Consider the following 55,731-nt stretch of genomic DNA (forward strand, 5'->3'; position numbering starts at 1 on the left):
CATCCTCGCCATCCAGCTCTTCGTCACGCTCATCGAGTTCAAGCTGACGACGCTCGCCGGCTTCGTGCTGATCCCGTTCGGCCTGTTCGGCAAGTCGGCCTTCATGGCCGAACGCGTGCTCGGCAACGTCATCTCCTCCGGCATCAAGGTGCTGGTGCTGGCCGTCATCATCGGCATCGGCTCGACGCTCTTCTCAGAATTCACATCCGGTTTCGGCGGCCAGAACCCGACAATCGACGAAGCGATGGCGATCGTGCTCGCCGCGCTGTCGCTGCTCGGCCTCGGTATCTTCGGTCCCGGTATTGCAAGCGGCATCGTCTCCGGTGGTCCCCAGCTCAGCGCCGGAGCAGCAGTCGGCACTGGCCTGGCCGCAGGCGGCATGGTCGCGCTCGGCGCTGGCGCCGTCGGCGCCGCTGCGTCGGGTGGTGCTGCGCTGGCCGGTGGTGCCGCCGCCGCCGCTCGTGGCGGTGCTGCGATCGCCGGCGGCGCGTCCACCGCTTACAGCCTTGGCTCAGCCGGGCAGGCCGGCGCGGTCGGTGTCGCTTCCGGTCTCGGCGGGGTCGTGCGTGCCGGCGGCAGCGCCGCCGTCTCACCTCTGCGTCGCGCCGCATCGCGTGCCGCCGAAAGCATGCGCTCAAGCTTCAACGCTGGCGGCAAGGCCGCCTTTGAGGCGACAGGCGGCACTTCCACCATGGGCTCGATCGGCGGTGACGCGGCCGGTGATGGCGCCGCTGCCGCCGGTTCCGCGAACGCCGGCGGTCCGCCGGCCTGGGCGCAGCGGATGCGCCGATCCCAGCACGTGACCCATGCCGTCCAGGCCACGGCCCATGCCGTCCGCTCCGGCGACGCCCACGGCGGCGGCTCTTCCATCAATCTTTCCGAAGGCGATCGCTGATGTTCAAACGACCCTCTACCCATTATGGCAAGGCCCCCGAGCCGGCGACGCCCTATCAACGCGCCACCCAGGTCTGGGATGAGCGCATCGGCGCCTCGCGCGTGCAGGCCAAGAACTGGCGGCTCATGGCGTTCGGCTCGCTGATCCTATCGGCCGGGTTCGCCATCGCGCTCGTCGTGCAGTCAGCACGCGGGACGATCGTACCCTGGGTGGTCCAAGTCGATCGCATCGGTCAGGCGCAGGCCGTCGCGCCCGCCGAGGCCGACTATCGTCCGACCGATCCGCAGATTGCCTTCCACCTAGCGCGCTTCATCGAGCAGGTCCGGAGCATTCCGGCCGATGCGATCATCGTCCGGCAGAACTGGCTGCGCGCCTACGACTTCACGACTGACCGCGGCGCCATGGCGCTCAATGACTACGCCCGCTCCAACGACCCCTTTACACGGGTCGGCCGGCAGCAGGTCGCTGTCGACGTCTCCAGCGTCATCCGCGCGTCCCCGGACAGCTTCCGCGTCGCCTGGGTCGAGCGCCGATACGAAAATGGCCAGCTCGCCGAGACCACGCGCTGGACCGCGATCCTGACGATCGTCGTGCAGATCCCCCGAAACGCCGACCGGCTCAGGGCGAACCCGCTCGGCATCTACGTCAACGCCATCAACTGGTCACGGGAGCTTGGGCAATGAAGCCGTATTTCCGTAAAGCCGGAAACCCGGCTTCACACACACACGTACTCCCGGCTCTCCGTAGAGCCGCATTCCCGGTCGTTCTGCTAGCGGCGACCGCGCTCGCGGGCTGCGCGACCACCAATCCGCCGCCGGAGATTTCCTACGACAATGCGGCTCCGGCGGTGCAGACCGTCGATCCACCCGCGCCGGTCACCGTGGTCGAGCTGCCCCGGCCGCTGCCGCTGCCTGGCCAATTGCAGCGTGTGGAGGAGACGCGGCGTGCCCCGGAGCCTTCTAATCCGACCGCTCGCGTCAACCAGGCAAACGAGGCGGCACGAGTCCAGCCGGTGCGCGACGGCTTCATTAACTCGATGGTCTACCCGTGGACTCAAGGGGCACTTTATCCTATACCGCCGTCGGGCAGATCACCGACATCGCGCTCCAACCCGGGGAGCAGCTGCTGGCGCAGGCCCCGGTGGCCGCCGGCGACACAGTGCGCTGGATCATCGGCGACACCGAGAGCGGATCGGGGGCAACGCGCCAGATCCACATCCTACGTAAAGCCCACCCGCGCCGACCTGATGACAAACCTCGTCATCAACACCAACATGCGCACCTATCACATGGAGCTGCGCTCGACAGAGCGCACCTATATGGCGTCGGTCTCATGGCAGTATCCGCAAGACCAGCTCATTGCGCTGCGCCGTCAGAACGCCGAGGCGCAGGCGGCCCAGCCGGTGGCGAGCGGCGTCGATCTCGCGAACGTCAACTTCCGCTATGCGATCGAGGGCGACCGTGCGCCGTGGCGGCCGCTGCGCGCCTTCGACGACGGACGCCAGGTCTTTATCGAGTTTCCGCGCGGCATCGGTCAGGGCGAGATGCCGCCACTCTTCGTCGTCGGCCCCGAGGGCAACACCTCTGAGCTCGTGAACTATCGCGTTCGCGGCCACCACATGATCGTTGATCGTCTGTTCGCGGCTGCCGAACTTCGCTTCGGCTCCGGCCGCGAGCAGAAGCGCGTCAGGATCGTCCGCACAGACGGGAGGCCGACCTCGTGAGCGAGAACCCGCCCCGGATTGAGGAAGTGCCGGACGACGATGCGCAGCCCCTGACCGGCGAGCCGGTCGGGCCTGCGCCGATGCGGCTGCGGGCCGAACCGCCCCGCGTCACCCGGTTGTCGCGGAAGGTTCTCGCCGGCCTCGGTCTTGTCGCCAGCGTCGGGCTCGGAGGTGCGCTGATCTACGCGCTTCAGACCCGCGACGCCGGTCGGCCGAACGACGAACTCTATTCGACCGAGAACCGCTCGACCGCTGACGGACTGGCCGGCCTGCCGCGAGATTACAGTGGCGTGCCACAGCTCGGTCCCCCTCTTCCCGGTGACCTCGGCCGGCCGATCCTTAGTACCCAGGATCGCGGACAGCCGGTGCCCACACCCGGGACGGCCACGCCCAATCCCGGCATCAGCCCGGAAGAGCAGCGCCGCCTTCAGGAAATCGAGACCGCGCGCACCAGCCGTCTCTTCTCCGGATCGGAAAGCCGGGGCACACCCGCTGCTGCGGGAGCTGCCCCAGCGCTCGCGCCGGTGCCGGATTTGGCGAGCATTGGCCTCGCTCCGCCGCCCGCCACGCCCTCGGCGCAGGACCGGCAGAACGCGTTTCTGAACGCCGCGGCCGATCGCAGGACGGTTGCGCCCGATCGCGTCGCTGCGCCAGTATCGCCGAACGTCCTTCAGGCGGGAGCAGTGATATCCGCGGCGCTGATCACCGGCATCCGATCCGATCTACCCGGCCAGATCACCGCGCAGGTCACCGAAAACATCTACGACAGCCCAACCGGCCGTATCTTGCTTGTGCCGCAAGGCACTCGTGTGGTCGGGCAGTACGACAACAACGTGCAGTTCGGCCAGAGCCGAGTCCTGCTCGTCTGGACTCGGCTCGTCTTCCCGAACGGGCGCTCGATCGTTCTCGAGCGCCAGCCTGGTGCTGACGCTGAAGGGTTCGCCGGGCTGCAGGATGGCGTCGATTACCATTGGTGGGATCTGGCCAAGGCTGCGGGATTGTCGACACTGCTGAGCGTCGGCGCCGAACTCGCGGTCGACAACGACGATCAGCTCGTTCAGGCGATCCGGAACGGTGGGCAGGACACCATCAACGACGCAGGGCAGCAGATTGTGAGGCGTCAGCTCAACGTCGCGCCCACGATCACTATTCGGCCCGGATTTCCCGTGCGCGTTATCGTGACGCGAGACTTGGTACTGGAGCCATATGGAGGTTGATGATGTCGAAGCTTAAGCTAGGCCCCATCGCGGACGACAAGCCGCTTAAGGTACAGGTCGAGCTACCTGCAGCTCTCCACCAGGACCTTGTTGACTACGCCCACCTATTGGGCCGAGAGCAAGGTCAGTCCGCTGTTGACCCAGCTCGGTTAATCGTCCCGATGTTACAACGGTTCATCGCGACAGACCGTGGCTTCGCCAAAGCCAGGCGAACGTTGACGCCGGGGAGCGCCGATTAATCCGTGGTCCCCGCTCTAGAGGGGGTGTCGAAACACTTCAGCAGCAGCGGCAGAGTCGGGTTGTCGTTGTCACTGGAAGAAATTATAGCGGCCGTCGGCGCCCGCGCCGATGGGAGCGGGATCAACGCGATATCCGGCCGGTAGATCACGCTGGTGATGGTCAAGCCGAAGCCCTGTTCGACCATCGTCAGCAGGGTTTCTCGGCTGACTTGTTGGATCGAGAGTTGAACCGCTCCGTCTCCGGCGCCCACCATGCGCCGGAGTATGCCAGCGAGCTCACGCCCAGCGCCATCCGAGCGAACGAGGAAGACTTCGTCACAAATGTCCTCCCACGACAGCTGTGGCCGTGCTGCCAACTCGTGAAGCGGGGACAATGCCACGAACAGATCTGGTTCGCAGAGACGTCGAACTTGGAACTGAGGGCTCTTGCTCGCACTCAGGCTGATTGCTGCGTCCAGTAATCCGCGCTTCACCCCCAAAGTGTTTTCTTCTGAAGTGCCTTCCTCAAGCTTTACCTCGATCGTCGGATGTCTATTTCTGAATGCCGAGAGAATGTTGATGATCGGGCACGCCGGGAACGCTTCAAGCATTCCAAACCTCACGAGCCCGGTCTTGAGTTTCCGCGCGGAGCGGATCTCCGTTGCGGCGTTACGAAGGTAGCGCGCTCCCACCACCGCTTGTTGAAGGAAGCGCTCACCTTCTGGAGTCAGCCCTGCCCCCGCTCGCGTACGCTTGAAGAGAGAAAAGCCAAGTTGGCGCTCAAACAGCTGCAAACGTCGGCTGACGGTGGATTGCGATATCGATAGGCGCTCCGCCGCTCGGCGGAAGCTGCCGGCCTCGGCGACCTGAACGGCGTACTTCAGGTATCGGAGATCAAGAGTCAGGTCGGGCATGAGACCCGTCCGATCATACCGGCGGTCTCATCGGCGAACCGCCTGCGCCCGGTGAGCGGCACCCATGCACGTCCACTTTCATCGAGCCCACCCCCGCTAGCGCCTGGGGAACGAGCACGTCCGTTGATCTCAGATGTGGAATCCGAGCTGAGCCCCTCAATGAGCATGACCATGTCCGAATCTGTCATAGATGCATGCGGCGGTCATACATTTTCACACGCTTGAAGTCTATGCGCGAAGCATATATTCTTGCGGTATGGAGCCTGAGGTCGCCAAGTACCATTTAGGTGCACTCGCGTTGGCGGTTGCAGACAGCATCGCCAGTGTCTCGGCCTCGTTTTCACCAAGCGGCCCGGGGACCGCCGTGATGGTGTTACTCAGCATGGAGCCCGGACTGCCGATCAGCGTTTTGGCTACCTCGATCGGGCTTTCTCATGCCGGGACGGTGCGATTGATCGATAGGCTCGAGCGCGAACAGTTGGTGGAACGACGAAGACAAATCACCGACAGGCGGGCGCGCTTCATTCACCTCACCAATTCGGGGAAGAAGATAACGGACGCCTTGCTCAAGGCACGGGAGCAGGTGATCTCCGAATGTATTTCGCCCCTGTCGCCCAATGACCTCGACATTCTAGGCATGCTGTCGGAGCGGCTCCTTGTGGCAAACGGCTTCGACAAAGATGGCTCGGTCAGCCTTTGCCATCTGTGCGGCTACAGCAGGATCGCGCCTTCCCGTGGTAAAGCTAAGCCGGGGCGCTCGCCACGCTGGAACGTCGCATCAGAAGGCTGACGATATGATCAGGCAGGCTTGAAATAATGGGATCGTTTGCGCTCGAACTTCTTCTATGCGTACTTGCCTTCGGGTTCGGATATGCGGCGAACCAAGGCGGAACCTGTTTAGTGGTGGCCGCTCATGAGTTACACAGAAGACAGCCGCCGAAAATGTTCGTCGGATTTCTCGCAGCGTCGGCAGCGGCAGGCCTGGTTGCGGTCCCGATAGTCTGGACGGGAACACTGGGCGCAACACTCGCACCCTCGACCAGCATCAATTTCCTCCTGCTCATCGGCGCCATCGCCTTCGGCCTCGGCGCACTCATTAATGACACATGCCTGCTCGGATCGCTGGCGCGGCTTGGGGATGGGGAGATGCGACTTCTAGCTCTACCCTTGGGATTAACGATTGGTATCTTGGTTGCCGACCATGGCAGGTTCGGCTACGATTCAACATGGCCAAGCTTAATCTCCAAACCGAGCGCAACAGGCCTCGTTACTCTCCTAGCCTTCCTAGTTGTGCTCGTGCTGGCACTCGTTTTCGTTTCCACGAAGAGCGTTCTGCGAACAAAGCCGGGTTGGTCGTTCGGCGCTTCGATGATTGGACTCGGTATCACTGGCGGACTTCTATATGCACTCTCGCCGGCCTGGACCTTCGGCAGACGTGATTCGACGCGCCCTTCCTCTCAGACATGTCGCCGGCCGGCGAGGTCGCGCTCACTGCGGTGATCTCTTCGATCGCAGGCGCCCTAACCGCCTCCTTTCGCCAAGGCAATCTGCGTCTCCAACTGCCGACAGCCAATGGCATTCTGCGATCTATCGTCGGCGGCACATTGATGGGTATCGGCATCGCGCTCATACCCGGCGGGAATGATGGGTTGATCCTCGCAGCGGTTCCGACTCTTTCACCTGGTGGGATAGTCGCCTACCTTCTGATGACGACGACAATCGTCTTCGGATTTGCAGCGCGTGGTAAGTTATTCCGGCGCTGCCTTTCACGGCCATGATAAGGGCAACAGAGGACTTGCCCTCCTGACATGAGCATTTATCCCGACCGGGAATATCGGCTGACTAGCTCGTATGCCTTTGCAGGCCCTTGGACCATGATGACCACTTCAAAGGCCGCCGGCCCCAGAATCCTGTAGGTTGCATGGTAGGTGTCGTCTCCGCAGGCATAGACGCCACTCGCTTCCAACCCGGTATCCGTCCGCGAGAAACTCAAGCTGAGGAACTGCGTCCCGATATGAGGTCCGTCTGCGAACTCGACGACAACACTGTCCTCGCTCAAGCGATAGCGATACTGCCGGCACGCGGAGAATACTCTGCCATCTGCCAGTGTGAGAATGCCGCTCTCTCGATAAGCGAGCGCGCCTTCGCCGAAACGGGCGAAGACCGCGTCGCCATGCAGCTGAGCGCCTCCGGGCTCGATATCGCGACGGAGCATCCATGCCCCGCGGAGGTTCTGCAGGATTTGCACGCCGCCGTCACGAGAGGACCACAGTCACGAGGGCACAAGCGCCCCTCTGTGGCGGACCGAAGCACGCAGCAGCACGAGGGACGCCGCTAGCAGAACTGCGTCCTTCAGTAGAAACTGCCCTGGTGCAGCCGAAATCGCAGGAAAGCCGCCGGCAGTCTGCTCCGCGACACCTGGAGTGGTGATGAAAAAGGTCAGCGTGATCAGATAGGTCGCTGCTGACATTAGTGCGCCTAGCGCAGAGAAGAGTGGACGAAATGCACCAAGGATCAGAACGAGACCGGTCGATAACTCGATAACGCCGATGAAATAGCTTTGCCCCTGCGTCCCGAACATGCCGAGCCAATTCATGATCGGGCTGTGTTCGATAAACGGGGCGATACCATAGGCCTCGTACGCTGTGAACTTCATCGCGCCGAACCACAGAAATACGATCACGAGAGCCCATCTAAGCAGGCCAAGATCCCTCCGACCGTGCTCGGGGACAAGAAATTCATAACGGTCGAAAATGCTCATCTAAAATTCCTCAACAGTGGTCCCGTGGGAACGTCACGAACGTCGTCTACGTGCTTCGGGCAGGCGTTGCAGTATATGCGCGACGCATATACTAATAAGCGAGATATGTCGAGCGGCTGGTTCGCGCTTCGCTGCCTCACGAAGCCATCCTCATCGGCGATGCCTTTACCCAGCAAACGCGCGACCTTTGCGGGATTTTGACTTGATGGGGCTGGCGCTCCGGGTGGGCCTATAGCCCGTTGGCAAACGTCCAGCCTGTACGGATGGACGCGGCCCTGGACGAGATAACCATGCCCACCGAAATCGTAGCAGCGATCGCCGCAATCCCCGACGTCGTGGAGCACGGACTGTTCCTCAATGGGATTGATACAATCGTGATCGCGCGCGGTGACACGATGGAAGTGCGACGCCGGGGGCAAGCTAGGTCTCGCTGATCTGCACCTGCGCGGCCTGGATGACAGCGCTGACGCGGAGTGATTCTCGGGCGCGACCTACGGCGATTCCGAGCGAAAAGGCTTGCCCTATAGCCGCCAGGTATCAACGGTTCCGCTGCCTTAACGAGCCGGACCCGTTTTTTTCGGCGCGCTCGATCAGTCGAAATCCTCCGAAACCCTTTTAAAACAGGACATTTTCCACAAGCCGCGCGGAGGAAGAGGACCACGGTATGGCTTGCTGTCTATGCTCCGCGCACATATAGATGTGGCAATGGATGGACCTCGAGATCGAAACATTTTCGGGGCGTTCGCACTCATGATCAGCGACGACATCGTTCGCGCTAGTTCATCGCGGGCGCCGGAAGCTGGACCCGCCGCCTCAGCGCTGGCGTTGCTCGCGCACAAGCCCGGGCTCTCGATCCGTATGCTTGCGATCGGGGTGGGCCTTTCACATGCTGGAACTGTTCGCCTGGTGGATAGATTGGTAAGCGAGGGATTGATCGAGCGTAGGGAGCATTCGACAGACGGGCGCGCGCGATCCCTCTATCTTACTCCAACTGGCAAGGTCGCGAGCGACGAGGTCCTGGCCTCGCGCGATCAAGTGATTGCCGAAGGGCTATCGATCCTTAATCCAGACGAACTGAAAACCTTATCGGACATCGCTGAACGCGTTCTCCGAAATCGCTTGGAAAACCTCGAGCAGTCATACCGCATCTGCCGCTTGTGCTGCTACGAGGGCTGCACGAACTGCCCCGTCGATGCCGAATTGCATGAGCGAGGTGTGGACCGCGAGAAGAACGACGACGCGTCAGGAAACTCGCAATTGCGGCGAGCTGGACGACGCTGCTGCAGACTGGCGGGGCTTCGTCAATGTCCGAGCGAGCCTGCCGTCAGCCGCATTCTTTTGGCTACGCGTCAAGCCGGCCGATCGGGCATGGCGGTCTCATTCTAATATGTCGGTGATCGCCCCACTTTTAGCCGCTCAATTGATCGGAACGCGGTTTCGGAAGCGGCCGTTCAAACCACTCGCTGCATTCCCATTTCTCTATGTCCGATAGGTAGTTTCGGGGAAAAGCAGTCGGGAACAGGTTTCGGGAACGCATGCTCCGGCAGGAGCGCAGCGCGCGTCCCACACGCGTTTTCCCGGTAGAGCTTCCCAATCGGCAAAGTGCGGGCCACCTCAGACTGCGAACGCGAAAAACCGCCTGGCTGGTCACTCAAGGCAGGGTAACGACGATTTTCGCTGCGGATACACCCGCCTTCAGGGCTTCCAAGGCAGCCTGGAGCATTTCAAGGCCCTGGCCCACGATCTTCGCCGGAGGGGCGGGGACGAACGTGCGCGCCGCGAGAGCCTGCGGCAGGAATTCGCGGTAGATCATTGGACCAACCTCGTCATCCTTGAGGCTCGTCCCGGAGATGTGCGTCGCCTCGACTCCAAATGAACGCTCGTCGGGCGGGGCCAGCGTCGCTGCCACCCGGCGCGAGCCCTCGCATCTCGCAACTACGGCAAAACAGTCTTTCATGTGACCGGTCGCGTGAAGCGTTCCAGCGAGACTGCGCCCGCGCATTGCCTCAATCACGTCTTCCACGATGGCTGGACTCGAGTGGTCAAGAACCTCGCTTGCACCCAGCTCCTTCAACAGGCCGACGTTGCGCGCCGAAGCGGTGGCGACGCACCTGTAGCCCGACGCCACCGCGAGCTGGATGGCGTTGCAGCCAACGCTCGACGATCCACCCCAGACCAGAACGACCTCTGGACGCGCGGTCGGCGAGTGTAACGGTGGCGCGAGAGCCAACTGTGTCCGTCCGTAGAGCCCGCTTGCGGCGGTGCCAAGGCCAAGCGGGAGGACTGCCGCATCAGCGAAGGCAATGTTGTTGGGGATCGGCGCCGCCATGTGGTCCAGCACGATCGTGTGGTGCTGGAACGCACCCTGCGCAGGTTGATTTACGGTTGTCCCGACCGCCTGTCCGATGACTCGATCGCCGACCTTGAACCGCTCGACCGCGCCACCGACCGCCGCGACCTCACCGGAGACGTCGCTGCCGAGAATCGCGGGATAGTCGAGCCATGGCAAAAGCGCGACGTCCTGCAGAATCCAGTCGAGTGGGTTGATCGCGATGGCCGCGTTGCGGATCAATATCTCGTTCGCCGCCAGATGCGGCAGAGCGGTGACACCGATCCTCAGTGGCTGCCCCGGCGCTTTCTGCCAGGCGGCCTGATTAGTCACGGTTTCGGTCATCATCAACTCTTTCTGTCAAGTATTACAGCTGGGCGTTCGTCTGAGCGGTCCAACCGCCAGGTCGGGCGCACGAAGTGGCAGCTATAGCCCCCAGGATAGCGCACCAGGTATTCTTGGTGCTCTGGCTCCGCCTCCCAAAAGGGTTCTTCTGGGTTGATCTCCGACACGACCGGGCCAGGCCAGCTTCCTGATGCCTCGATTTCCGCGATGGTTGTGAGGGCGACTTCCTTCTGCACTTCGGTGGTGTAGAAAATCGCCGATCGATAGCTCGGACCGACATCGCTGCCTTGTTGCTCGTAGGTCGTGGGGTCATGTATCTGGAAGAAGAGTTCCAAGAGCGAGCGATAGGCGAGAACGGAAGGGTCGAAGGTCACTTCCACTGCTTCCGCATGGCCGTAATGTCTCGCGTAGGTCGGATCAGGCATTTCTCCGCCTGTGTAACCGACACGCGTCGAAATGACTCCCCTGGCTCGGCGCAGCAAATCCTCCATGCCCCAGAAGCAGCCGCCTGCGAGAATTGCTCGCTCTGTCGCGGCCGCCCTATTGCCGGTAGGCGATTGGCTCACAGTCCGTTCGCCCTCCTCCGTGTGCGCCACGGTCAAGCCAGCCTCGCGGGATCCGCAGCCTGACTGGCGCTCAAGAGCTCGGTCTGCACGTCCGAACCCCGGATGAGACTCAGATCGACGGGACACCGATCAGCGATCGCGAGGATCCGAGCGCGCTGATCATCACTCAGCGGCCCATCGAGGACAATGGTGCGGGTGAACCGGTCGGGTGGCATCATGTCCGGCACCTTCTCGTGCTGCACGGTCGTGCTCGCCCGTTCGAGCGGAAAGCCCTTGCGGTTCGCATAGAGACGCATCGTCATCACCGTGCAGGCTGCGAGGCCGGCAGATACGAGTTCGTAGGGAGATAGTCCGGTCCCGAGGCCACCGACCGATGCTGGCTCGTCGGCGAACAGAGTGTGCTCGCCGCTGCGGACCTTGAGCTGGAACGTCCCTGCAAGAGTTTCGGTGGCGACGACGCCCTCCGCAACCTCGATCTGCGGAAGATCCGCGCTGAGTGGTGGGAGAAAGCGGCTCGCCCAAACCGCCACCATGGCCGCGGCGTAGTTCGCGTCCGCGACGTCGGTGAGAAGGTGATCCGCGTTGTCGAGCGAGATGAAGCTTTTAGGGTGCCTGGACGCGACGAAGATGCGCGACGCGTGGTCGATGCCGACCACCTGATCCAGCGGAGAGTGCATGACCAGCACCGGCCGTCGCAGGGAGGCAATGGCCTTCTCGACGTCGATCCCCTCAACCGCCTCAAGGAACCCTCGGCGAATGAGGAAGGGCCTACCGGCAATCTCCACCGAGGCCTCGCCCTCGCTCGCGATGGTGTCCAGATCATTCGGTCCGAAGAGGCGCAAGATATGCTGAAGGTCGGCCGGCGCACCAATCGTCGCTACCGCCGCAATATCAGGCATGTCGGCGGCGGCTACGATCGCAGCGGTGCCACCCAGGCTGTGCCCGACGAGGAGGGACGGTGACATGCCCGCCGCCGCCATCGCATTTGCGGCGGCCCGAAGGTCCTCGACGTCCGACGCGAAGTTCACAGGTTCTCCCGTCCCACCGCCGATCCCGGTCCCGGCGAAATCGAACCTCAAGACCCCGATGCCCGCACGCGACAGCGCGCGCGAGATGTGAACAGCGGCGCGACTGTCTTTCCCGCACGTGAAGCAGTGGGCGAAGATCGCCCAGCCCCGCGGCGTCCCTTCCGGCGGTTCGAGGTGCCCGGACAGCGGAGAGCCAGCCCCACTGACAAACGTAAATGATCTTCCTGCCATGTCCATCAAACCTCCAGCACGCGGCTTGGCGGTTGCGCTCTCAGAACCTTCGACGGAGCTGAGCGGAGCGCACCGCCAACCGGTAATCGTCATCTCAGGCTATCATTTATATGTCTGGCGCATATAGACAAGCCCCTATATCATGATTATATGCGCCAAGCATACTTCTGCGACCTGCGTTCCAAAGGCGGTCTCACGGAAGAGGTATCAGTCAGGCGCGTGGGCCAAAGGACTATGGAACTCAATCAAGTCAGCTATTTCATCAACTTGGCCGAGACGCTGAATTTCACAGCGGCCGCTCGCTTGAGCGGTGTGTCACAGCCAAGTCTGACCCGCGCGATCCGCCGCTTGGAAGATGAGCTTGGCGGGCCGCTGATCTATCGCGACGGGAAGAACAGCCGCCTGACTGGCCTTGGCCATGACGTCGAGGCAGAATTCCGGCGCATGGTGGTCGCGATGAAGAGCGTTCGCAATCACTCGGAGCACTGGGCGATGGGGGGGCACCGCGTGCTGGATGTCGCCGTCGCGCCCACCGTCGGACCAAAGGAATTTACGGCATTCTTCGAGAGCGCATTGGCGGAGATGCCATCCATCGAAATCAAGCTGCACTCGCTCCAGTCGAACGAGGACACATCGGAGGTGCTTTCAGGAAAATACCACGCGTGCATCATGCCGCGTGAAACAAGACCGGAACGCAAGCTGGATGTGCATCCTCTATTTCGGGAGCGCTTCGTGCTCGGCTGTTCTGCAAACCATCCCTTGGCTGCCAACGAGATCGTGCGCGGCGAAGACCTGCTCGAGTTTCCTTTCGTCGATCGCCTGAAATGCGAGTTTCGCGATCGGATCCTCGATCACTTCGCGCGACGGGACTTGCTCATGCGACCTCGCTTTCGATCAGATCGCGAGGACTGGGTGCAACGGGTCGTCGCTGACGGCCACGCCATATGCATTCTTCCGGAACGATCGCCGACCGTGCAAGGCCTCGTCACTCGGCCGATCGACGGATTTGTCTTGGAGCGCGAAGTCGTGATCGCGACAGTATCCGGCTCCACGGCAACGGTCGAGATACGGAACATCGCGCAGCTGGCAGCCCGGTATGAGTGGAACTGAATCACGACGTGAAGAGCTTCGGCGCTATGGAAACTATACGCGCAGCGTATTGGATAAATCTGGGGCGCACTGCGATAGTCGGCGCAATGACTGCAAAGATAAATGACAGTGTGTCGAGCTCTCTAGATTAATTATTGGAGACTATCATGAAGTTTGAGAAGTCACAGGCAGCAGTTGACCGCCTGACCCCCGAGCAACGCCGGATTACCCAGGATTCGGGGACCGAAAGGCCCTTCACGGGTGAGCACAACGACAACAAGGAGCCTGGCATCTACGTCGACATAGTGTCGGGAGAGCCGCTGTTCGCTTCAACGGACAAGTTCGATTCGGGTACTGGCTGGCCCAGCTTCACCAAGCCGATCGTTCCGGCAAACGTGAACGAGGTGCGGGACAGTGCACACGGCATGGTCCGGACGGAGGTCAGGTCGGTACACGCCGACAGCCATCTGGGCCACGTTTTCCCGGACGGTCCTTCCGACCGCGGCGGTCTGCGCTACTGCATCAACTCTGCGTCCCTTCGCTTCATCCCGCGCGACGAGATGGAGTCCGAGGGATACGGTGAATATCTCGATCAAGTAGAGGAGGCTTAACATGCATCAGCGCGCTGTTCTCGCAGGAGGATGTTTCTGGGGCATGCAGGATCTGATCCGCAAGCGGCCCGGCATCATCTCGACCCGTGTGGGTTACACGGGCGGCGATATTCCGAACGCCACGTATCGTAATCACGGCACGCATGCCGAGGGGATCGAGATTGTCTTCGACCCGACAGTGACGAGCTACCGGCACATCCTGGAATTCTTCTTCCAGATCCACGATCCGACGACGCTGAACCGCCAGGGCAATGATCGTGGGCTCTCCTACCGGTCGGGCATCTATTATGTCGACGAGGAGCAGAAGCGCGTCGCCGAGGATACGATCGCCGATGTGGATGCCTCGGGGCTGTGGGATGGCAAAGTGGTGACCGAGGTCCAGCCGGTCGGCGAGTTCTGGGAGGCCGAGCCCGATCACCAGGATTATCTGGAGAAGCGGCCGGGCGGCTACACCTGCCACTTCGTCCGTCCCGACTGGGTTCTTCCAAAGCGGCATGAGGCCGGCGATGTGAGCCCTGCGGCCGGGGCTGCAGCGGAATAGGCTTCGCTGCCGTTAGTGCCGCGCCGATCCGGTTCGCAACCTCCGACGACCGCGTCAATCGACGCGGTCGTCGAACCCGGCCTTGAAGCAGATCATTCCATTCAGCCGCCGTCGCAGTGCCAGGATCCAGATATGACAGACCTCTCCTCCTTTCCCATCACGCAGCGCTGGCCAGCATCTTATCCGGATCGCTTGCAACTATACGCGGCCCCCACGCCCAACGGCGTCAAGGTCTCGATGATGCTGGAGGAGACTGGCCTGCCGTATGAGCCCCACTTCGTCGACATCTCGAACAACGAGTCGAAGGATCCAGCGTTCGTGTCGTTGAATCCCAACGGCCGCATACCCGCGATCATCGATCCGGCTGGCCCTGACGGCCAGCCCATTGGCATATGGGAAACCGGTGCGATCCTCATCTATCTGGCCGACAAGACGGGGCAGCTCATCTCAACAACACCCGCCCAGCGGTACGAGACTCTGGCCTGGGTGTTCTTTCAGGTGTCGGGCGTTGGGCCGACCTTCGGACAGCTAGGCTTTTTCCTGCGATTTGCCGGCAAGGACTATGAGGACAAGCGACCTCGGCAGCGCTTTGTTGATGAATCCAGGCGTCTTCTCGGGGTCCTGGATCACCGGCTGGAGGGCCGCGAATGGATTGTCGATGATTACTCGATCGCGGACATTGCGACGTTTGGCTGGGTGAATGCGCTGGTCGAATTCTACGCAGCGGGCGACATCCTCGGCCTAAGCAGCTATTCGAACGTGCAGGCATGGCTCGAACGCGGGCTGGCGCGACCGGCTGTACAGCGTGGCCTGCGAATTCCTGCGAGGCCTGCATGACCATTATCGCCGCATATTATTACAACGAAGGTAAGCGAGTCCGTGAAATCAGGCTCGATGAGCACGTCGAACTAAACGAGAATCGCTCGGGCTTCTGCTGGATCGCGCTTAGCGAGCCCACCGCAGACGAACTCAGCGCGATCCAGACGACGTATAACCTCCATCCTTTGGCGATCGACAACGCCATGCACCCGCTGTGCCCGCCCAAGCTCGAGGTCTACAACGATGAGTTGTACGTCGTCGCCCAGACCGCCGAGCTGGTCGGCGACCGGATCAGCTACGGCAAGATGGCGATCTTCACCGGTCACAATCACCTTATCACCGTGCGGCACGGCAATGCCGGAGCGCTGGGCAAACTTCGGGAGCAACTCGAGGCATCGCCGACGCAGTTCGGCAAGGGTGTCGACTATGTGCTGCACGCGATCTTGCACCGAGTGGTCGACCAGTATCTGCCCATCTTCGAAATGATCGAGGACGACGTCCTGGCGATGGAGCGACGGTCGCTGCACGATTTCCTCGGGCCAGAAGAGGTGGCGCGAATCTTCGAACTAAGGTCCGAACTCACGCGGTTCCAGCGCACGCTCGGGGCTATGGCCGAGCTGGTGCGAAAGCTCGTTCGCGGCCACTTTCCCTGCATCAGCGCCGAAATGACACCATATTTCCACGACGTCGCGGACCATGTCCACCGCGTGCAGTCCATGGTCGACGGCCTCCTGCTTGTCCTGTCCACGGTCTTCGAGGCCAGCAGCCTTCTGGAAGCGCAAAGGATCGGTGTGGTCACTCGCCAGCTCGCGGCCTGGGCGGCGATCTTGACGGTCCCGACGGCGATCGCCGGAATATATGGCATGAACTTCAAGCACATGCCGGAACTGGACACGCCATATGGCTACTTCGTCGTGCTCGGAGTGATAGCGGTGTTCTGCCTTCTCCTGTTCATGCGCTTCAAGAAGGCCAAGTGGCTATGAGTAACGCACTTCGCGAGCTTCTCCGTCCGCCGAGTCACAGCGCGCTTTGTGCGCGAGCGTGTCCAATCCAGTTCAAGATGAAGGTGCTTCCATGACCTCCCAGGTGACCGACGTTCTAGAAGCAGTCCAGTCATTCATCGCCAACGGCTATGACCGCGAATACCGCGTCAAGGACGGCAATCTCGTCGATCTCGAACTAGGGTCAACCCTCGATGCATGCAGCATTCGCGTCGATGCGGCGTTGCGCCTCGAGAGCGGGGACGACGGCGAAGATGCCTCCAACATCTACGCGATCACCGATCCGGCGACAGAGCATAAAGGCCTGTTGATCGACGCCTTCGACGTGTTCCACGAAATCTGCCCCCGCGACTTGTCCGAGCGCCTTGTGGAGCATCGGGAAACAGCACCGGCAGGTGACCAGGACGCGCCGAGCAAGCACGGACTACGGAAAGTCTACAAGAGCGAGTTTCACAGCGATCCCGAGCGTTACGTTCTGCGCGAGGGCTTTCCAGACTTCCCGCCATGCCCTTTCGGCCAATCCTTCAGCATCCTCGGCTTCGATACCGCCGAGCAGGAATATGTCTGGCTCGTCACGAGCATCATTCGAGATCCTCGGCTGATCAGGGTTCCATACCAGGGCGAAGACGTCATCAGCGACGAATAGCGGTGTCGCTTAGCCGGAAAGGCTGGCCATCCTGGCCCACACATCTGCAGGCTGAACTTTAAGAACATCGAAAATTAGGAGGTGATTATGGACTGGAACAAGGACCACATACGAGAAACTATGCTCTTGCTGGAGACAGCAGCGTTGCACAGCGCTCGCGAAAACTACCTGGACTATGTCTCTACCGCTCGGCTCGATCGGAGCGAACCGATCGAAAACGACGAACTAGCTCAGGCCGAGGTCGCGAGCGACTTCGCTGAAGCGCTCGATGACACGCTCCATGACTACGCCAATAAACTCGAAAAGCTCAGGACGATCGATTTCGGCCCCAAGTTGGCCGTCAACGAAGGCGCTGTCGTCAAGCTGTCCGGCCGCCACTTTGTGATCGCGGTGTCAACGAGCAAGTTTACCTGTCAGGGGCGTGAGCTCATGGGCATTTCCACGATGGCGCCGATCTTCGAAGCGATCGAGGGTGCCCGAGCCGGGGAGACCGTGCAGTTCAACGGCCGGGACCTCACCGTAGAAGACGTGGAATAAAGCCCTCCACCGCAGCCGGCGCGCTAGTGCCGAACGCCCTGCATCTCTTTCTGCATGCATACGGTCACTTGCAGCCGCATTGACCTGGCTCATCAAAGGCAAACTCATGACAACACCTTCATTCTTCATCACCCCCGGATACGGGACGCGCCTGCATGACGCGCTTCATTATTCTCAGGCAATGCGCATTGGTGACCGCGTGGAGATCTCCGGACAGGGCGGATGGAACGACGATCTCGTCATTCCGGAGTCGATTGAGGAAGAGATCGAGCAGGCGTTCAAGAACGTGGAACGGACGCTCGCGACCGCCGGAGCACGCTGGCCGCATGTGGTCCACGTCAATTCCTATCACGTCGGTGGATTCCCTCCCGTGATCAACGAAACAATGGCCAAGCTGTATCGCCACTACATGCCCGACCGCGCTCCAATCTGGACGCAGTTGGGAATCGAAGCGCTGGGGCTTCCAACCATGCGTATCGAAATTCGCGTAACAGCTATCATCGCCTGACCCCGCGGTTCGTGCAGGCGCCGTGCCGCGCTAATCCCGCACGCCCTGCGCCCGCTTCTCCATGCATATCATCGTATCGAGAGATCCGGTTATCATCGGCGTGCTCGGAGAACGGGGGGCCGCCTTGGCCTGGTTGGCGCGCCTCGGCTGCCTGCGGGCGATGGCCAGCACTGCCAGGAGCGTGAGCAACGCCGCCGCATAAAGGAACAGGCCGCCAGGGCCGACGATATTCATTGCAGCTGCTCCTATTAGGGGGCCAGCGGCTGTCCCGATCCCGTTGAGCAACAGAAGCCCGCGCGCGGTGCCGAGTAGCCGACCGGCCGGAAGATCGTCGTTTGCGACGGCGAGACACAACGAATAAATCGGGATGCCAAAGCCGCCGAACAGCGCACCTGCCGCAAGGAGCAGCGGCAGAGGCGCTTCCACCGCCAACGCTACGCCGATGGCAGACGCTGCGGACGCCAGCGCCGCACCGGCGATGACAAGATTCCGGGGCACTCGATCCGAAAGCCAACCGAGTGGCCAATGGAAGGCGAGCGTTCCACCAAGAACCGCAGCCATGAAGGCGGAGATACCGCCCACATCGAGGCCGATGCTCTGGGCAAAGTTCGCGCCCATGCCCCAGAAACCACCGATAGCCAGGCCGGCCAGGAAAGCGCCAGCCGCAGCGAGAGGTGATACGAGGACGAGGTCCCTGAACGCGACCCATTCCTGTTCCACCTGGGCCGGCGGATGACTGGGCAGCAAGGTGATCGGAACCACCGCCGCTGATATCAGCAGCGACACGATGAGGAACAATGTCACGTCGGCGGGCGGTGCGATGTTGAGTAACGCCTGCCCGATTGCCCATGAGCCCATAGAGACAACTCCGAATATCGACAGGAGCTGCCCGCGTGTGGATGGCAATGCGTGGGCGTTGAGCCAACTCTCCGTTGCGAGGATCATGCCCGCGTAGGCGAAGCCGGTAATCAGGCGAAGCGGCATCCAGGCGATCGGCTCCACGAACGCCACATGGAGAAGGGCGGTCATCGAGGCAATGGCCGCGAAGCCGGCGAAGGTTCTGACATGTCCCACGGAGACGATGATCGGTGGCAACACGAGCGCGCCGATCGTGAAACCCGCGAAATAGAAGGACATCATCGCGCTGATCGCGCCGGTCGAGAACCCCTCATGGCCGGCTCTCACGATCAGGAGCGTGCTCAGCAGGCCATTGCCCAGCAGCAGAGCGGCGACGCTCAGCAGCAGCGCCGCCACCGGCGCGAGAACGAGGCCGCGCTTGCCCGCCGACCTCATGGTATCCATCGCCGGGCTCGTTCTCGGGCCTGACTTGAGGGTTGATACTCTGCCGCACTGATGAACTGGTCGAATGCTTCGCACCAGATGACGACCGTGTTGTAGTCACGGACATCGATGCCGGCAGGCACCTCGACGATGAAGCCGTTGAACGTCTTCACATCGCCCACGCGGACTGATCTGTCCTTGATTAGGAGAAAGGCCTCCTTCGTGTCGACGAAACGTGGTGCGAGGTAGAGCTTGTAGTCGGGACCAGGGGCGAGGCGCCCGATATGGGCGATACGGTCGCGCGAGACCCGGATCTCGCCTTCCCCCCAGTGAAGCAGGTCGCTGCCTTTGAGATCGCGGGCCAGACGCCCTGCGTAGAGCGTCTCGGCTGAGATGGTCCGCAAGGCCGCCGCGTCCGGGGCCTGGGGGGCGGTCAGGATCGGCAGCGTGTAGACACCGCCCGCGAAGCCCATGGCGAGCATCGCGAGATGGGTGGCAATCAGGATGACCCAGCGCCGCATCGGTTACACCAGCTCCAGTCCCTTCACGAGCTGATCGGCGTCGAGATGGAAGTCCGAGAATACGATGCGGCCGCCAGCGTCCATCACGGAGAACCAGGGCGTTCCCCGCGTGCGGTAGTCCTCCATGAAGGTGGGAAGCGTCGCGCCGGCAGGTGGCTCGTCCTGACCGAACGCGACAGGAAGCGCATACTTGAGCTGGTTCACGCGCAGCTTCTCGAAGGTGTTCTCATCCGCTCCTTCGAAGACGGTCTGGATCACCGCGAAGCCCACGCCCTTGGCGCTCAATGCACCATGCAACCTTTGTAGCGTCGGAAATCCATGCAAATGGCAGCCACGGCACCAGTGCTGGAAGGCGAAGAGGACTTTCGGGCCGGTGCCGAGATCCGACAGCTTGAGCGGCGCGATGCTTTCTCCATCCGCGCCAATCCATCTCTGCACCCGCAGCTCGGGGGCTTGTCGTTCGTCGACGCTCATCTGATCCTCCAATTCCGATGCAGAAGTCCGATGAGTGGTCGCGTGTGGCGATGGCACGCGAACCTCACCGCCTTGATCCCCTACAGGTTGTAGGATGCGAGTTCGCCGACCGATACCTCGTGGCCAGCCCCGCCGTTCTTCCGTCGGTGTGTCACCGCCGCCCCTCAATGACAAAGGCGCGATAGCGGGAACCGGCAAAACGGTGCGCAGCGATGGTTTGGTAGGCGGGGCTATGATACCAATCACGGGCGGCCTGCATCGTCGGGAACCGCAAAATTACGGCCCCTTCGACGGGCGGCCCCTCCAAATGCTCCATCGCGCCATAAGCGGCGAGAAAGGTTACGTCGTGGCCATCGAACGATGGGCCGACGCCTGCAGAATAGGTTGCGAGTTCTTCCGGATCGGTGGTTTCTTCGCGGGTGAAGACGACGAACGCTTCCATCTTAAAGTCTTTCATAAGGTCGCATCTGCAGGCCACCGCCGCTGGCGATGGCCTTAAAGTCGTCAGGCTGGCAGCTCGAACCCGATTTTCGTGAGTGCCTCGACGCACGCATCCTGATCCTGCTGATAGTTGCCTCCGGAGATGCCGATCCCGCCGATCAACTTCCCGTCTTCCAGGATCGGATAGCCTCCGCCGACAGCGACCATCCGGGGGCGATAGGCCAGCGGCGCCACTTTTGGATCGTTCGAAACATAGTCGTTCCAGACATGGGTCGGGTACCCAAACGAGGCGGAACTCCAAGCCTTGTCGATGGCAACATCGACGGTGAGAAACGGCGCGTCATCAGTGCGCTCGAACGCGCGCAGGTTACCGGTGGCGTCGACGACGGCGACCGCAGCCGGGATGCCGATTGTACGTGCCGCGGCGATCGCCGCGTCGATGAGGGCGACGGCGGTTTCGCGGTTGATCGAGGCGGTGGCAATGGATTTCGTCATGAAATTTCCTTCACCGTGGCGTAATCCGTCCGGCGTTCTTGAGGTTAGAAAAGACGTTCGGCGGTGGCAGTCATCAGAAGCCTTCGAGGACAATCTTGCCTCTTGCCGCGCCACTTTCGATCAGTGCGTGCACCGTCTTCAGATTGGCGGCATTAATTGGCGACAATTTTTCGGTTAGCGTCGTGCGAATTTTGCCGTCGTCCACCAGCACCGCCAGCGAATTGAGGATCTTGCCCTGCTCATCCATGTCGGGCGTGCCGTAGAGCGACCGTGTGAACATCAGCTCGTGGTGGATCGACACTGCCTTGCGCTTGAACAGCATGACGTCGAGCGCCTTGGGATCGTCGATGAATCCGAACCGTCCTTGCGGGGCGATCAGTTCGGCGATGTCGGATGCATGCTGCTCGGTATGCGTGGTCGAGAACACGAAAGCGGGAGCGCCGATGTTGAGCTCGGCAATCTGTGGCGCGAGCGGCCGAGAGTGGTCGATGACATGATGAGCCCCAAGCCCTTTAACCCACTCCTGGGTTTCCGGCCGAGAGGCGGTGGAGATGACGATGAGATCCGTGCGCTGTCGAGCGATCTGGATGGCGATCGACCCGACCCCACCCGCACCACCGATGATGAGGATCGCCGCCGCCGCCCCGGGAACGGGCTTCGTCACGTCCAGGCGATCGAACATGGCTTCCCAGGCCGTCAACGTCGTGAGTGGCAGCGCCGCCGCTTCCGCCCAGTCGAGCGACGCGGGTTTACGACCGACGATCCGGGCGTCGACGAGATGGAACTCCGCATTGGTGCCAGGCCTTATGAGCGATCCGGCATAATAGACCTCGTCGCCTACCGCGAACTGCGTCACGTCGGGGCCGACCTCTTGCACGATCCCGGCCGCATCCCATCCCAGCACTTTCCAATCGCCATCAGCGGGCGGCGTGCTGCTGCGGATTTTGTAGTCGACCGGGTTGACCGAGACAGCCTTCACCTCAACCAGGATATCGCCTCCTTCAGCGACAGGCCGAGGCAGATCAATGTCGACCAGAGAGGCGTCCTCGGCGATGGGTCCCGGAACCTTGTAACCAACGGCTTTCATCGGTGTCTCCAGCTTGCTGTATCCTGAAGTCTTATCGATCAGATCGAAATTTCTTCCGAAATATACTCAGGATTTAAAGATTTCGCGTGTCAGACTATGAAGGTATGCGCGCAACATATCCAATAGCGGTACGACATAGTTTCCATACCTCGGAGCCGGATTCAGAAGTTTATCGAAAATAGCGGTTTATTGCTGTTCGGCGGGTGAGCATCCGGATGGAGGCGATAAGCGCCCAAGCGGTTGAGGAGTCGACCTCTCAGCGGTCGCGTTGGCAGGGGCGATCTCGCCCGCCGGTCTCACACCAACGTTGGCAAGCGACGGCGTCCGCTCGAAATCCGCTGACGGGGATACGCCTGCAATGCCGATTCGAAGCTATCGAAACTATAGCTACAGGGTATTGGGAAATCATACTGGACTGACGCTATAGTCTTCACGCACAACCACGACTCAAAATGGTCCAACACTTTTCTCTACGCTAATAGAGAATCCGGTATTCTGATTTTCAGTGAATTGGCTCGTTCGGCGGTTGTGCGCGCAAAGATCTTTTACAGAATTCTGAACTGAATCAGGTTCTGGTCTGTCGTGACAAGCAAGGGGGTTTCGCTATGGTCACCAGAGGTTTCACAGGCCGCGGTCCAGGCGGCGACCAGTCCGATCGGATTCCGCCGGGTCAGCATCTCGTGGAGAATTTCCCTGTTCTGACGGCCGGGCCAACGCCGAGCGTGGAGCCCTCCGATTGGAAATTCACCGTCAAGATCGGTCCGAAGCCCGTCAAAGTGTGGAACTGGAGCGAGTTCAACGCCCTACCGAAGACCAAGATGACCCGAGACATTCACTGCGTCACGTCCTGGTCCAAGCTGGATACCGCCTGGGAGGGCGTACTCATCGAAGACATCCTTGCAGATGCAGGGCTCGATCGGCCCACCGATTTCGTCTTGGCGCACTGCTACGATAATTACTCGACAAACGTCCCGCTGGCGGATCTGCTCTCCGGGAAAGCGATGGTCGCCCTCAACTATGCGGGCAAGCCGCTTCCCCGCGATCATGGAGGGCCGGCGCGTCTTCTGGTTCCGCACCTTTACTTCTGGAAGTCCGCCAAATGGGTGAACGCGCTGCAATTCACAACGCGTGACGAGGCGGGCTTCTGGGAGCTGCGCGGCTATCACATCTATGGCGATCCGTGGCGCGAGCAGCGATACACCAATGACTGAAAACGGCGCGCAAATCGCGTGGCAGTCATGCGTGATCGACGAAATCGTCCAGCAAACCCCGAGTATCAAGAGCTTCTTCCTTCGGTTGAGCAAACCGTTCGCGCACATCGCAGGGCAGCACGTCGATGTCCGGCTGACCGCGCCCGGTGGCTACAGTGCGATGCGGAGTTACTCGATTGCGTCTTCGGCAATCTCGTTCCCGACGGTCGAGCTCGCTATCGAGCGCCTGCCGGATGGCGAAGTTTCGCCGTTCTTCCACGATGTCGCGGCGATCGGCGACGAAATCGAGCTTCGTGGTCCGCTCGGCGGCCATTTCCTATGGCCTGAACCTGCCATAGACCCAGTGCTGTTGATCGGGGCAGGCTCCGGCCTCGTGCCGTTGATGGCGATGATCCGGCAGCGCCGCGCACTAGCCCAGGTCGTGCCGACAGCGCTGCTCCTGTCCGCACGAACCGCTGAAGACGTTCTCTTCTCAAAAGAGCTTCATTCCATCGAATGCAGCGATCCGGCATTCGCCTTGGCGCTGGCAATTACGCGCGAGAACCCGATCCGCGCATCGGACTTTGCGCGACGGATCGACGGCGTGATGGTCCAAGAAGTTCTGGCCCGGCTTCACCGAAAGCCCACACAAGTATTCGTTTGCGGGTCCAACGGTTTCGTCAACATCGCGACCGAGGGCGCGCTGCTGGCCGGCCTGGACCCCTCCATTGTCAAAACCGAGCGCTACGGCGGCTAGCGGCGCAAGCTACTTCGCGTCCCGCCGATCGTGGACGTGCAGCCCACGGATTAATTTTGGAGATCATCATGAGCCGCTTTGCCGAACCCGTCTTCATTGCCGCTGGCCTTCGGACGCCTTTCGGCCGCGGCGGAGGCGCGTTGGCTGCCTACGATGCCATCTCTCTGTCCGTGCCTGTCGTGCAGGCGATGGCGGCGCAGGCGGAGCCTGATCTCCTCGTCTGGGGAACCGTGATCCCGAATTTGGGCTGGAGCAATATTGCTCGCGAAACCTGGCTTGATGCCAAGCTCAATCCGACTGTTCCGGCGTTCTCCGTCGTCCTGGCATGCTCGACCAGCATGACGGCGACCTTCGCTGCGGCAGGGATGCTGGGCGGAGGAACCGACCTCACCATGGTCGGCGGGTCCGAAGTCATGAGCCGGCCGTCAATCGCCCTGACGGCCGATGCATCGAAGCGGCTCACCGACCTCTTTGCGCAGGATGCGACCGCCGCGCTTGCCGCCCTCCAGTCTCTGACTCCACGAGACTACGTGCTCCCCACAAAGGGCTGGGCAAACCGGATCACCGGAAGGACGATGGGTGATCATATGGAGGAGACCGCCAAGGCTTGGCGGGTCTCGCGCGTCGCGCAGGATGATTGGGCGCTCAAGAGCCACCAGCGGGCAGTCGCTGGTTGGGAACGTGGCTTCTTCGACGATCTCGTGATTTCGCTGCCTGAGCTGGCGCGCGATGCGAACCCGCGCGCCGATACGTCGCCCGAACGGCTGGCCGCACTCAAGCCCGCCTTCGATCGCGACAGCGGGAGGGGAACCCTGACCGCCGGCAACAGCTCACCGATTACGGATGGAGCCGCCGGGTGTTGGGTCGCTACCGAAGCCGGTGTGGCGAGACTCCCGGCGGGCACCCCCTACGCGCGGCTCGTCGACTACGAGATCTCTGCCGTCGATCTCCACACCGAGGGCCTGCTGATGGCGCCCTCCTATGGCATTCCGCGCCTGCTCGCGCGGCATCAACTCAGCTTCTCCGACATCGCACTCTGGGAAATCCACGAAGCCTTTGCAGCCCAGGTCCTGGCGAACGTCGCGGCCATCACCGATCGGGAGTGGGTGCGCGCGACAGCCGGTGTCCAGGCGGCTATGGGCGATTTTGACTGGGACCGCGTCAATCCCAATGGAGGCTCGGTCGCCCTGGGTCATCCGTTCGGCGCTACAGGCGCGCGCGACCTCAGCCAGGCGGTGAAGGAACTTTGGGCCATGCCGCCCGGATCGCGCGCAATCGTCAGCATCTGCGCCGACGGCGGTCAAGGCACAGTCGCCCTCCTCGAACGCGGCTGACGGTAGATCAACGCCATGACAGCGATCCGCTTCCAACTGTCGGAGACGCGATATGACAACTGATGTGCTGCTGTACATCACGAACTGATGCCCGTTCTGCCGCCGGGCGAAGATGCTCCTCGAGGAGAAGGGCGTGCAATGGAAGGAACTCGATATCGAGGCGGATCCGGTTCACCGGCAGGCCATGACGGAAGCGTCGGGTCGAAACACCGTGCCGCAGATCTTCATCAACGGCACGCATGTCGGTGGCTCCGACGAGCTTTTCGAGCTCGATGTCAGAGGCGAACTCGACAAACTCCTGGGGCGCACGCCGCCCGCCATCTGAGGGGGTGCGGCCTTGGGGCAGACAGCCCGCAAGCCCCGTGCCGGTTGATGAATACGAAAGGAGAGTCCGTTGGTCTCAGCTATCTGGAATGACGCCACCATCGCCACAAGCAACGAGACGGTCGTCGTCGAGGGAAACCACTACTTCCCACCGTCGGCAGTCGATTTTGGCCTGCTTGAGATGAGCCCGCACACGTCCGTCTGCCCGATCAAGGGCACCGCGCGCTACTTCCATGTGCGTGTGGGAGACGCGCTCAACGTGAACGCAGCCTGGACCTATCCAGATCCGACGCCAGGCGCCGAGGGCATCCGGGATCATATCGCCTTCTGGAAAGGCGTGGAGGTTGCGTAGCAGGCGGACAGGTGGCGGCCTCAGCGCCATGTGCAAGCGCCCGCGGGACGGCTTTTCCGCCCATCCCAGGCCGCGTCGGCTACAGGGCTCCGCCCCGGACCTTCTCCGCGGACTGGCGCCGAGGGCCTCGGACCCTTGGGCTTCTGTCGAATCAAGACGACTGGATTGAGATGGAGCATGCCGAGTTCGATGCCGCCTTCGCGGAGCTTCCCGAGGGATACAGCGAAGGCGCCTACGAAGGCCGGCGTTTCGGCGTGACTGTCCGGCGATCCGGTGACGGACGTCGCAACAGCCTGTTCGCCAGGGAGTTGGCCGGGACCGACATTGTCAGCTTCAACCTCTATCGCGTTACATCAGATAGAACATTGCTGAAGCCGTGCGAGATGTCCGCCGAAAAGGTCGTCGCGTTCGTGCTGGATTTCCGACCGGCCCCCTGACGGGCAGGTGGAGGTCCCGGCCGACCGGTCCGCCTGCGACGCCCGGCCCCCCAAGACTGCGCATGTCGCTCAAAGGTATCGAAACTATAGCCACCGGCCATTGGACTTCGTCTGGCAATGAATTCATCTTCTATACATCGCCATCCGTGGGGGAATCGGTGCTGGATCCCGTGTAGCCAGATTGAGAAAGTCTAAGCGATGACGAACAACAATGCCTCCGCCCTTCCGACACCTTCTGATCTTGACGAATGCGCGGCGATGACTGTCGCCGACGCTCTGAAGATCATTCTGGCGAACAGCTACGCGATTTACCTGAAGACAAAAAATTTCCACTGGCACGTCTCCGGACCCTACTTCAGGGACTATCACCTGCTTCTTGATGAGCAGGCCGCAGAGATCCTCGCCGTCACCGATGCGATCGCCGAGCGCGCCCGAAAGACGGGCAACACCACCATTCGATCGATCGGCGATATCGCGCGCCACCAGACGATCAAGGACAATGATGCTGAGTTCGTGACACCGCAGGACATGCTGGGCGAGCTCCGCGCCGACAATCTCCACATGGTCGAGTCGTTTCGCCGCGCAAAGGACGTCGCGGACAAGGCGAAGGATAATGCGACGTCCGGCCTGATCGATGCCTGGACGGACGAGGCTGAGCGCCGTGCGTGGTTCCTCTTCGAAATCAGCCGCTAGCGCTTTGCCGGGCAAACCTACGTCAGGATTCACGCCTCGGCGTGGGAGGTGATGATGGCGAAGGCCGGCTTTGGAGGGGGATGCCATTGGTGCACAGAGGGAGTGTTCCAGGCGTTGCGCGGCGTCGCCCAGGTCGACCAGGGCTTTGTCCGGTCGGACGCGCCGGCAGATACCTGGTCAGAAGGGGTGATCGTCACCTTCGATCCATCGGTTATTCCGTTGGCGACGCTGTCCGAGGTGCATCTCAGAACGCATTCCGCTGCCAGGGCCCGCTCGCCTCGCAGCAAGTACCGCAGCGCGATCTACATCTTTGAAGAGAGCCAGCGGCCGGAGGCCGAACAGGCGATCGTCCGCTTCGCCGGCGCGTCTGCCAAGGCGGTGCACACCCTGGTCCTCCCGTTTAAAGGTTTCAGAGCGTCGGACGAGCGTTACCAAAACTACTATCGAACCGACCCGAGCAGGCCCTTCTGCCGCCGCTACATCGATCCCAAGCTGGATCATATCCGACGGCACTTTTCGGAACTGGCGCTCCCTGAAGCGAACCCGACTGTCCGGCAAGTCATCGATAGCGGTGATGGTTCGTAGTTCTAATGCGGCTCCGCGCTGAAGCATTCGACGAGTTCGCGCGCAATGAGACCTTGATTGCCATGCTCCATACGGCGTTCCCCGGAATCGGCCATGTCCGCCGCAACCCTGTCGGATACGCCTGGGTTGCTCTCAACTACACCAACCGCGACCCCAACTGATCATCGACAGCGCGGTGCGCCTATTCGGCCCATCTTCGGACTGACGGTCGGCAGCGTTCCGGTTAAGCGGCTCGCCGCGGAACAGCGCGGTAACGCCCGTAGCCAACCTTGATCAACAGTCCTTCCTCGCACATCCTTGTTAAGTAGCACCGAGGAATGCCGACCTCCGTCAAATCACGGGTGCGGACTTCGCCTAGCTTCTCCGCCAACATCACTGCGCGCTCTCGGAGATTCGGCATCGGCCCGCCGGCAGCGACAATCCTTTCTGCTCTCAGTCGATCACGCTTGCGCATCTTGACGGCGGGCCTTTGGATATGATTGAGGGGAATCGGCAGATCGAAGTTCGCATTTTCACCGACTCCGGCGAGCCACGCTTTTTCCTACGCCATGGCGCGATACTGTGCGCTGGCGTGCGATGTTTCCCTACGCTACGATCCGGTGCGATCCTGTTGGCTTGGCCAGCGCAGGGCCGCAAGAGCGATCGAAGGCAGGCGTAGAATAGCGTTACGTACCGAGCTCGCCCACCCCTTCAGCGCGCCCGTCGCATAATCGGTGGCCATGGCGTGGAAAGACAGGCGATCGGCGGCGCATTTCGGCTTCGCGCCAGCAGCGGTCATTACCGACTTGGCTGAAAGGCGACATTCCGCTCTTCACACAGACTCCCGCTTTCAGTCGAACACCGTAGGCCTTGTCGGCGGGATCGCGGATCGCTGCTGCCCTCTCAGCGATACCGACCGCGGCAGGCGCAGGCCGACATGAACGTGATGCCGGCGCGGGCGAGAGAACGGCGAAGACCTCGTAGGCATGGGCGGTGTGGTCGGGCAGAGGCAGTCTGCCCTATCTCGGTGGGAGCGGTGTCGCCTTGGCAAGGTTCGCAATCAGCGCGGGACGCGTTTGATGGTCGTGCGCGTGCCATGCGGGCTGACCCGGAGCGCTCCGCCAGGACTCGCTAAGCGGGCTGTTGTCCGCCGTGTCGAAGCCGAACTGGTCGTACAGTCGCGTGACCAGCGCCACCGCTTCGGGATAGTCGCTCGACACCGACAGCGCGTGCCGCCCCGGCGTGCCAGCGGGCCGCGCCGACAGCAACAGGCGCGGTGCCTGGATATGCGTGAACGCCCTCGCGACCTTGGACGTTGGCAGCTGGTCCTGCCGCAGTTCGTGCTCGGTCTTCGCGCCGGTATCGACGAGGGCATAGCGCCCGTCGCGCCACGGCATATAGTTGTTGGTGTCGAGCACGATCTTGTTCGCCAGTTGCGCCACGGGCATGTCGTTGACCAGCTTGAGCGGGACCGCGATCACGACGAATTCTCCCGCCTCCGCCGCACCGGCAGCGGTCGCGGCGCGGGCAGGCGGCCCGAGCTCCGCGACCAGCCCGGCCAGGGTTTCGGGCCCCCGCGAGTTGGCGATGACAACCCGATAGCCGTTGGCGATGGCGGCGCGGGCAATCTGGCTGCCGACCTCGCCCGCGCCGATGATGCCGATGGTGGTCATCGGCGCGGGCGAGGTCGGATCAGGCACCGAACGCGCCGTCGATGGTGTGCATGGCGCCCGTAACGAACCCCGCCTCCGGGCCGGCGAGGTACGCCACCATGCCCGCGACTTCCTCTGGCCGGCCGTGGCGCTTGATCGCCATGAAGCTGTGCAGCAGCTCCTTCATCGGTCCGTCCGCCGGATTGGCGTCGGTGTCGATCGGGCCGGGCTGCACCACATTAATCGTGATCCCGCGGGACCCGAAGTCGCGTGCCAGCCCGCGCGCCATCCCTTGCAGCGCAGACTTGCTGAGCGCGTAGGAGGACATGCCTGGAACGGGCATCCGGTCGCCGTTCACCGATCCGATGACGATGATCCGGCCACCCTGGGGCATCTGGCGCGCGGCCTCGACCGAGGCATGATAGGGCGCGTGGATATTGATCCGGAACAGCCGGTCGATTGCGTCCGGATCCTGCTCCAGAGAATCGCCGAAAACACCGATTCCGGCATTGACGACCAGCACGTCGAGCGCGCCACTGTCCTTCACGCGCGCGATCACCGCGTCGCGATCCGCGCTGTCCGTCTCGACAGCGGTGCTGCCCGTTTCGGCCGCCAGCGCGTGGGCCGCGTCAGGCGAACCGGAATAGGTAAAGGTCACCTTCGCACCATCTGCCACAAAACGCCGAACGATCGCCGCGCCGATCCCCCGACTGCCACCCAGCACGAGAACGGATTTCGCCTCAAACACACCCATCGGACTTTCCTTGATCAATAACTTACGACTCGCTACATAAACGACTTGAAACACCCGTCAAGGTATTTGTAGTGGTTCATACAAAATTATCCCGCGCACGCGGCAGACCGCGCCTGTTCGACCCGGACGAAGCGGTCGCGACCGCCCAGCGGCTGTTCCATTCGCGTGGCTATGATGCCGTCAGCATCGCGCACCTGACTCAGGCGATCGGGATAAACCCGCCCAGCTTCTATGCCGCCTTCGGCAGCAAGGCCGAGCTCTACAGCCGCATTCTCGATCGCTATGCCGGTACCGGCGCGATCCCGCTGTTCGATCTGCTGAACGCCGATCGCCCGGTCGCGGAATGCCTCGTCGCGGTGCTGGAAGCGGCGGCGCGGCGCTATGCCGCCGATCCGGACGCGGCGGGGTGCCTCGTTATCGAGGGTGTGCGCTGCACCGACCGCGAGGCACGCGAGGCGGCCGGAACGTTCCTTGCGGCGGCGGAGGAGGCGATCCATCGCTTCGTCGCCGCGCGCCATCCCGAACAGGCCGAGCGCGTGACCGACTATATGAGCACCGTCATGGCCGGCCTGTCCGCCAGCGCTCGCAACGGGCACGATCTCGATCGCCTGCTCGCCGCCGCCCGGCTCGCCGGGGCTGGTCTTGAGCAGGTGGTTCGCGGCTAATCCGCAAGCTCGGCAAAATGACCAGGACGTTATCGACCGGAAAGGTTGGTCGCGAACACCGCGTCGCGCTGCCGCTTCAGCGTTTGCGTGCCATCGGAGTTGGACACCTGGATATGGCCGATGGGCAATGCGCACTCCGCCAGAAAAGACTGAAGCTCCCGGGCATGTCAGCTTATCGTGCGGACGCGAAGCTGACATGCTGAAGGTCCGAAACGAGTCACTAGCGGAACTTGGGTTCAGTGCCGGAAGCGGACACTCCACGCGAGTCGGTCACAAGTAGGCTCGCGGCTCCCGCTCCCGAAAGGTCATCTTTGGAACAGCTCCGAAAGTGAGCTAGCCATCCTGCAAATACTTCGCCCAATTCAGCCGCACATAGTCCGCCATGCCCTGAGCAGGTGCGTACGGCGGGTAGAGCCTCCGAAACGCCAACAGTGCGGCAGCGGGATCTTGCGACCCCAGCGCGTCCGTGTGTTTCAGTAGATAAAGCAACGCAATCGAGGGCGACCGCGAGAGGCCCTGGTTGCAGTGAACCAGCACTTTGAACTCGCCGATGTGACGGTCGATCGCGCCGAGCGCCGTATCCACGATGATAGGCGCGATGAAGCTCACCTGCGCGACATCGACTGGTCTGCCCCCTGAAAAGTGGTCCTCCCTGAATTAGGCTTTCGAGCCTTTGGAGGATTGAGCGATGGCGCAGAAGAAGCACAAGCCTGAAGAGATTGTCTCGAAGCTTCGGCAGGTCGACGTTTTGGTGTCGCAGGGACGGCCGGTAGCCGAGGCGATCCGGGCGATCGGGGTGACGGCATTCACCTATTATCGCTGGCGCAAGGAATTTGGCGGCCTGAAGAGCGACCAGGTTAAGCGGCTGAAGGATCTCGAGAAGGAGAACGAGCGGCTGCGCAAGGCGGTGTCTGACCTGACACTGGAGAAGCTGATCCTGAAGGAAGCTGCGTCGGGAAACTTCTGAGCCCCGCCCGGCGCCGGCGCTGTGTCGAGCACGTCAGAGCCAAGCTCGGCGTATCGGAGCGGCTGGTGTGCCGGGTTCTGGGGCAACATCGATCCACACAGCGCAAGATGCCGATGGCGCGAGCCGAGGAGGCGGCCCTGACCGCCGACATCGTCGAACTCGCCACCCGCTATGGGCGCTATGGTTATCGTCGGATCACGGCCTTGCTGCACCGGGCGGGCTGGGTGGTGAATATGAAGCGCGTCGAGCGGATCTGGCGGCGGGAGGGGCTCAAGGTGCCGTACAGGCAGCCGAAGAAGGGCCGCTTGTGGCTGAACGATGGGTCCTGCATTCGGCTGCGGCCGGAATATCCCAACCACGTCTGGTCCTACGACTTCGTCGAGGACCGCACCCATAACGGGCGGAGGTTCCGCATGCTGAATGTGATCGATGAGTTCACGAGGGAGTGCCTGGCGAGCCGGGTGAGATTCGAACTTTTTGGCCGTCGGTTTACCTTGAGATTAAAGGTGGTGCGGGTGGTCGGAATCGAACCGACACTCCTCTCGGAACCGGATTTTGAATCCGGCGCGTCTACCAGTTCCACCACACCCGCACATTTGCCGCCGATTCTAGCCGACGCTCTCTGCACCTATACTGCACCTAGAGCGAAAAACCGAATATCGCCAGCCTCTTTTCCTTCCTTCTCAACCCCCTGAAAACACGCCGCTTTCAACTCGTCGTGTTTTTCTGTGGATTGGTAGACAAACCACTTTTTGAAGGGAGTCGTGTCTACCGCAGGCGTCGGCGTTGTTGCAGGCCCCACACGTTTCGAGCTTGTCCATCAGCGCCTGTTCGCCCCTATGCTGCTCCTAGCAGTCAGGAAGAACCCGCCGATGTGTACGCTATAGCCCGAAAACACCGCAATGCGTTTCGAAGGGGCTTTCACTATCACCATCTATCATTCTCAATCGCCTCAGCAATGAAGGAGATTGAGAATGGCAAAGATCGAAACTACACAAATTCGGAGAACAATCCGGCGGCAACAGTTGCGAGAGATGGTACCGATGGCCGACAGCACAATTTATGAAATGGAGCAGCGTGGCGAGTTTCCCCGCCGGTTCGCGCTCTCGCCACGTTGTATCGTATGGGACCTGGCCGAGGTCGAGGCTTGGCTCACGGCACGGCGGGCTGCGCCGATCCGGCGTGCCCAACATCCTGATGTTTCCAAGCGTAAATCCCGCCCGGTCAAAGGGCGGGATCCAGTTCCATCAAGGGCATAGCTTGCGGCAAAAGCGCGGGGGCATACTTCCGGCCATCGATCCAGGCGTCAACGGTATCCGCCCACTGCTGCATCATATGCCGACGCTGCACCTCATACTCGGCCTTGTTATAGACGCCGCGCGACGAACGCCCGTCCTCGTGCGCCAGGCACTTTTCGATCCAGTCGCTGTTAAAGCCCAGCTCATTTAGCAGCGTCGATCCGGTCCGCCGCAGATCATGGACCGTGAATGGCTCCAGTGGCAGCCCCTCCTTCTTGGCTCGCTCGACGACCGCGTAGGTGATCCGATTGAACGTCGCGCGAGACATTGGCGCGTCCGCGTCGTACCGGGACGGCAAAAGATATCGGGAGTTGCCGGAGCAGGTCTTAAGCGCGATCATGATGTCTAACGTCTGTCGGCACAAATAGACGTTGTGCGGCTTCGAACGCTTCATGCGCTCCTTCGGGATGGTCCAGACGGCGTTGTCAAAATCGATCTCGTCCCAAACTGCATCCTGCAACTCGCTCTTCCGGACCATGGTGAGGAGGTAGAGCTTCATACCGAGGCGGATCGTTGGCAAAGTCGCAACATGCTCGAGCTGCTTGAACATGATGCGGATCTCTGCGGGCGAGAGCGCGCGGTCCTTCGGCGTAAAGGTAGCGATCGAGGCTGGACCGACGTCATCGGCCGGATTGGCGACCTTCTCGCCGTGCAGAATGGCAAAGCCGTAGATCTGCTTGAGGATATCCCGCACATGGATAGCAGTTGCAGGCGCACCCCGTTCGACGATCTTGCCGCAGTGAACGCGTAGATCATCCGGTGTGATCTCCGTCAGGAGACGATTTCGCCAGACGGGCATGAGTTCGCGTTCGAAGATGGAGCGACGCATCGCGCGCGTGCTGTCGGCCATGGTCGCGTTGGTCAGCCACTTCTCGCCGAATTCGCCGAAGCTCTTTGCTTCCTTGATCCGGCGTTTCTCCCGCTGCTTCTCGATGGCGGGGGACCGCCCCTCGGCGATCGCCCGACGGGCGTCGATGCATAGCTCGCGAGCCCTGGCGAGCGATATTCCGTTACGGGCATATCTGCCGAGATAGACGGTCTCTCGCCTGCCGTTCAGCCGATAGTCGAGCCTGAACGAGATGGCGCCCGACGGCGCGACGCGCACATACATGCCGTCACGATCGGATACCTTGTACATTTTCGCTTTTGGTTTCAAGCACTTGAGTGCTGCGTCGGTCAACATTTCGGGCCTCCTTGCGGAAAAGTACCGTCACGCGGTTTTTGAAGGCCAATGGCGCTGAAAACTATTATATTTCAGTGCGTTAATTCGAAAAAAGTACCGTCATTGGCCTCATTTGACCTGACGGTACTTTCGTTTTTCCGGTTGATCAATGGGGGCGAGGCCCGTCAGCGAGGCCGCCGGACATGATCTATGCCCACCGATAGATGCCGATAGCCAAAGGATAGATTTATTTTTGATTTCAGTAGCTTAGATCGTACCGCAGCGTAAAATCGGCGGCGTTCGGATGGGCCTGAATCATTCCCACTCGATCGTGCCCGGAGGCTTCGAGGTCACATCGTAGACCACGCGGTTAATACCGCGCACTTCATTGATGATACGGGTCGCCGCATTGCCAAGGAAGTTCATATCGTAGTGGTAGAAATCGGCAGTCATACCGTCAACGGATGTGACCGCACGCAATGCACAGACAAACTCATATGTGCGGCCGTCACCCATTACGCCAACAGTCTGAACTGGAAGCAGAACGGCGAAAGCCTGCCAAATTGTGTCGTAAAGACCAGCTTTGCGGATTTCATCAAGATAAATCGCATCAGCTTCCCGCAGGATTTCAAGCTTTTCGCGCGTGATGCCGCCCGGACAGCGGATCGCAAGACCCGGACCAGGAAACGGGTGACGGCCGATGAAGCTGTCAGGAAGACCAAGTTCCTTACCCAATACACGCACTTCATCTTTGAAGAGTTCACGCAGCGGCTCGACCAGCTGCATGTTCATGCGTTCTGGCAGACCGCCGACATTGTGGTGCGACTTGATCGTAACCGAAGGACCGCCCGTGAACGAAACGCTTTCGATAACGTCCGGATACAGCGTGCCCTGCGCGAGGAAGTCCGCGCCGCCCAGCTTGTTGGCTTCTTCTTCAAACACTTCGATGAAGAGCCTGCCGATAGTCTTGCGCTTCTTTTCCGGGTCGCTTTCGCCTTCAAGAGCCTCAATGAAGCGGTCCTGCGCATTCACCAGAATGAGCGGCAGATTATAATGCTCTTTGAACATAGCCACCACATCGGCAGCTTCGTTCTTGCGCATCAAACCATGATCAACAAGGATACAGGTTAGCTGATCGCCAACGGCTTCATGAATCAAAAGAGCAGCAACAGAGGAATCAACGCCGCCGGACAACGCACAAATAACTTTACCCTTGCCAACCTGCTTGCGAATGGCCTCGACAGCCTGCTCGCGATAGGCAGACATCGTCCAGTCAGGCTTTATACCGACGATGTTATGTACGAAGTTCTGAATGAGCTTTGCACCATCAGGCGTGTGCACGACTTCCGGATGGAACTGAACCGCGAAATATTTGCGCTTCTCATCCGAAATGGCTGCGAAAGGTGCATTTGGCGATGTGCCGATAACCTTGAAGCCCTCAGGAAGCGCGGTAACGCGATCGCCATGGCTCATCCAAACCTGATGACGCGTGCCCTTTGCCCAGACGCCAGCAAACAGCGCACTGTCTTCTTGCACTTCAAGGAAAGCACGACCGAATTCACGATCATGACCGCTTTCAACCTTGCCACCCAACTGGGCGCACATGGTCTGCTCACCGTAGCAGATACCGAGAACTGGAATTCCAGTCTCGAAAATCGCCTGCGGCGCGCGCGGGCTGCCAATGTCCGTTGTCGAGTGTGGGCTACCCGACAAAATCACCGCCTTCGGATTGATGCGCTTATAGGCATCTTCCGCAGACTGGAACGGAACGATCTCGGAATAAACTCCGGCCTCACGTACGCGGCGTGCAATAAGCTGCGTGACCTGGCTGCCAAAGTCGATGATAAGGATAGTGTCAGGATTTGCTGTGGTGCTCATGCCGAGCATCTAGATAAAAAGCGGCAAAAATGCAATGGACGAAGTGCCACGTTTCAACAAACAAACGAAGAAACTTGCCCTATACTGACACATCCTTGTCAGGAAGTGTCAGTGCGTCAGCAACAATCGCCGCTTCAAGCGCCTCAACGGCAGTCGCGAGCTTTTCATCAATGACGTGTAGAAACTCGGTCCAATCATCAACATGACGCAACTCACGCGCACCATCTGAAATGCCACGCAGGCCGATCAGATCGACACCATACGCCTGGCACGCACGCAGACACGCATAGGTTTCCATGTCTACCATATCGGCGTCGATGATTTCATAAGCTTTGCCAGACACGATATTCGCACCAGTTGAAAGCGATGCACCCGGCAGACCCGGGATGATACACGGCAAGTCGACGACTTTAGGCAAATCGAGAAAAGGCGTGCAGCCTTTTTCAAAACCCAAAGGTGATGCGTCCATATCGCGATAGCTAACAGATGAAACCTGAAACACCTCTGTTTGAGGCAGGCGAGCCGATCCGGCTGAGCCGATTGACACTACGATGTCTGGAAGCTCGCCTTGTTGTTCAAAGACCGTCAGAATACGCATCAGATTGATTGCTGATTCAACTGGCCCAACGCCGATCATCAGCGGCAAAAACAGCGAACTCAAATAAGGGCCATATTCCGCTTCTGTCGCCATGACGTAAAGAAGACGCTTGTCTGCAATGGTTTTGATCATCTCTGTCGCCCTTGCCCCTGCGCAACCACCCTGTTTGCGTTGCTCGCGAATAACAGCCTTTGCGCGTCGGCAAAAAAGCTTGCCCATTCTGAATGATTACGACCGTATCAGAGCGAATGGCAATTACATTTGTCTGAGATTAAGTATTTCTATGCAGCACACTCACATAAAAACCATCTGTATCTGTCGATAGCGGAGAGAATACACTACCGCGCGAAGGGAAAATGGGGGAAACGATGCCAGCTTCAGGCACAATTGATTGCCAGAGTTGTTTTGGATCTGCTTCAGAGAAATTGCTGTTTTCACCAAGAAAACGTTCCACCTGTCGCGTATTTTCTTCCGCAAAAAGCGAACATGTCACGTAAACCAGTCGTCCGCCGGGTTTGACATAATGCTTTGCAGCATCCAGAACGTCCTTCTGGTCCTGCACGCGACGTTCAAGCTGCTGCTCATTCAAACGCCATTTTGCATCAGGTCTACGCCGCCAAGTGCCAGAACCTGTGCAAGGTGCATCCGTGAGAACGAGATCCATACGTTCTATCAACGGCGCCAACGCATCCAGGTTTCCGTGGATCTGCGTATTGCGAACCCCTGCCCTCTGCAAACGATCATGCATCGGTGAAAGGCGCGCACGCTCAGCATCATAAGCGTGAACCTGCCCACTATTTCCCATGGCTGCGGCCAGAGCCAGGGTCTTACCGCCTGCACCAGCGCAATAATCCAACACTTGTTCGCCGGGTTTCGCACCAGCAAACAAAGCGGCAAGTTGCGAGCCCAAATCCTGTACCTCAAACCAGCCGTCTAGAAACGACTGATCAGTTTGCACATTCGGATGACGACCAAGCGCTTCAATCGGCGGGATACGCAAAGCTTGGTCAAGCAAAGGCGCTTTACCAACGCCCGCCTTTTCCAATGCTTCAATAACCGCTTCGGGTTTTGCCTTCAGCAGGTTAACGCGAAGATCAACAGGCGGACGTGTCGAAAGAGCTTCGGCCTCACTTACCCAGCGATCACCGAACTGGGCTTCTAGCGAAGGCACACACCATTCTGGCACATCAGCTCGAATATGGGCAGGAGCATCCGCAACATCACGGCTTGCCCATGCTTCGCGTGGTGCTGCGTCAAGCGCTTCAGGAGCGAATTTATCGCCGTCGAGCGCTGCGTCAATGGCTGCGAAATCCAATCCACCTTCGCAGACCAGCGCACCATAGGCCAATGCACGGGCGTCATCGCTATGCATACGCCAAGCAATAGACAATTTGCGGCGCAGTGCATCATAAACAATATTGCCAATCACGGCGCGATCACCCGCACCGGCAAAGCGATGCGACGCACCCCAATCCTTCAATGCATCGGAAGCGGGCCGTTTGACCACCTCAATATCGTTTAGAATCTCAATCGCCGCCTGAAGGCGTCCGCCAAGCCGCATTTCTGCTCCTTCATATTTATTACGTCGGGCATAGCCTTCCTTGGTGGGAAAAGGCAATCAGCAAATCGGTTGCAGCGAATTTAAAGTCTTACTGAAATGCAAAAAGCCGGAGCGGGGGCAACCGGCTTTTCACAAAATGAAGAAAATGGGCGGTTATTCCGCTGCATCCACTTCCTCATTAACGGCAATCGTATTGGCCTGATAGCCATGAGCGTTATGAAGCGCCTTGCGAACTCCAGCTTCGTAATCTGGATGTACCAGCTTGAAATGCGCCAACTGACGTTCGACAATAAAGCCCGGCACTCCACCCATCGCTGCTGCAATGTTTGAGAACAAACGCGCCTTCTGACCGTCGTCAAACAGATTGAACAAGGCACGCGGCTGCGAATAATCATCATTGCCGATGCGATGATTGTAGCGATCCGCATCGCCGCTCAGACGCAGCGGTGGTTCTTTCGCAGAAGGCTGCTCAACCGGGCCGTTGAACGAGTTTGGCTCATAATAAGCATCCGGGTTGCCCGTCGCGATGCCGCCATAGGTGTTCATCTGACCATCACGGTGGTAGTGATGTACTGGGCATTTCGGCTGGTTTACCGGCAGATTCTCATAATGCGTACCAAGGCGATGGCGATGGGCGTCAGCATAGGAGAATAACCGTCCCTGCAACATCTTATCCGGCGAATAGCTGATGCCCGGCACAATGTTTGAGGGCGAGAAGGCCGCATTTTCGATCTCAGTGAAATAGTTTTCCGCATTGCGGTTCAATTCCATTATGCCAATATCGATTGGCGGATAGTCAGCATGCGGCCAAACCTTGGTGAGATCGAATGGATTGTAAGGCGTCTTTTCCGCGTCAAGTTCCGGCATGATCTGCACCTGAACTTTCCACTTTGGGAAGTCGCCCTTCTCAATGGAAGTGAACAGATCTTCCTGCGTGGATTCACGCGTACGACCGATCACACGTTCAGCCTCTTCATTGGTCCAATGCTTGTGGCCTTGCAGTGTCTTGAAGTGGAACTTCACCCAGTAACGCTCGCCAGCATCATTCCAGAAGGAATAAGTATGCGAACCATAACCATTGATATGCCGCACGTCGGTTGGGAGACCACGATCCGACATCAGGATCGTCACCTGATGCAAGCTTTCTGGTGAAAGCGACCAGAAATCCCACATGGCCGTTGCCGAACGCAGGTTCGTCTTGGGATGACGCTTCTGGGTATGAATGAAATCCGGGAATTTCACGGGATCACGCACGAAGAACACCGGCGTGTTGTTGCCAACAAGATCCCAATTCCCTTCTTCTGTATAGAACTTCAATGCAAAGCCGCGAACATCGCGCTCAGCATCTGCAGCACCCTGCTCACCGGCAACGGTTGAGAAGCGCGCCAGCATCGGCGTTGTCGCACCCGGCTGCAAAGCCTTGGCTTTGGTATATTTTGAAATATCGCCAGTGATGGTGAGCGTGCCAAACGCCCCCCAGCCCTTAGCATGTACGACACGTTCAGGAATACGTTCACGGTTCTGATGCGTCAGTTTTTCAATCAGCTGATAATCCTGCAATAGAACAGGACCGCGCTCGCCAGCGGTGAGGGAATTCTGGTTATCCGGAATAGGCGCACCAGCGCTTGTAGTCATAATCGGACGGTCTGCCATGGGAATTTCCCTCCTAAAAAAATATATTGGTTGGTCCAGCATTCAGCCTGGCTTGTTGCGTGAACATTATCTGCTGCCTCACACACTGGCTTGGTAACACGTGCAGTTTAGACTTATTCCAATAATAATTTCCAATTGATTTTTATTTCGCAATTGATAGGATTTTCTTATCATGTTTACGATCAGACAAATGCGCTATTTCGATTCGCTCGCTACCACTCTGCATTTTAGAAAAGCAGCCGAGCTTGCGCATATTTCGCAACCTGCGCTTTCGGCACAGATTGCCGAAATGGAAGCCGTTGCGGGCGCACCTCTTTTCGAGCGTTCTCAGCGTAAAGTCATCATGACAGAGCTGGGCCGCGAATTGCTGCCGGGTATTCAAACCATCCTTAAGGAGCTTCATGCACTTGAGGAGATTTCTGCGCAGAGCAAAGGGTTGTTACAAACCCAGCTCCGACTTGGAATCATTCCAACCGTAGCGCCCTATCTCGTGCCAAATCTCATTCCACTACTACGAGAAAAGCATCCGTCATTTCGCCTGCAATTGCGCGAAAGCGTGACAGCGAAGCTGCTGGAGGAGTTACACGCAGGCGAAATCGACGCCATCGTCGCAGCTTTGCCAATAGCTGATGATCGTCTTGCGCATCTAAAACTGTTTGATGATCACTTTCTCATTGCCACCTCCAGCAATGATCAGACAATCCTGTCCTCCCCTATGACACAAGACAATATCGCGCTCGACCGATTACTTTTGCTCGAAGAAGGCCATTGCATGCGCGATCAGGCGCTGGCGGTGTGCTCACTCCCATCCCAACGCCAACTGGTGAGGTATGGCGCAACAAGCATGACCACATTGCTGCAGATGGTTAGTCATGGAATGGGGCTAACGCTTATTCCTGAAATCGCTGTTAGCGCGGAAACACGCAACAATAATATGCGCATTGTTCGGTTTGAAGGCGAGCAGCCAAAGCGAGAAATCGCCCTTTTCTGGCGCCGACAAAGCAAGCGCCGCAGAGACTTCCAGGCGCTGGCAGAATGCATCGTGGAAAGCGCAGGGTCTCTTTTGGTTGACGATGTGGAGCTTACCAACCTGCCATCATAAAAAAGGCGGCCAAAAAGCCGCCTTGATATAGTATAACAGATGGTATGATATTACATACCACCCGGATAGTTCGGGCTTTCGCGGGTAATTGCCACGCCATGCGAATGGCTTTCACGCAGGCCAGCATTGGAAATGCGCACGAAAGTTGCCTTTTCGCGGAATTCTTCCAACGTCTTGGCGCCTACATAACCCATAGATGCGCGAAGACCACCAGCAAGCTGATGCAGAACCGCTGAAATCGGCCCCTTATAAGCGACCTGACCTTCGATGCCTTCAGGGACGAGCTTCAGCTCATCACGGACTTCTGCCTGGAAATAACGGTCAGCAGAACCGCGTGCCATAGCGCCAACCGAACCCATACCGCGATAGGATTTGAACGAACGGCCCTGATGCAGATAGACTTCGCCTGGGCTTTCTTCAGTACCAGCAAGCAGCGAGCCAGCCATTGCAGCAACCGCACCAGCGGCAAGTGCTTTGGCGAAATCGCCTGAGAACTTGATGCCGCCATCGGCGATCACAGGAATGTTGTGCTTGTGGGCGGCTTCGACCGCCGACATGATAGCCGAAAGCTGTGGTACGCCAACGCCTGCAACGATACGCGTTGTGCATATCGAGCCCGGTCCGATACCGACCTTCACGGCATCCGCACCGGCATCAATCAATGCCTGAGTACCGCCCGCGGTGGCGACATTACCGGCCAGAATAGCAACATTTGGATAGGCTTTCTTGATACGTGCAACAGCATCAAGAACGCGCTGCGAATGACCATGGGCCGTATCGACAACAAGCAGGTCGACACCCGCGTCAATCAGGCGTTCTGCGCGTTCATAACCATCTTCGCCAACGCTTGTCGCGGCAGCTGCACGCAAACGGCCCTGCGCGTCCTTGGCCGCATTTGGATTGAGTTGCGACTTTTCCATATCCTTGACAGTGATCAGGCCAACGCAACGGCCCTTATCGTCAACAACAAGCAGCTTCTCGATGCGATGTGCATGAAGCAAGCGCTTCGCTTCGTCTTGATTGACATTCTCGCGAACCGTGACAAGGTTCTCACGGGTCATCAACTCGTAAATTTTCTGAGCAGGGTCAGAAGCAAAGCGTACATCGCGGTTGGTTAGAATTCCAACGAGACGGCCTGGGCCCTTCGCACCGTTCTCGACAACCGGAATACCGGAAATGCGATGTGCCTTCATCACCGCTTGCGCATCGGCCAGCGTTGCATCCGGTCCGATAGTGACAGGGTTCACGACCATACCAGATTCGAACTTCTTGACCTGACGGACTTCTTCAGCCTGACGTTCAGGGGTAAGATTGCGATGAATAACGCCGATACCGCCCGACTGTGCCATCGCGATAGCAAGACGCGATTCTGTGACCGTATCCATAGCAGCCGAAAGAAGCGGGAGGTTTAGTTCAATATCTTTGGCAATACGCGTACGCAGGTCAACTTGCCCTGGCATAACCTCGGAATGACCAGGCTGTAAAAGCACATCATCGAAAGTGAGAGCGAGCGCGCCGGTGGACGATTCCACGATTTTAGCCATTGCCAATTCCTTTACCGGTTTTACTGAATGAGAAAAGTCGCCTCCTCCGGAGATAAATCCGGGAGCTGCGACTGGACTTCATTACGTGTTGAATTGGCACTGGCTGGTAACATGCTTATGACTGGTTGAAAAGTCTTTTACGGACAAGTTTCAGTTACTCGCTATAATTTTTATGATAATTCGCTGAGCATAATTATTTATAACGAGCCCAAAAGGGGCCAAAATGCGAAAATCATATCGACAGCTACCGCTTCTTCGCCGTTCTCAAGCAATGTGGATGAACCCGCGCCTATGGAAACCGCGTCTCGTATTCTGGTGCGGGGCTATTGCAATAGGTTTGATCAGCGTTGCATTCGCCGAAGCTGCCGATATTGCTCAGGGCCTTTTCAAAAATCTTACGAACGGCACTGAAAGCACATGGCGGGCATGGTTACCACTCATCATTACGCCGCTTGGCTTCATGCTTTGCTCATGGATTGCTATAACATGTTTCCCCGGTTCTGGCGGCAGCGGCATTCCACAAGCCATTGCAGCACGACACCTCAACAACCCCGAAGACCGCTCTCTGTTACTGTCACTTAGAATTGCGTTCGGAAAAATCATTCTGACAATTGCCGGCCTTTTCTCAGGCGCGTCCATCGGGCGGGAGGGACCAACCGTACAAGTTGGCGCTTCGATCATGTTGTTATCTGCCCGTATCGGCAGCATGGAACATGCGCGCGGTCTCATCCTCGCGGGCTCGGCTGCAGGGATCGCTGCGGCTTTCAACACGCCACTTGCAGGTATTGTCTTTGCTATTGAAGAAATGGGGCGCGCCTATGCCGCCCGCACCAATGGCCTTGTGCTCTCGGCAGTCATTCTCGCGGGTCTGGCCTCACTCGGACTTGTGGGAAATTATAACTATTTCGGCCTCACGACGGTTACAGTCGGAACGCATACGGACTGGATTCTGGTCGCAAGCTGCGGCGTGATTGGTGGTGCATTTGGGGCTGCTTTCAGTGCCGCTGCGCTCAACCTCACAAAGCGCGTAAGGCGCCGCGTACAAAAAGCACCGCTGCGCAGAACAGTCATGATAGCAGGCATGTGCGGTCTCGCTGTAGCCGTGATTGGCATTGCATCAGGCGGAGCAACATTCGGCACAGGGTATGATCAGGCACGCTCTGCGGTCGAAGGACTTTCGCTCCCGCCTTTCTATTTTATAGAGAAACTGATGGCCGGTCTTCTTTCAATGATCTCGGGTATTCCCGGTGGCATCTTTGCCCCTTCCCTCTCTGTGGGTGCAGGCCTTGGCAGCACCATAGGGCTAATACTAGGCACGAGCGCCAGCCTCGCCGCTGTACTCGGCATGGCGGGCTATTTTGCAGGCGTTGTTCAGGCTCCGATGACAGCCTTTGTGATCATTCTGGAAATGACCGGCAACCACAACAATGTAATTCCTCTGATGTGTGCGTCTATGCTCGGCTATGGAACCGCCCGACTGGTTTCTCATGAGCCACTTTATCATGCTCTTTCCCGCACTTTTGTCGCGGACGTCTTACGTCTTCGTCGTTCTCAAGAGAAGAATATTATTACGGATTGAAAGTTATCTTGGGGAACAAATACTTACAAGCAAATATTCAAAAAAAACACTTGCAGGACTTACAACAATACCTTTCATTAGCCACCCAACATATAGGGTAATAAAAGGTAATCAAAATGTTGGAACTGATGGGCGGAAGCATCACCGATGTACCGGGAATAAAGCTTGGGCATCACACACTTTCTAGACGCCCAACAGGATGCACGGTATTGCTCTGCGAAGAAGGTGCAGCAGCAGGTGTGGATGTGCGCGGCTCGGCACCGGGCACCCGGGAAACTGAACTGCTTGACCCTGTAAATCTTGTTGATCGGGTACATGCGATCCTGCTTTCAGGTGGCAGTGCATATGGTCTCGCTGCTGCAACGGGCGTCATGCGCTATCTCGAAGAGAATGATATCGGTTTTAAGATCGGCAAGGGAGTCGTCCCAATTGTTCCCGCCGCTGTGCTTATGGATTTAGACGTTGGCGATTTTTCGGTCCGTCCAGACGACGAAGCGGGCTATCTCGCCTGCAAAGCAGCCCAAGCAGAAGCATCAGACGAAGGCAATATCGGAGCAGGCGCTGGGGCTTCCGTCGGCAAAATGTTTGGCATGGAATACGCCATGAAAGGCGGTCTTGGCACCGCGAGCTATCAGGTGCCGGGCACAGAGATCATTATTGGTGCCATTGTTGCCGTTAACGCCGTGGGCGACGTTTATGCACCCAACTCAGCACAAATCCTTGCTGGTGCGCGCAATGAAAACAGCAAGGGCTTCCGCAGTATCATGGAGGCAATAATGCAGGGCAAGAGCGTTATTCAATCGGCCGGCGCCAATACGACGATTGGCGCTATTGCAACCAATGTCCCATTCAACAAAGCCCAGCTGAAGAAAATCGCTGGCATGGCGCATGATGGCTTTGCACGAACGATTAACCCGATCCACACAATGTGGGATGGCGATACAATTTTTGCGCTCTCGACAGGCAAGGCTACCGGGGTTGAAGCTGACGTAACGGCAATCGGCGCAATTGCGGCAACCGTGATGGCGCAGGCCGTAGCGCGTGCGGTCGTGCATGCCGAAAGTCTGCCGGATCTCAATCTACCTGCACATCGAGACTATGTGCAGGTAGAAAGTTCTCGATAACCACATAAACATGCAACGATTGAAACGATCTCGAATATACGCGATAGGAAAGGTCGCAGCAGATTAATATTCATTTCAAAAAACAGGTTTGAATACGACATGACAGGCAATTCTCTCAAATTCGGCACAAGCGGCCTTCGGGGTCTTGCAACCGAGCTTAATGGATTGCCCGCCTATGCATATTCACTGGCGTTCGTTGAAATGTTACGGGCACGCGGCGAACTGAATGCAGGCGATCGTGTTTTTGTTGGCCAAGACTTACGCCCTTCAAGCCCCGATATTGCAGCCCTTGCAATGGCTGCCATCGAAGATGCAGGCTTTATTCCGGTTAATTGCGGCGTACTGCCGACACCGGCTCTGAGCTATTTTGCTATGGCACAGCAAGCACCCTGCATTATGATCACGGGCAGCCATATCCCTGATGATCGGAATGGTCTCAAATTTTATCGTGCCGACGGTGAAATCGACAAGGAAGACGAGGCGGCAATCAGCGCCGCCTACGCCGCCCTGCCCGATGATGTTGTTGTACGCAAAGCTGAGAATTTGCCAACAAGCGATCAGGCAATGAACGCCTATGCCGAGCGCTATATTAAGCTATTCGGTGCAAACAGCCTCGCAGGTTTGAAAGTTGGTGTCTATCAGCACTCGTCTGTAGCGCGCGATCTTCTCACGGAAGTTTTAAGCGCTCTGGGTGCAGAAACAACTGCACTGGGTCGTTCGGATGTGTTTGTTCCGGTCGATACTGAAGCGCTGCGACCAGAAGATATATCGCTTCTCGCTCAATGGGCGGGCGAGAGTCACTTCGATGCTATCGTCTCAACCGATGGCGATGCGGATCGTCCGCTTATTGCCGATGAAAATGGGCAATTTGTACGCGGGGACCTCGTCGGTGCCATTACGGCAGCCTGGGCTGACGCAGACACCATCGTAACACCTGTCACCTCAAATACAGCACTGGAGGAATGCGGAAAATTTGCCAGCGTCTTGCGGACCCGCGTCGGTTCACCCTATGTGATTGCGGGGATGCAACAAGCTCTGAGCAAAAATGCCAGCAGTGTCGTTGGTTTTGAAGCCAATGGCGGTTTGCTGCTTGGAAGCACCATTGAGAAGAACGGACATGAACTCTCTGCATTGCCGACCCGCGATGCGCTGCTGCCAATTCTCGCTTGCCTTAGCACGACCAAGGAAACGCAAAAGCCGCTCTCTGAAATTGCCCGAAACTATGGCTTTCGAATTGCCTTAAGCGACCGCTTGCAAAACGTCGCACAAGAAAAAACTGCTGCTTTTCTTTCTGTCATCACACAAGAAGAAGCGCGCTTGCGCCTGTTTCCTTTAACAGACGCGATTATTCGTTTGGAAACAATCGATGGTGTGAAACTGTTTTTTGCATCAGGCAATGCTGTGCATTATCGTGCATCAGGAAATGCACCAGAACTACGTTGTTATGTCGAAGCAGCCACTCGAGAACAGGCCGCAGAACTATTGACCATGGGACTTGAAGTCGCCCGCACAATTACAAAGGAAGCTTGAGAGAATGAGCTTAATTCCAGTTATTATTAGCGGCGGTTCAGGTTCACGACTTTGGCCATTATCGCGTGACGCACACCCGAAGCCGTTCATCGAGTTGCCTGACGGCGGCACGCTTATTGGCAAAACCTATGCGCGCGCGTCGCATCTTGCAGGTGTCGAACAAATCCTGACCGTCACAAACCGCGACTTTCTGTTTTTAACACTTGATGCCTATGCCGCAGCCAATGCACGCAAACTGGAAAACACATTCCTGCTGGAGCCACTTGGCCGCGATACCGCACCTGCTGTCGCACTCGCAGCCCTACAGGCCGCTGCAGCTTACGGCGAAAACGCTGTTTTGCTCGTCATGCCTGCTGATCATTTGATCGAAGACGAGCGGGCATTTGCAGAAGCCGTCAGCAAAGCCAATGCGATTGCTGATACTGGCCGCATAGTAACATTCGGCATCGTACCAGATCGACCAGAAACAGGCTTCGGTTACATTGAGGTGGATGGCTCCGATGTGCTTCGCTTTGTCGAAAAGCCGGATGCAGTAACAGCCCAGTCTTATGTCGATGGTGGTCGCCATTACTGGAACTCAGGCATGTTCTGCTTTCAGGCTGCGACCATGATCACCGCAATGCAGCTTCATGCGCCGGAAGTTCTGGCTGGTGCGAAAGCGGCCCTCGATGCCGCGCGCCGCGGCAACAATGGCGAAACCAAAACCTTAGAAATTGCCAAAGATGCCTTTGCTGCAACTCCAGCTATTTCCATCGACTACGCCGTGATGGAAAAGGCACAGAACATTGCGTGTATTCCCGTTTCTTGTGGCTGGTCTGATATTGGCTCGTGGGCTGCAATGGCCGATCTTATCCCAGCGGATGCTGAAGGCAATCGACTGCGTGGTGAAACCGTTCTCGAAGACACAACCGATAGCTTTGTTCTTTCTGAAACCCGGCTTGTAAGCCTTGTCGGTGTTCATGATCTTTTGGTCGTCGATACACCGGATGCCCTTCTCGTCGCCCATCGTGACAAGGCGCAAGACGTTCGTAAGGTGTTCAACAAGCTGCGTGCGCAGGGTCATGAAGCAGCAAAACTGCATCGCACGGCACACCGCCCTTGGGGCACCTATACCGTGCTTGAAGAAGGCGATGGCTTCAAGATCAAGCGTATTGAAGTGAAACCCGGCAGCCGTCTCAGCCTTCAAGCGCATCACCATCGTTCAGAACATTGGATCGTGGTTTCTGGAACAGCCAAGGTGGTCAATGGCGAGCGCGAAATCCTGCTCACCAACAACCAGTCCACCTATATTCCCTGCGGCTTCAAACATCGTCTGGAAAATCCAGGTATTCTGCCACTCGTTCTGATCGAAGTGCAGAGCGGCGAATATCTCGGTGAAGACGACATTGTTCGCTTCGACGATATTTATGGACGCAGCTGATCGTCATGACGACGAATTAGCGGTTCTTCGCATAAGCGAATCCGCTATAATCGCATCATGACGATCCAGCACTTAAGCGAAACTATTATCAACCAGATCGCGGCTGGCGAGGTGATTGAACGCCCCGCCAGTGTGATCAAGGAACTTGTCGAAAACGCTATCGATGCGGGCGCAACCCGCATTGAAGTCGTGACCGCTGGTGGTGGCAAAACACTGCTGCGCGTGACCGATAATGGTTCTGGCATTCCATCGAACGAACTTTCGCTTGCCGTTTCGCGTCATTGCACCTCAAAACTTACCGATGATGTGAACGATATTCGTGCCCTTGGCTTTCGAGGTGAGGCATTGCCATCGATTGGTTCGGTTTCAAAGCTATCGCTCAAGTCCCGCCCGCAAGATGCAGAGTCCGGCTTTGAAGTGACAGTGAGTGGCGGGCATCTCGAAGGCCCGCGTCCCGCAGCGCTTAATCGCGGTACGATTGCCGAAGTGCGTGATCTTTTCTACGCGACCCCAGCTCGTCTGAAATTTATGAAGACGGACCGCGCAGAAGCGACTGCTATTACCGATGTGATTAAACGAGTCGCGATAGCTTTTCCTCATGTGCGTTTTTCGCTCGCAGGCACTGACCGCACCCCGCTTGAGCTGCCTGCGACAGGAACAGGTGTTGATGCAACGTTAGAACGTATCGGGCAAATACTCGGCAAAGAATTCTCGGATAATGCGCTGCATATTGATGCCGAACGTGACGGTGTACGACTGGTCGGTTTTGCTGGCATCCCGTCATTTAATCGCGGCAATGCATTACACCAATTTGCCTATGTGAATGGCCGCCCCATCCGAGACAAACAGATATTTGGCGCATTGCGCGGTGCTTACGCCGATGTGATTGCCAGAGATCGGCATCCGGTTGCTGTGCTGTTTTTGACAATTGATCCGGCATTGGTCGATGTGAATGTGCATCCAGCAAAGGCAGATGTGCGCTTCCGCGATCCCGGTCTGGTGCGTGGCTTAATCGTTGGATCGATCAAACAGGCGCTGGCACAATCCGGCATTCGTCCTGCAACCAGTGGCGCTGAAGCAATGTTACAGGCGTTTCGCGCTGAAGGGTTCAGCCCACGTCCCGCCGCGCAGAATTATGCCACACATAACTGGCGCACTGCCGCCCCAGCCCTACGCAGTGAGTGGTCGCCACAAACAGCCCACCCGGCACATAAGCCACTCGATTTTGATCATGTTCCGGCATTTCGCGAAGACGAACAGGCTACGATTTCAAGGTTTGCAGCGCCTGCTGCCGACGCGCGCGCCACAATCGCGGACGCCCCGGTTGAGCTGATGCAGAAGCCGCTCGGCGCTGCTCGCGCGCAAGTCCACGAAAATTACATCGTCGCCCAAACGGAAGACAGTCTCGTCATTGTCGATCAGCACGCGGCCCATGAACGGCTCGTCTATGAGGCGTTGAAGAATGCGCTGCACTCGCGTCCGATCCCCGGACAGATGTTGCTAATTCCCGAGATCGTCGATCTGTCCGAAGAAGATGCCGAGCGGCTTGCCGCCCATGCCGAAACTCTCGCGCGTTTCGGTCTTGGGATCGAACAATTTGGTCCCGGCGCAATAGCCGTTCGTGAAACGCCTGCGATGCTGGGTGAGATGAATGTGCAGCAACTCATCCGCGATCTGGCCGATGAGGTTGCTGACCATGATACGTCCGATGGACTGAAGGCCATGCTCAACCATGTTGCTGCGACGATGGCATGTCATGGCTCGGTTCGTTCTGGTCGCCGCCTGAAACCGGAAGAAATGAACGCTCTCTTGCGCGATATGGAAGCAACTCCAGGCTCTGGAACATGTAACCACGGCCGCCCAACATATATCGAACTGAAGCTTACTGATATTGAACGCTTGTTCGGAAGGCGCTAGAGCATGTCACGGAAAAGTGGGAACCGGTTTTCCGATACTGACATGCGTAAAAAAAACGATTAAAGCGTGTAGTATAAATACGATATGCTTTAAGACTTTTCTTGCATCAAGGAACTATAAAAATGAACAGATTTGAATCACCACGCTCTTCCGAAGCTGTCCTGCGCTATCTTGATGGCGATTTTGAAATCATCAAACACGGCTCTTACGTGGTTTGTGCAGTATCGGCGTCTCAGATTCCGCTGGATGAGCTGAAATACTGGAGCGTTGCGCGACAGGAAGCCTATGCGTCCGGTCTTATTTCCTATGAGCGTGAGTTGGAACTCAATCCAGAGCTGCGCAGCCGCAAAAAAAGCTAATATCGCAGACAATCATCAGCGACTTATAAAAACATATTCCATAAGCCTACTCCGGGTATCACGTGGCCTCGCATATGCGACGTCTGGACCGGTCATAAAATAGCGCTGAACACAATTCATAAAAAACGATGGGATAATATCCCACCGTTTTTACATAATACGTCTAGCTTTCCGGAAGTTATGCCGCAAGCGACTCGTTTTCTTCAGTTGGAACTTCCGAGATTGTCTTCAGAACCTGTGAAGCGATCTGGTATGGGCAGCCCTGCGAGTTTGGACGACGGTCTTCGAGATAGCCCTTGTAACCATTCTGAACAAAGGAATGTGGAACACGGATCGATGCGCCGCGATCAGCAACACCATAGGAGAACTTGTTCCAAGGAGCTGTTTCGTGCTTGCCAGTCAAACGCATGTGATTGTCTGGACCGTAAACTTCGATGTGCTCCTGAAGGTTCTTTTCGAACTGCGCCATAAGTGCTTCGAAATAGGCTTTACCACCAACTTCGCGCATAAATTTGGTCGAAAAATTGCAGTGCATTCCCGAACCGTTCCAATCGGTATCACCGAGCGGCTTACAATGAAATTCAATATCAATTTCATACTGTTCGCAAAGACGGAGCAACAAATAGCGAGCGATCCAAATCTGATCGGCAGCGCTTCTTGAGCCTTTACCGAACACCTGAAATTCCCACTGGCCCTTTGCTACTTCAGCATTGATACCTTCGTGATTAATACCTGCAGCCAAACAAAGATCCAGATGCTCTTCCACAATCCTACGAGCAATAGAGCCGACATTCTTGTAGCCCACACCTGTGTAGTATGGACCCTGTGGTGCTGGATAGCCCTGCTCAGGGAAACCGAGCGGACGGCCGTTTTCGTAGAAGAAATACTCCTGCTCAAAACCAAACCATGCATCCGCATCATCGAGAATTGTTGCGCGGCTATTCGACGGATGCGGTGTAACGCCATCTGGCATCATCACTTCGCACATCACAAGCGCACCATTCGTACGTGCTGGATCCGGATAGATAGCGACTGGCTTCAATACGCAATCTGAGCTACGGCCCTCTGCCTGCATTGTTGATGAGCCATCAAAACCCCAAAGCGGAAGCTGCTCAAGAACAGGAAAGGCGTCAAACTCTTTAACCTGTGTTTTGCCACGCAAGTTAGGAGTTGGAGTGTAGCCATCGAGCCAGATATATTCGAGCTTAAATTTTGTCATCGCCTAGTCTCTTTTGTTCAGCGTAATCAACCAACTGCGGACACATCACACTCTTGGAATGCAAATAGTCGCGCTTAAAAAGATAAAAGCAATTTGCGTGCCAGTTTCAAAAAAACGGCAGATGCGCTTTTAAAATAGATTTAAGTTGTTGAATTCCTTCACACCTATTTTAAAGAAGCGGAAACAAGCTTCCCCGAGACAAACAGATCCAATCTATCAAAGCAGCATCCCCGATAGGATCTGCATCAAAAATAGACACATGATTAAATATTAACCATTTCGCGATCACATAGCGCCAGCGGTTCAGATTTGTTTGTCCTTCAACAAAACTTTGTTGCTCTCAGACTTGAGAAAAAACCGCCGCTTCTAGTTATGAGGCTTAAATGCCTGATCCTGTGATCCATCAGTCTCTGAAAGCCGTAATGGTTAGAAAAGTTTAACGTAAGTAAGGATGATACATGACTGCGAATGCGCTTGTCTGGTTGCGCAACGATTTGCGCCTTGCCGACAATCCTGCCCTGCAAGCCGCCGTCAAACTGGATGGCAAGATCACAGCGCTTTATGTGCATGAAACCAATCCGCAATTGCGCGCACCCGGAGGTGCCGTCCTCTGGTGGCTGGAACAGAGCCTCATTTCACTCGAAAAAGCCCTCAACGAACGCAATGTCGCGCTTTGGGTCGCACGCGGCGATGCACTCGATATCATTGAAAGACTGATTGGACAAAACAGCTTCGATACAGTGTTCTGGAACCGGCGTTATGCGCCGCAGGAGCGCGATATCGATGCTGTCGTCAAGTCCACACTGAAAGACAAGGGGCTGAATGTGGAGTCCTTTGCAGGCAATCTTCTGGCTGAGCCGTGGGAGATTAAAACAGGCAGTGGCGGTCCTTATCAGGTCTTTACACCCTACGCCAAAACGCTGCGTCAGCAGGGCGTAAACCGACCGCTCTCCATGTCTGACTGGAAAGCCGAACCATCAACCCTCAAGCATAAGCCTGCAAGCGAAGTTTACAACCAGCCTTTCTGGTCAAAAAAGATGCGTGGCTTGTGGAAAATAGGCGAAGCGGCGGCTATTGATCAGTTATATCATTTCTTCGATGGGGCCATTCTCAATTATGCCGGTGATCGTGATCGTCCGGCTGTCGAAGGCACATCAAAACTCTCGCCACATCTGCGCTTCGGTGAAATCAGCCCGAGACAGGCTTGGTATGCAACGCTTTCGCTGATGGATGAGCATCCGAACACACAAACAGGCGGCGAAAAATTTCTCTCCGAACTGATCTGGCGCGATTTTCATTATCACCAGCTCTATTATCGTCCGGACATCGCTGAAAATGATATGCGCGATACACTGGCTGAGGTTCAATGGCAGAGCAATCCACAAGCGTTCGAAGCCTGGAAACTGGGGAATACCGGCGTTCCGATGATTGATGCCGGGATGCGTCAGCTCTGGGCTACGGGCTGGATGCATAACCGCGTGCGGATGCTGGTGGCGTCCGTCCTAAGCAAAAACATGCAGATCGATTGGCGCGACGGCGAAAAATGGTTCTGGGACACGCTGGTGGATGCAGATATCGCAAGCAATCCGGGGAGTTGGCAATGGGTTGCCGGTTGCGGCATGGACGCGGCGCCCTATTTCCGCGTATTCAATCCTGTTTTGCAAGGCGACAAATTCGATACCGACGGCGGATATGTGCGCGAATGGGTGCCGGAAATCGCGGCATTACCGGATCGTTGGATCCATAAACCCTATGCTGCACCGGAAGACGTGTTGCAGAAGGCGGGTATCGTTCTTGGCAAAACTTACCCACTTCCCGTTTTCAAGGCGCCCAAAGCGGGTAAATAAACCCGCTTACTGCGTCTAAAGTTAAGACAGGACATTTGAACCACGATATCCGACGCAAAGCCACTTCGCACTTTTGCTTGGAAATGCTTTAAAACTTCTGCATCAACCGACGCGCGGCAAGCTCGCTGCGCTTCAGATTTTTATAGATATCGCGCTTCGCAGCATGGAACTCGCTGACCAAACCTTTCTGCGGCGCAATCGTTTCAGCGATTGCGCTCATGCTGGCAGCAATCTGAGCGAGATCAGTTTTCTCAAAAGCGCTAGCGCCCGCGATGCCTGAGCCAAGCAGAACCGGCTCGGCAGAAGACGGCATGGATACTTCCAGGCCTGTCGCATCAGCCAGTATCCGACGCATGAGCGGACTGCGCGCAGCACCGCCACTCACGATTATGGTACGGATTGGAATATCTTTGGCAGTCAGTGCATCAAGAATATCCGCCGTGCCATAGGCCAGACCACAAAGTCCTGCAACGAACAGACAAACCAGATTTTCTCGCGATGCATCGAGCTTGATGCCCATTATAGTGCCGGTCGCATCAGGATCGGCGTCTGGCGCACGATTGCCCAGAAACTCCGGAACAACGTGAAGCCCCTTTGCCAGGAGCGCTGCTTTTGAAAGCTCACCCGCCGCATCGATGGCCAGCTGCTCAAGATAGTCGAGAAGTGAAAGGCCTTTGGCTGCCGCTTCCTTCTCAGCCTCTGCCTTAAAGGGATGCATACCGACAAGATAATCAGTCGCGGCACCGAATGCCGACTGCCCCCCTTCATTGAGCCAAAGGCCGGGCATCATGGCACCCCAGTAAGGCCCCCAGACACCATCCACAAATACAGGTTTCTCGGTAACACTCATCGTGCAGGCAGATGTGCCGATAATGAGTGCGAGCCTTGTCTGCATATCGACGGCGCTGTTCTCATCCGCACTTCCTGCGATTGTGCCGACACCACCGGCATGCGCATCGATGAGCGACGCACCGACCGCGGTACCAGGCACAAGTCCCAGCTCTTTTGCAGCCTGCTCAGTTAATCCTTGCCCCAAAGGTGTCGCGATATCGACAATGTCGGTCCCAATACGGGAGAAGCCTTCATCAGCCAGCACACCGAGGCCAATTGTGCGGAAGTAATCCTCATCCCATCGCTTTTCATGGCCAAGATAAGTCCACTTGCAGACCACCGTGCACAGCGAGCGGGAGTGGCTACCAGTTGCACGATAGGTCAGATAATCAGGCAAATCGAAGAAGAGACCGGCAGCGTTGAACGTATCAGGGTTATTCTCCTTCAACCAAAGCAGCTTTGGTGTTTCCATTTCTGGGGAAATGCGTCCCCCCACATATCGCAAAACGGGATGGGCCGTCGCATTGATACGTTCAGCTTGTTCGCGGGCGCGATGATCCATCCAAACGATGATGTTTTGCTCTGCGTCACCGGCAGGGCTCGCAGGCAATGGATTGCCGTTTTTGTCGAGAATGACCAGCGAACAGGTTGCATCAAAGCCGATGCCTTTGACGGATTCCGGGGCGACATTCGCCAGCTCCAATGCTGCTGCCACTGAGCTGCAAACGGCCTGCCAGATATCTTCCGAAGATTGCTCGACAATATCCGACCCTTGCTTCCACATGCGGATATTGTGCTTGGCACTCGCCAACAACTCTCCATCGCGTGTAAACAGACCTGCCCGCGCGCTGCCCGTGCCGACATCAACACCCAGAAATACGTCCACCTCATGCCTCCCATGCAAGCAAGATGCGCCAAACCGGCGCTCCGTGCAGCGTCTTGGCTACAACATCGGTGAGAAAATCGGAACCGTTTTTTCTGCTCTATTGCAATGGCGCACCGTTGGTGCGCGTTCCGCAAAGCTAAGCTCAGGACCACTTATTTGGGATATTGAGCTGATTCAGTTTCGCTTGAGGAGACTGATTAATGAGTAATCTTCACTGGCTGAGCGAAGGGTAAATGTCACGCCTTTGCCCCTTTTT

59 protein-coding genes, 1 tRNA gene and 4 pseudogenes (1 of these 64 only partly in view) are annotated in these 55,731 nt (G+C 58.1%); 39 read left to right on the forward strand and 25 right to left on the reverse strand.

Annotated features, from left to right (window positions below; translation table 11 throughout):
- From U2P60_RS00005 to U2P60_RS00025, 5 genes are all read left to right on the forward strand, one after another.
- On the forward strand, positions 1-895 hold an 895-nt coding region (locus tag U2P60_RS00005), incomplete at its 5' end, for a type IV secretion system protein (RefSeq protein ID WP_413570746.1).
- Complete coding sequence (gene trbF, locus U2P60_RS00010) at positions 895-1,578, forward strand: conjugal transfer protein TrbF (protein ID WP_103243968.1); 684 nt, start codon at positions 895-897, stop codon at positions 1,576-1,578. The genes U2P60_RS00005 and trbF, both read left to right, overlap by 1 nt.
- A gap of 353 nt (positions 1,579-1,931) precedes the next feature.
- Positions 1,932-2,618, forward strand: coding sequence for a P-type conjugative transfer protein TrbG (gene trbG / locus U2P60_RS00015; RefSeq protein WP_413571943.1), 687 nt, complete (start codon positions 1,932-1,934; stop codon positions 2,616-2,618).
- On the forward strand, positions 2,615-3,835 hold the full coding sequence (locus U2P60_RS00020) for a TrbI/VirB10 family protein (RefSeq protein ID WP_103243969.1): 1,221 nt from the start codon (positions 2,615-2,617) through the stop codon (positions 3,833-3,835). The genes trbG and U2P60_RS00020 overlap by 4 nt, the downstream gene beginning before the upstream one ends.
- Before the next feature lie 2 nt (positions 3,836-3,837).
- A complete protein-coding gene (locus tag U2P60_RS00025; RefSeq protein WP_026227538.1) occupies positions 3,838-4,074 on the forward strand; it encodes a DUF2274 domain-containing protein in 237 nt (78 codons plus the stop codon).
- Here U2P60_RS00025 and U2P60_RS00030 read toward each other — a convergent pair.
- Together U2P60_RS00030 and U2P60_RS00035 are read right to left on the reverse strand one after the other, a co-directional pair.
- Positions 4,071-4,967, reverse strand: coding sequence for a LysR substrate-binding domain-containing protein (locus U2P60_RS00030; RefSeq protein WP_413570747.1), 897 nt, complete (start codon positions 4,965-4,967; stop codon positions 4,071-4,073). The two genes, U2P60_RS00025 and U2P60_RS00030, sit on opposite strands and share 4 nt — an antisense overlap.
- Complete coding sequence (locus U2P60_RS00035; RefSeq protein ID WP_052819666.1) at positions 4,955-5,155, reverse strand: hypothetical protein; 201 nt, start codon at positions 5,153-5,155, stop codon at positions 4,955-4,957. Before U2P60_RS00035 ends, U2P60_RS00030 begins: the two co-directional genes overlap by 13 nt.
- Before the next feature lie 179 nt (positions 5,156-5,334).
- Between U2P60_RS00035 and U2P60_RS00040 the strand changes: the two genes are divergently transcribed.
- From U2P60_RS00040 to U2P60_RS00050, 3 genes are all read left to right on the forward strand, one after another.
- The gene (locus U2P60_RS00040; RefSeq protein WP_223296479.1) at positions 5,335-5,757 is read left to right on the forward strand and encodes a MarR family winged helix-turn-helix transcriptional regulator; all 423 of its coding nucleotides are present in this window, start codon (positions 5,335-5,337) and stop codon (positions 5,755-5,757) included.
- Between the two features lie 152 nt (positions 5,758-5,909).
- Positions 5,910-6,467, forward strand: coding sequence for a hypothetical protein (locus U2P60_RS00045; protein ID WP_413571944.1), 558 nt, complete (start codon positions 5,910-5,912; stop codon positions 6,465-6,467).
- Positions 6,431-6,745, forward strand: a complete 315-nt coding sequence (locus tag U2P60_RS00050) for a YeeE/YedE thiosulfate transporter family protein (protein ID WP_413570748.1) — start codon at positions 6,431-6,433, stop codon at positions 6,743-6,745. The genes U2P60_RS00045 and U2P60_RS00050 overlap by 37 nt, the downstream gene beginning before the upstream one ends.
- 38 nt (positions 6,746-6,783) lie before the next feature.
- Here the strand turns inward: U2P60_RS00050 and U2P60_RS00055 are convergent, their stop codons facing one another.
- Both U2P60_RS00055 and U2P60_RS00060 read right to left on the reverse strand, forming a co-directional pair.
- On the reverse strand, positions 6,784-7,215 hold the full coding sequence (locus tag U2P60_RS00055; RefSeq protein WP_232092758.1) for a DUF6314 family protein: 432 nt from the start codon (positions 7,213-7,215) through the stop codon (positions 6,784-6,786).
- Between the two features lie 24 nt (positions 7,216-7,239).
- Positions 7,240-7,728, reverse strand: coding sequence for a YkgB family protein (locus U2P60_RS00060; protein ID WP_018429614.1), 489 nt, complete (start codon positions 7,726-7,728; stop codon positions 7,240-7,242).
- Positions 7,729-8,478: 750 nt separating this feature from the next.
- On the opposite strand from U2P60_RS00060, the gene U2P60_RS00065 reads away from it, so the two are divergent.
- Entirely contained in the window at positions 8,479-9,114 is a 636-nt protein-coding gene (locus tag U2P60_RS00065) for a MarR family winged helix-turn-helix transcriptional regulator (RefSeq protein WP_413570749.1), read from the forward strand.
- Between the two features lie 265 nt (positions 9,115-9,379).
- Here the strand turns inward: U2P60_RS00065 and U2P60_RS00070 are convergent, their stop codons facing one another.
- From U2P60_RS00070 to U2P60_RS00080, 3 genes are all read right to left on the reverse strand, one after another.
- Positions 9,380-10,405, reverse strand: coding sequence for a zinc-binding alcohol dehydrogenase family protein (locus U2P60_RS00070; RefSeq protein WP_004357654.1), 1,026 nt, complete (start codon positions 10,403-10,405; stop codon positions 9,380-9,382).
- The gene (gene msrA, locus U2P60_RS00075; RefSeq protein ID WP_045269765.1) at positions 10,405-10,893 is read right to left on the reverse strand and encodes a peptide-methionine (S)-S-oxide reductase MsrA; all 489 of its coding nucleotides are present in this window, start codon (positions 10,891-10,893) and stop codon (positions 10,405-10,407) included. The genes U2P60_RS00070 and msrA (U2P60_RS00075) overlap by 1 nt, the downstream gene beginning before the upstream one ends.
- A gap of 107 nt (positions 10,894-11,000) precedes the next feature.
- The gene (locus U2P60_RS00080) at positions 11,001-12,233 is read right to left on the reverse strand and encodes a bifunctional alpha/beta hydrolase/OsmC family protein (RefSeq protein WP_045269764.1); all 1,233 of its coding nucleotides are present in this window, start codon (positions 12,231-12,233) and stop codon (positions 11,001-11,003) included.
- A gap of 228 nt (positions 12,234-12,461) precedes the next feature.
- Here U2P60_RS00080 and U2P60_RS00085 point away from each other — a divergent pair, with 228 nt between their 5' ends.
- From U2P60_RS00085 to U2P60_RS00120, 8 genes are all read left to right on the forward strand, one after another.
- Entirely contained in the window at positions 12,462-13,337 is an 876-nt protein-coding gene (locus U2P60_RS00085; protein WP_011191349.1) for a LysR family transcriptional regulator, read from the forward strand.
- Between the two features lie 146 nt (positions 13,338-13,483).
- On the forward strand, positions 13,484-13,927 hold the full coding sequence (gene msrB / locus U2P60_RS00090; protein WP_004099035.1) for a peptide-methionine (R)-S-oxide reductase MsrB: 444 nt from the start codon (positions 13,484-13,486) through the stop codon (positions 13,925-13,927).
- Between the two features lies 1 nt (position 13,928).
- The gene (gene msrA / locus U2P60_RS00095) at positions 13,929-14,468 is read left to right on the forward strand and encodes a peptide-methionine (S)-S-oxide reductase MsrA (RefSeq protein ID WP_004099036.1); all 540 of its coding nucleotides are present in this window, start codon (positions 13,929-13,931) and stop codon (positions 14,466-14,468) included.
- A 132-nt stretch (positions 14,469-14,600) separates the two neighbouring features.
- Positions 14,601-15,305 (forward strand): glutathione S-transferase N-terminal domain-containing protein, encoded by a 705-nt coding sequence (locus U2P60_RS00100; RefSeq protein WP_004099038.1) that lies wholly within the window; start codon positions 14,601-14,603, stop codon positions 15,303-15,305.
- Positions 15,302-16,270 (forward strand): magnesium and cobalt transport protein CorA, encoded by a 969-nt coding sequence (locus U2P60_RS00105; RefSeq protein WP_002118270.1) that lies wholly within the window; start codon positions 15,302-15,304, stop codon positions 16,268-16,270. Before U2P60_RS00100 ends, U2P60_RS00105 begins: the two co-directional genes overlap by 4 nt.
- A gap of 91 nt (positions 16,271-16,361) precedes the next feature.
- Positions 16,362-16,934 carry a hypothetical protein gene (locus U2P60_RS00110; RefSeq protein ID WP_047722653.1) on the forward strand — a complete coding sequence of 191 codons (573 nt, stop codon included), beginning with the start codon at positions 16,362-16,364 and terminating at the stop codon, positions 16,932-16,934.
- 87 nt (positions 16,935-17,021) lie between these two features.
- Positions 17,022-17,471, forward strand: coding sequence for a hypothetical protein (locus tag U2P60_RS00115; protein ID WP_004099042.1), 450 nt, complete (start codon positions 17,022-17,024; stop codon positions 17,469-17,471).
- 106 nt (positions 17,472-17,577) lie between these two features.
- Complete coding sequence (locus tag U2P60_RS00120; protein ID WP_004099044.1) at positions 17,578-17,979, forward strand: RidA family protein; 402 nt, start codon at positions 17,578-17,580, stop codon at positions 17,977-17,979.
- A 30-nt stretch (positions 17,980-18,009) separates the two neighbouring features.
- Here the strand turns inward: U2P60_RS00120 and U2P60_RS00125 are convergent, their stop codons facing one another.
- From U2P60_RS00125 to U2P60_RS00150, 6 genes are all read right to left on the reverse strand, one after another.
- Complete coding sequence (locus U2P60_RS00125; RefSeq protein ID WP_103827477.1) at positions 18,010-19,281, reverse strand: MFS transporter; 1,272 nt, start codon at positions 19,279-19,281, stop codon at positions 18,010-18,012.
- Positions 19,269-19,781, reverse strand: coding sequence for a DM13 domain-containing protein (locus U2P60_RS00130; RefSeq protein ID WP_004357637.1), 513 nt, complete (start codon positions 19,779-19,781; stop codon positions 19,269-19,271). Before U2P60_RS00130 ends, U2P60_RS00125 begins: the two co-directional genes overlap by 13 nt.
- Positions 19,782-19,784: 3 nt before the next feature.
- A complete protein-coding gene (locus tag U2P60_RS00135) occupies positions 19,785-20,255 on the reverse strand; it encodes a TlpA family protein disulfide reductase (protein WP_011191345.1) in 471 nt (156 codons plus the stop codon).
- Between the two features lie 151 nt (positions 20,256-20,406).
- On the reverse strand, positions 20,407-20,697 hold the full coding sequence (locus U2P60_RS00140; protein WP_011191344.1) for a DUF1330 domain-containing protein: 291 nt from the start codon (positions 20,695-20,697) through the stop codon (positions 20,407-20,409).
- Between the two features lie 62 nt (positions 20,698-20,759).
- The gene (locus U2P60_RS00145) at positions 20,760-21,191 is read right to left on the reverse strand and encodes a GlcG/HbpS family heme-binding protein (RefSeq protein WP_004357630.1); all 432 of its coding nucleotides are present in this window, start codon (positions 21,189-21,191) and stop codon (positions 20,760-20,762) included.
- A 73-nt stretch (positions 21,192-21,264) separates the two neighbouring features.
- Entirely contained in the window at positions 21,265-22,278 is a 1,014-nt protein-coding gene (locus tag U2P60_RS00150; protein ID WP_066117801.1) for a zinc-binding alcohol dehydrogenase family protein, read from the reverse strand.
- Positions 22,279-22,883: 605 nt separating this feature from the next.
- On the opposite strand from U2P60_RS00150, the gene U2P60_RS00155 reads away from it, so the two are divergent.
- From U2P60_RS00155 to U2P60_RS00195, 9 genes and pseudogenes are all read left to right on the forward strand, one after another.
- Entirely contained in the window at positions 22,884-23,489 is a 606-nt protein-coding gene (locus U2P60_RS00155; RefSeq protein ID WP_033982388.1) for a sulfite oxidase-like oxidoreductase, read from the forward strand.
- Complete coding sequence (locus U2P60_RS00160) at positions 23,482-24,225, forward strand: ferredoxin reductase (RefSeq protein ID WP_044059343.1); 744 nt, start codon at positions 23,482-23,484, stop codon at positions 24,223-24,225. Before U2P60_RS00155 ends, U2P60_RS00160 begins: the two co-directional genes overlap by 8 nt.
- Positions 24,226-24,293: 68 nt before the next feature.
- Entirely contained in the window at positions 24,294-25,559 is a 1,266-nt protein-coding gene (locus tag U2P60_RS00165) for a thiolase family protein (RefSeq protein WP_033982398.1), read from the forward strand.
- 100 nt (positions 25,560-25,659) lie between these two features.
- A pseudogene (locus U2P60_RS00170) lies at positions 25,660-25,884 on the forward strand (glutaredoxin domain-containing protein); the annotation flags it as partial.
- A gap of 69 nt (positions 25,885-25,953) precedes the next feature.
- Positions 25,954-26,235 (forward strand): DUF427 domain-containing protein, encoded by a 282-nt coding sequence (locus tag U2P60_RS00175; RefSeq protein ID WP_046092728.1) that lies wholly within the window; start codon positions 25,954-25,956, stop codon positions 26,233-26,235.
- Between the two features lie 170 nt (positions 26,236-26,405).
- Positions 26,406-26,672 carry a hypothetical protein gene (locus tag U2P60_RS00180; protein WP_103243974.1) on the forward strand — a complete coding sequence of 89 codons (267 nt, stop codon included), beginning with the start codon at positions 26,406-26,408 and terminating at the stop codon, positions 26,670-26,672.
- A 198-nt stretch (positions 26,673-26,870) separates the two neighbouring features.
- A complete protein-coding gene (locus tag U2P60_RS00185; protein WP_018429639.1) occupies positions 26,871-27,365 on the forward strand; it encodes a Dps family protein in 495 nt (164 codons plus the stop codon).
- 54 nt (positions 27,366-27,419) lie between these two features.
- Entirely contained in the window at positions 27,420-27,950 is a 531-nt protein-coding gene (locus U2P60_RS00190; RefSeq protein ID WP_219812537.1) for a peptide-methionine (S)-S-oxide reductase, read from the forward strand.
- Between the two features lie 93 nt (positions 27,951-28,043).
- Entirely contained in the window at positions 28,044-28,223 is a 180-nt protein-coding gene (locus U2P60_RS00195; RefSeq protein ID WP_192799402.1) for a hypothetical protein, read from the forward strand.
- Positions 28,224-28,948: 725 nt separating this feature from the next.
- On the opposite strand, the gene U2P60_RS00200 is transcribed toward U2P60_RS00195, so the two are convergent.
- Positions 28,949-29,629 carry an NADPH-dependent F420 reductase gene (locus tag U2P60_RS00200; RefSeq protein ID WP_199416583.1) on the reverse strand — a complete coding sequence of 227 codons (681 nt, stop codon included), beginning with the start codon at positions 29,627-29,629 and terminating at the stop codon, positions 28,949-28,951.
- The gene (bdcA, locus tag U2P60_RS00205; protein ID WP_026227545.1) at positions 29,622-30,335 is read right to left on the reverse strand and encodes an SDR family oxidoreductase; all 714 of its coding nucleotides are present in this window, start codon (positions 30,333-30,335) and stop codon (positions 29,622-29,624) included. Before bdcA ends, U2P60_RS00200 begins: the two co-directional genes overlap by 8 nt.
- A 71-nt stretch (positions 30,336-30,406) precedes the next feature.
- Between bdcA and U2P60_RS00210 the strand changes: the two genes are divergently transcribed.
- Positions 30,407-31,000 (forward strand): TetR/AcrR family transcriptional regulator, encoded by a 594-nt coding sequence (locus U2P60_RS00210; protein ID WP_018429645.1) that lies wholly within the window; start codon positions 30,407-30,409, stop codon positions 30,998-31,000.
- 17 nt (positions 31,001-31,017) lie between these two features.
- The gene (locus tag U2P60_RS00215; RefSeq protein WP_413570750.1) at positions 31,018-31,203 is read left to right on the forward strand and encodes a hypothetical protein; all 186 of its coding nucleotides are present in this window, start codon (positions 31,018-31,020) and stop codon (positions 31,201-31,203) included.
- 130 nt (positions 31,204-31,333) lie between these two features.
- Here U2P60_RS00215 and U2P60_RS00220 read toward each other — a convergent pair whose 3' ends face one another.
- A complete protein-coding gene (locus U2P60_RS00220) occupies positions 31,334-31,609 on the reverse strand; it encodes a dual specificity protein phosphatase family protein (protein WP_103243978.1) in 276 nt (91 codons plus the stop codon).
- A 79-nt stretch (positions 31,610-31,688) separates the two neighbouring features.
- Between U2P60_RS00220 and U2P60_RS00225 the strand changes: the two are divergent.
- Positions 31,689-32,443: pseudogene (locus tag U2P60_RS00225) on the forward strand (IS3 family transposase); the annotation flags it as partial.
- A gap of 31 nt (positions 32,444-32,474) precedes the next feature.
- On the opposite strand, the gene U2P60_RS00230 reads toward U2P60_RS00225, so the two are convergent.
- Positions 32,475-32,559, reverse strand: a tRNA-Leu gene (locus tag U2P60_RS00230).
- Between the two features lie 382 nt (positions 32,560-32,941).
- On the opposite strand from U2P60_RS00230, the gene U2P60_RS00235 reads away from it, so the two are divergent.
- A complete protein-coding gene (locus U2P60_RS00235) occupies positions 32,942-33,226 on the forward strand; it encodes a helix-turn-helix transcriptional regulator (protein ID WP_103243979.1) in 285 nt (94 codons plus the stop codon).
- On the opposite strand, the gene U2P60_RS00240 is transcribed toward U2P60_RS00235, so the two are convergent.
- The 5 genes from U2P60_RS00240 to katA all read right to left on the reverse strand — a co-directional run bounded on the left by U2P60_RS00240 (position 33,192) and on the right by katA (position 40,117).
- Positions 33,192-34,448 (reverse strand): tyrosine-type recombinase/integrase, encoded by a 1,257-nt coding sequence (locus U2P60_RS00240; protein ID WP_151690346.1) that lies wholly within the window; start codon positions 34,446-34,448, stop codon positions 33,192-33,194. The two genes, U2P60_RS00235 and U2P60_RS00240, sit on opposite strands and share 35 nt — an antisense overlap.
- A gap of 294 nt (positions 34,449-34,742) precedes the next feature.
- Entirely contained in the window at positions 34,743-36,305 is a 1,563-nt protein-coding gene (guaA, locus tag U2P60_RS00245) for a glutamine-hydrolyzing GMP synthase (RefSeq protein WP_313828693.1), read from the reverse strand.
- 79 nt (positions 36,306-36,384) lie between these two features.
- The gene (locus U2P60_RS00250; protein ID WP_413570751.1) at positions 36,385-37,035 is read right to left on the reverse strand and encodes a 5'-methylthioadenosine/S-adenosylhomocysteine nucleosidase; all 651 of its coding nucleotides are present in this window, start codon (positions 37,033-37,035) and stop codon (positions 36,385-36,387) included.
- A 139-nt stretch (positions 37,036-37,174) separates the two neighbouring features.
- Positions 37,175-38,464 carry an RsmB/NOP family class I SAM-dependent RNA methyltransferase gene (locus tag U2P60_RS00255; protein ID WP_413570752.1) on the reverse strand — a complete coding sequence of 430 codons (1,290 nt, stop codon included), beginning with the start codon at positions 38,462-38,464 and terminating at the stop codon, positions 37,175-37,177.
- A 153-nt stretch (positions 38,465-38,617) separates the two neighbouring features.
- On the reverse strand, positions 38,618-40,117 hold the full coding sequence (gene katA / locus U2P60_RS00260) for a catalase KatA (RefSeq protein WP_413570753.1): 1,500 nt from the start codon (positions 40,115-40,117) through the stop codon (positions 38,618-38,620).
- Positions 40,118-40,289: 172 nt separating this feature from the next.
- Between katA and U2P60_RS00265 the strand changes: the two genes are divergently transcribed.
- Positions 40,290-41,219 carry a LysR substrate-binding domain-containing protein gene (locus tag U2P60_RS00265; RefSeq protein ID WP_413570754.1) on the forward strand — a complete coding sequence of 310 codons (930 nt, stop codon included), beginning with the start codon at positions 40,290-40,292 and terminating at the stop codon, positions 41,217-41,219.
- Positions 41,220-41,269: 50 nt separating this feature from the next.
- Here U2P60_RS00265 and guaB read toward each other — a convergent pair whose 3' ends face one another.
- The gene (gene guaB / locus U2P60_RS00270) at positions 41,270-42,763 is read right to left on the reverse strand and encodes an IMP dehydrogenase (protein ID WP_413570755.1); all 1,494 of its coding nucleotides are present in this window, start codon (positions 42,761-42,763) and stop codon (positions 41,270-41,272) included.
- Positions 42,764-42,986: 223 nt separating this feature from the next.
- Between guaB and U2P60_RS00275 the strand changes: the two genes are divergently transcribed.
- The 6 genes and pseudogenes from U2P60_RS00275 to U2P60_RS00300 all read left to right on the forward strand — a co-directional run bounded on the left by U2P60_RS00275 (position 42,987) and on the right by U2P60_RS00300 (position 50,692).
- Entirely contained in the window at positions 42,987-44,342 is a 1,356-nt protein-coding gene (locus U2P60_RS00275) for a chloride channel protein (RefSeq protein ID WP_413570756.1), read from the forward strand.
- Positions 44,343-44,361: 19 nt separating this feature from the next.
- Positions 44,362-45,466: pseudogene (locus U2P60_RS00280) on the forward strand (P1 family peptidase).
- 99 nt (positions 45,467-45,565) lie between these two features.
- Positions 45,566-46,996, forward strand: coding sequence for a phosphomannomutase (locus U2P60_RS00285; RefSeq protein WP_413570757.1), 1,431 nt, complete (start codon positions 45,566-45,568; stop codon positions 46,994-46,996).
- A gap of 4 nt (positions 46,997-47,000) precedes the next feature.
- The gene (locus tag U2P60_RS00290; RefSeq protein ID WP_413570758.1) at positions 47,001-48,416 is read left to right on the forward strand and encodes a mannose-1-phosphate guanylyltransferase/mannose-6-phosphate isomerase; all 1,416 of its coding nucleotides are present in this window, start codon (positions 47,001-47,003) and stop codon (positions 48,414-48,416) included.
- A 57-nt stretch (positions 48,417-48,473) separates the two neighbouring features.
- The gene (mutL, locus tag U2P60_RS00295) at positions 48,474-50,333 is read left to right on the forward strand and encodes a DNA mismatch repair endonuclease MutL (RefSeq protein WP_413570759.1); all 1,860 of its coding nucleotides are present in this window, start codon (positions 48,474-48,476) and stop codon (positions 50,331-50,333) included.
- A gap of 122 nt (positions 50,334-50,455) precedes the next feature.
- Positions 50,456-50,692 carry a DUF2093 domain-containing protein gene (locus U2P60_RS00300; protein ID WP_413570760.1) on the forward strand — a complete coding sequence of 79 codons (237 nt, stop codon included), beginning with the start codon at positions 50,456-50,458 and terminating at the stop codon, positions 50,690-50,692.
- Between the two features lie 178 nt (positions 50,693-50,870).
- Here U2P60_RS00300 and U2P60_RS00305 read toward each other — a convergent pair whose 3' ends face one another.
- Positions 50,871-51,911 (reverse strand): glutamine synthetase beta-grasp domain-containing protein, encoded by a 1,041-nt coding sequence (locus U2P60_RS00305; protein ID WP_313828712.1) that lies wholly within the window; start codon positions 51,909-51,911, stop codon positions 50,871-50,873.
- 458 nt (positions 51,912-52,369) lie between these two features.
- Here U2P60_RS00305 and U2P60_RS00310 point away from each other — a divergent pair, with 458 nt between their 5' ends.
- Positions 52,370-53,758 (forward strand): cryptochrome/photolyase family protein, encoded by a 1,389-nt coding sequence (locus U2P60_RS00310; RefSeq protein ID WP_413570761.1) that lies wholly within the window; start codon positions 52,370-52,372, stop codon positions 53,756-53,758.
- 88 nt (positions 53,759-53,846) lie between these two features.
- On the opposite strand, the gene U2P60_RS00315 is transcribed toward U2P60_RS00310, so the two are convergent.
- A complete protein-coding gene (locus U2P60_RS00315; protein WP_413570762.1) occupies positions 53,847-55,475 on the reverse strand; it encodes an FGGY-family carbohydrate kinase in 1,629 nt (542 codons plus the stop codon).
- A gap of 200 nt (positions 55,476-55,675) precedes the next feature.
- Here U2P60_RS00315 and U2P60_RS00320 point away from each other — a divergent pair.
- Positions 55,676-55,731, forward strand: a pseudogene (locus U2P60_RS00320) (IS5 family transposase) (its annotated part continues 553 nt past the right edge of the window); the annotation flags it as partial.

This window comes from Brucella sp. H1_1004, assembly GCF_047308065.1.
Taxonomy (GTDB): Bacteria; Pseudomonadota; Alphaproteobacteria; order Rhizobiales; family Rhizobiaceae; genus Brucella; species Brucella pseudogrignonensis_B.

Coding starts and splice junctions, on each gene's coding strand:
- trbF (WP_103243968.1), top strand. CDS start 895: ATGTTCAAACGACCCTCTACCCATTATGGCAAGGCCCCCGAGCCGGCG.
- trbG (WP_413571943.1), top strand. CDS start 1,932: ATGGTCTACCCGTGGACTCAAGGGGCACTTTATCCTATACCGCCGTCG.
- U2P60_RS00025 (WP_026227538.1), top strand. CDS start 3,838: ATGTCGAAGCTTAAGCTAGGCCCCATCGCGGACGACAAGCCGCTTAAG.
- U2P60_RS00030 (WP_413570747.1), bottom strand. CDS start 4,967: ATGCCCGACCTGACTCTTGATCTCCGATACCTGAAGTACGCCGTTCAG.
- U2P60_RS00035 (WP_052819666.1), bottom strand. CDS start 5,155: ATGACAGATTCGGACATGGTCATGCTCATTGAGGGGCTCAGCTCGGAT.
- U2P60_RS00040 (WP_223296479.1), top strand. CDS start 5,335: ATGGTGTTACTCAGCATGGAGCCCGGACTGCCGATCAGCGTTTTGGCT.
- U2P60_RS00045 (WP_413571944.1), top strand. CDS start 5,910: ATGTTCGTCGGATTTCTCGCAGCGTCGGCAGCGGCAGGCCTGGTTGCG.
- U2P60_RS00050 (WP_413570748.1), top strand. CDS start 6,431: ATGTCGCCGGCCGGCGAGGTCGCGCTCACTGCGGTGATCTCTTCGATC.
- U2P60_RS00060 (WP_018429614.1), bottom strand. CDS start 7,728: ATGAGCATTTTCGACCGTTATGAATTTCTTGTCCCCGAGCACGGTCGG.
- U2P60_RS00065 (WP_413570749.1), top strand. CDS start 8,479: ATGATCAGCGACGACATCGTTCGCGCTAGTTCATCGCGGGCGCCGGAA.
- U2P60_RS00070 (WP_004357654.1), bottom strand. CDS start 10,405: ATGATGACCGAAACCGTGACTAATCAGGCCGCCTGGCAGAAAGCGCCG.
- msrA (WP_045269765.1), bottom strand. CDS start 10,893: ATGGAGGATTTGCTGCGCCGAGCCAGGGGAGTCATTTCGACGCGTGTC.
- U2P60_RS00080 (WP_045269764.1), bottom strand. CDS start 12,233: ATGGACATGGCAGGAAGATCATTTACGTTTGTCAGTGGGGCTGGCTCT.
- U2P60_RS00085 (WP_011191349.1), top strand. CDS start 12,462: ATGGAACTCAATCAAGTCAGCTATTTCATCAACTTGGCCGAGACGCTG.
- msrB (WP_004099035.1), top strand. CDS start 13,484: ATGAAGTTTGAGAAGTCACAGGCAGCAGTTGACCGCCTGACCCCCGAG.
- msrA (WP_004099036.1), top strand. CDS start 13,929: ATGCATCAGCGCGCTGTTCTCGCAGGAGGATGTTTCTGGGGCATGCAG.
- U2P60_RS00100 (WP_004099038.1), top strand. CDS start 14,601: ATGACAGACCTCTCCTCCTTTCCCATCACGCAGCGCTGGCCAGCATCT.
- U2P60_RS00105 (WP_002118270.1), top strand. CDS start 15,302: ATGACCATTATCGCCGCATATTATTACAACGAAGGTAAGCGAGTCCGT.
- U2P60_RS00110 (WP_047722653.1), top strand. CDS start 16,362: ATGACCTCCCAGGTGACCGACGTTCTAGAAGCAGTCCAGTCATTCATC.
- U2P60_RS00115 (WP_004099042.1), top strand. CDS start 17,022: ATGGACTGGAACAAGGACCACATACGAGAAACTATGCTCTTGCTGGAG.
- U2P60_RS00120 (WP_004099044.1), top strand. CDS start 17,578: ATGACAACACCTTCATTCTTCATCACCCCCGGATACGGGACGCGCCTG.
- U2P60_RS00125 (WP_103827477.1), bottom strand. CDS start 19,281: ATGGATACCATGAGGTCGGCGGGCAAGCGCGGCCTCGTTCTCGCGCCG.
- U2P60_RS00130 (WP_004357637.1), bottom strand. CDS start 19,781: ATGCGGCGCTGGGTCATCCTGATTGCCACCCATCTCGCGATGCTCGCC.
- U2P60_RS00135 (WP_011191345.1), bottom strand. CDS start 20,255: ATGAGCGTCGACGAACGACAAGCCCCCGAGCTGCGGGTGCAGAGATGG.
- U2P60_RS00140 (WP_011191344.1), bottom strand. CDS start 20,697: ATGGAAGCGTTCGTCGTCTTCACCCGCGAAGAAACCACCGATCCGGAA.
- U2P60_RS00145 (WP_004357630.1), bottom strand. CDS start 21,191: ATGACGAAATCCATTGCCACCGCCTCGATCAACCGCGAAACCGCCGTC.
- U2P60_RS00150 (WP_066117801.1), bottom strand. CDS start 22,278: ATGAAAGCCGTTGGTTACAAGGTTCCGGGACCCATCGCCGAGGACGCC.
- U2P60_RS00155 (WP_033982388.1), top strand. CDS start 22,884: ATGGTCACCAGAGGTTTCACAGGCCGCGGTCCAGGCGGCGACCAGTCC.
- U2P60_RS00160 (WP_044059343.1), top strand. CDS start 23,482: ATGACTGAAAACGGCGCGCAAATCGCGTGGCAGTCATGCGTGATCGAC.
- U2P60_RS00165 (WP_033982398.1), top strand. CDS start 24,294: ATGAGCCGCTTTGCCGAACCCGTCTTCATTGCCGCTGGCCTTCGGACG.
- U2P60_RS00180 (WP_103243974.1), top strand. CDS start 26,406: ATGGAGCATGCCGAGTTCGATGCCGCCTTCGCGGAGCTTCCCGAGGGA.
- U2P60_RS00185 (WP_018429639.1), top strand. CDS start 26,871: ATGACGAACAACAATGCCTCCGCCCTTCCGACACCTTCTGATCTTGAC.
- U2P60_RS00190 (WP_219812537.1), top strand. CDS start 27,420: ATGGCGAAGGCCGGCTTTGGAGGGGGATGCCATTGGTGCACAGAGGGA.
- U2P60_RS00195 (WP_192799402.1), top strand. CDS start 28,044: ATGTCCGCCGCAACCCTGTCGGATACGCCTGGGTTGCTCTCAACTACA.
- bdcA (WP_026227545.1), bottom strand. CDS start 30,335: ATGGGTGTGTTTGAGGCGAAATCCGTTCTCGTGCTGGGTGGCAGTCGG.
- U2P60_RS00215 (WP_413570750.1), top strand. CDS start 31,018: ATGACCAGGACGTTATCGACCGGAAAGGTTGGTCGCGAACACCGCGTC.
- U2P60_RS00235 (WP_103243979.1), top strand. CDS start 32,942: ATGGCAAAGATCGAAACTACACAAATTCGGAGAACAATCCGGCGGCAA.
- U2P60_RS00240 (WP_151690346.1), bottom strand. CDS start 34,448: ATGTTGACCGACGCAGCACTCAAGTGCTTGAAACCAAAAGCGAAAATG.
- guaA (WP_313828693.1), bottom strand. CDS start 36,305: ATGAGCACCACAGCAAATCCTGACACTATCCTTATCATCGACTTTGGC.
- U2P60_RS00250 (WP_413570751.1), bottom strand. CDS start 37,035: ATGATCAAAACCATTGCAGACAAGCGTCTTCTTTACGTCATGGCGACA.
- U2P60_RS00255 (WP_413570752.1), bottom strand. CDS start 38,464: ATGCGGCTTGGCGGACGCCTTCAGGCGGCGATTGAGATTCTAAACGAT.
- katA (WP_413570753.1), bottom strand. CDS start 40,117: ATGGCAGACCGTCCGATTATGACTACAAGCGCTGGTGCGCCTATTCCG.
- U2P60_RS00265 (WP_413570754.1), top strand. CDS start 40,290: ATGTTTACGATCAGACAAATGCGCTATTTCGATTCGCTCGCTACCACT.
- guaB (WP_413570755.1), bottom strand. CDS start 42,763: ATGGCTAAAATCGTGGAATCGTCCACCGGCGCGCTCGCTCTCACTTTC.
- U2P60_RS00275 (WP_413570756.1), top strand. CDS start 42,987: ATGCGAAAATCATATCGACAGCTACCGCTTCTTCGCCGTTCTCAAGCA.
- U2P60_RS00285 (WP_413570757.1), top strand. CDS start 45,566: ATGACAGGCAATTCTCTCAAATTCGGCACAAGCGGCCTTCGGGGTCTT.
- U2P60_RS00290 (WP_413570758.1), top strand. CDS start 47,001: ATGAGCTTAATTCCAGTTATTATTAGCGGCGGTTCAGGTTCACGACTT.
- mutL (WP_413570759.1), top strand. CDS start 48,474: ATGACGATCCAGCACTTAAGCGAAACTATTATCAACCAGATCGCGGCT.
- U2P60_RS00300 (WP_413570760.1), top strand. CDS start 50,456: ATGAACAGATTTGAATCACCACGCTCTTCCGAAGCTGTCCTGCGCTAT.
- U2P60_RS00305 (WP_313828712.1), bottom strand. CDS start 51,911: ATGACAAAATTTAAGCTCGAATATATCTGGCTCGATGGCTACACTCCA.
- U2P60_RS00310 (WP_413570761.1), top strand. CDS start 52,370: ATGACTGCGAATGCGCTTGTCTGGTTGCGCAACGATTTGCGCCTTGCC.